The organism is Janthinobacterium sp. GW821-FHT03A03 (assembly GCF_059421435.1).
Map to the genome: position 1 here is coordinate 1 of NZ_JBWKUZ010000019.1, position 57671 is coordinate 57671.

The 57671-nt window shown below is 62.8% G+C and carries 50 protein-coding genes and 1 tRNA gene (1 of these 51 running past the window's edge); 28 read left to right on the forward strand and 23 right to left on the reverse strand.

The window, feature by feature from the left end:
• Positions 1-136: 136 nt before the first annotated feature.
• Positions 137-1804: an energy-dependent translational throttle protein EttA gene (ettA, locus tag AC07VI_RS23940; RefSeq protein ID WP_086144373.1), complete on the reverse strand. Its 1668-nt coding sequence runs from the start codon at positions 1802-1804 to the stop codon at positions 137-139.
• A gap of 97 nt (positions 1805-1901) precedes the next feature.
• Positions 1902-2786 (reverse strand): EamA family transporter RarD, encoded by an 885-nt coding sequence (gene rarD / locus AC07VI_RS23945; RefSeq protein ID WP_086144374.1) that lies wholly within the window; start codon positions 2784-2786, stop codon positions 1902-1904.
• A gap of 238 nt (positions 2787-3024) precedes the next feature.
• Between rarD and AC07VI_RS23950 the strand changes: the two genes are divergently transcribed.
• Positions 3025-4902 carry a potassium transporter Kup gene (locus AC07VI_RS23950; RefSeq protein WP_086144375.1) on the forward strand — a complete coding sequence of 626 codons (1878 nt, stop codon included), beginning with the start codon at positions 3025-3027 and terminating at the stop codon, positions 4900-4902.
• Positions 4903-5069: 167 nt separating this feature from the next.
• Positions 5070-5531 (forward strand): FKBP-type peptidyl-prolyl cis-trans isomerase, encoded by a 462-nt coding sequence (locus AC07VI_RS23955; protein ID WP_086144376.1) that lies wholly within the window; start codon positions 5070-5072, stop codon positions 5529-5531.
• A gap of 73 nt (positions 5532-5604) precedes the next feature.
• Here the strand turns inward: AC07VI_RS23955 and AC07VI_RS23960 are convergent, their stop codons facing one another.
• Both AC07VI_RS23960 and AC07VI_RS23965 read right to left on the reverse strand, forming a co-directional pair.
• A complete protein-coding gene (locus AC07VI_RS23960; protein ID WP_086144377.1) occupies positions 5605-6276 on the reverse strand; it encodes a Dph6-related ATP pyrophosphatase in 672 nt (223 codons plus the stop codon).
• Positions 6273-6740 (reverse strand): GNAT family N-acetyltransferase, encoded by a 468-nt coding sequence (locus AC07VI_RS23965; RefSeq protein WP_086144378.1) that lies wholly within the window; start codon positions 6738-6740, stop codon positions 6273-6275. Before AC07VI_RS23965 ends, AC07VI_RS23960 begins: the two co-directional genes overlap by 4 nt.
• Positions 6741-7051: 311 nt before the next feature.
• On the opposite strand from AC07VI_RS23965, the gene AC07VI_RS23970 reads away from it, so the two are divergent.
• Both AC07VI_RS23970 and AC07VI_RS23975 read left to right on the forward strand, forming a co-directional pair.
• Entirely contained in the window at positions 7052-7642 is a 591-nt protein-coding gene (locus AC07VI_RS23970; RefSeq protein ID WP_492992093.1) for a PEP-CTERM sorting domain-containing protein, read from the forward strand.
• Between the two features lie 392 nt (positions 7643-8034).
• Positions 8035-8622, forward strand: a complete 588-nt coding sequence (locus AC07VI_RS23975; protein ID WP_086144380.1) for a PEP-CTERM sorting domain-containing protein — start codon at positions 8035-8037, stop codon at positions 8620-8622.
• Positions 8623-8814: 192 nt separating this feature from the next.
• On the opposite strand, the gene AC07VI_RS23980 is transcribed toward AC07VI_RS23975, so the two are convergent.
• Positions 8815-9240, reverse strand: a complete 426-nt coding sequence (locus AC07VI_RS23980; protein WP_086144381.1) for an organic hydroperoxide resistance protein — start codon at positions 9238-9240, stop codon at positions 8815-8817.
• Between the two features lie 283 nt (positions 9241-9523).
• Here AC07VI_RS23980 and AC07VI_RS23985 point away from each other — a divergent pair, with 283 nt between their 5' ends.
• The 3 genes from AC07VI_RS23985 to AC07VI_RS23995 all read left to right on the forward strand — a co-directional run bounded on the left by AC07VI_RS23985 (position 9524) and on the right by AC07VI_RS23995 (position 12319).
• Positions 9524-10783: a histidine kinase gene (locus AC07VI_RS23985; RefSeq protein ID WP_086144382.1), complete on the forward strand. Its 1260-nt coding sequence runs from the start codon at positions 9524-9526 to the stop codon at positions 10781-10783.
• A complete protein-coding gene (locus AC07VI_RS23990; RefSeq protein ID WP_086144383.1) occupies positions 10776-11558 on the forward strand; it encodes a LytR/AlgR family response regulator transcription factor in 783 nt (260 codons plus the stop codon). The genes AC07VI_RS23985 and AC07VI_RS23990 overlap by 8 nt, the downstream gene beginning before the upstream one ends.
• A 179-nt stretch (positions 11559-11737) precedes the next feature.
• Positions 11738-12319: a hypothetical protein gene (locus AC07VI_RS23995; protein WP_492992096.1), complete on the forward strand. Its 582-nt coding sequence runs from the start codon at positions 11738-11740 to the stop codon at positions 12317-12319.
• 97 nt (positions 12320-12416) lie between these two features.
• Here AC07VI_RS23995 and AC07VI_RS24000 read toward each other — a convergent pair whose 3' ends face one another.
• The 7 genes from AC07VI_RS24000 to AC07VI_RS24030 all read right to left on the reverse strand — a co-directional run bounded on the left by AC07VI_RS24000 (position 12417) and on the right by AC07VI_RS24030 (position 20018).
• Positions 12417-13460 (reverse strand): histone deacetylase family protein, encoded by a 1044-nt coding sequence (locus AC07VI_RS24000; RefSeq protein ID WP_492992098.1) that lies wholly within the window; start codon positions 13458-13460, stop codon positions 12417-12419.
• Between the two features lie 25 nt (positions 13461-13485).
• Entirely contained in the window at positions 13486-15087 is a 1602-nt protein-coding gene (gene gshA / locus AC07VI_RS24005) for a glutamate--cysteine ligase (RefSeq protein WP_086144386.1), read from the reverse strand.
• Between the two features lie 214 nt (positions 15088-15301).
• Positions 15302-16132, reverse strand: coding sequence for a peptide chain release factor N(5)-glutamine methyltransferase (gene prmC / locus AC07VI_RS24010; protein ID WP_086144387.1), 831 nt, complete (start codon positions 16130-16132; stop codon positions 15302-15304).
• Between the two features lie 8 nt (positions 16133-16140).
• The gene (locus tag AC07VI_RS24015; protein WP_086144440.1) at positions 16141-16611 is read right to left on the reverse strand and encodes a disulfide bond formation protein B; all 471 of its coding nucleotides are present in this window, start codon (positions 16609-16611) and stop codon (positions 16141-16143) included.
• Between the two features lie 185 nt (positions 16612-16796).
• Positions 16797-17873, reverse strand: coding sequence for a peptide chain release factor 1 (gene prfA / locus AC07VI_RS24020; protein WP_086144388.1), 1077 nt, complete (start codon positions 17871-17873; stop codon positions 16797-16799).
• Between the two features lie 88 nt (positions 17874-17961).
• A complete protein-coding gene (gene hemA, locus AC07VI_RS24025; protein WP_086144389.1) occupies positions 17962-19236 on the reverse strand; it encodes a glutamyl-tRNA reductase in 1275 nt (424 codons plus the stop codon).
• Between the two features lie 92 nt (positions 19237-19328).
• A complete protein-coding gene (locus tag AC07VI_RS24030; protein WP_086144390.1) occupies positions 19329-20018 on the reverse strand; it encodes a response regulator transcription factor in 690 nt (229 codons plus the stop codon).
• A gap of 168 nt (positions 20019-20186) precedes the next feature.
• Here AC07VI_RS24030 and AC07VI_RS24035 point away from each other — a divergent pair, with 168 nt between their 5' ends.
• The gene (locus AC07VI_RS24035) at positions 20187-20690 is read left to right on the forward strand and encodes a hypothetical protein (RefSeq protein ID WP_086144391.1); all 504 of its coding nucleotides are present in this window, start codon (positions 20187-20189) and stop codon (positions 20688-20690) included.
• A 3-nt stretch (positions 20691-20693) separates the two neighbouring features.
• On the opposite strand, the gene minE is transcribed toward AC07VI_RS24035, so the two are convergent.
• The 4 genes from minE to metE all read right to left on the reverse strand — a co-directional run bounded on the left by minE (position 20694) and on the right by metE (position 25109).
• Positions 20694-20945: a cell division topological specificity factor MinE gene (gene minE / locus AC07VI_RS24040; RefSeq protein WP_034752886.1), complete on the reverse strand. Its 252-nt coding sequence runs from the start codon at positions 20943-20945 to the stop codon at positions 20694-20696.
• Between the two features lies 1 nt (position 20946).
• Positions 20947-21762 carry a septum site-determining protein MinD gene (minD, locus tag AC07VI_RS24045; RefSeq protein ID WP_034783730.1) on the reverse strand — a complete coding sequence of 272 codons (816 nt, stop codon included), beginning with the start codon at positions 21760-21762 and terminating at the stop codon, positions 20947-20949.
• Positions 21763-21799: 37 nt separating this feature from the next.
• Positions 21800-22549 carry a septum site-determining protein MinC gene (minC, locus tag AC07VI_RS24050; RefSeq protein ID WP_086144441.1) on the reverse strand — a complete coding sequence of 250 codons (750 nt, stop codon included), beginning with the start codon at positions 22547-22549 and terminating at the stop codon, positions 21800-21802.
• 229 nt (positions 22550-22778) lie between these two features.
• On the reverse strand, positions 22779-25109 hold the full coding sequence (gene metE, locus AC07VI_RS24055) for a 5-methyltetrahydropteroyltriglutamate--homocysteine S-methyltransferase (RefSeq protein ID WP_086144392.1): 2331 nt from the start codon (positions 25107-25109) through the stop codon (positions 22779-22781).
• Between the two features lie 118 nt (positions 25110-25227).
• Here metE and AC07VI_RS24060 point away from each other — a divergent pair, with 118 nt between their 5' ends.
• The 5 genes from AC07VI_RS24060 to AC07VI_RS24080 all read left to right on the forward strand — a co-directional run bounded on the left by AC07VI_RS24060 (position 25228) and on the right by AC07VI_RS24080 (position 30570).
• Positions 25228-26136, forward strand: a complete 909-nt coding sequence (locus AC07VI_RS24060; protein ID WP_099374841.1) for a LysR family transcriptional regulator — start codon at positions 25228-25230, stop codon at positions 26134-26136.
• 129 nt (positions 26137-26265) lie between these two features.
• Positions 26266-26751, forward strand: a complete 486-nt coding sequence (locus AC07VI_RS24065) for a phasin family protein (RefSeq protein ID WP_086144394.1) — start codon at positions 26266-26268, stop codon at positions 26749-26751.
• 203 nt (positions 26752-26954) lie between these two features.
• A complete protein-coding gene (locus AC07VI_RS24070) occupies positions 26955-28133 on the forward strand; it encodes an acetyl-CoA C-acetyltransferase (RefSeq protein ID WP_034783723.1) in 1179 nt (392 codons plus the stop codon).
• 141 nt (positions 28134-28274) lie between these two features.
• Positions 28275-29015, forward strand: a complete 741-nt coding sequence (phbB, locus tag AC07VI_RS24075; RefSeq protein ID WP_086144442.1) for an acetoacetyl-CoA reductase — start codon at positions 28275-28277, stop codon at positions 29013-29015.
• A 118-nt stretch (positions 29016-29133) separates the two neighbouring features.
• Positions 29134-30570, forward strand: a complete 1437-nt coding sequence (locus AC07VI_RS24080) for a hypothetical protein (protein WP_492992105.1) — start codon at positions 29134-29136, stop codon at positions 30568-30570.
• Here AC07VI_RS24080 and AC07VI_RS24085 read toward each other — a convergent pair.
• Positions 30507-31127 carry a LysE family translocator gene (locus AC07VI_RS24085; RefSeq protein ID WP_226936140.1) on the reverse strand — a complete coding sequence of 207 codons (621 nt, stop codon included), beginning with the start codon at positions 31125-31127 and terminating at the stop codon, positions 30507-30509. The genes AC07VI_RS24080 and AC07VI_RS24085 overlap by 64 nt on opposite strands.
• A 164-nt stretch (positions 31128-31291) precedes the next feature.
• Here AC07VI_RS24085 and AC07VI_RS24090 point away from each other — a divergent pair, with 164 nt between their 5' ends.
• From AC07VI_RS24090 to AC07VI_RS24105, 4 genes are all read left to right on the forward strand, one after another.
• Entirely contained in the window at positions 31292-31774 is a 483-nt protein-coding gene (locus AC07VI_RS24090; protein ID WP_086144396.1) for an Lrp/AsnC family transcriptional regulator, read from the forward strand.
• Between the two features lie 82 nt (positions 31775-31856).
• Complete coding sequence (gene pip, locus AC07VI_RS24095) at positions 31857-32813, forward strand: prolyl aminopeptidase (protein ID WP_086144397.1); 957 nt, start codon at positions 31857-31859, stop codon at positions 32811-32813.
• Positions 32814-32910: 97 nt separating this feature from the next.
• The gene (locus tag AC07VI_RS24100; RefSeq protein ID WP_086144398.1) at positions 32911-33351 is read left to right on the forward strand and encodes a DUF2721 domain-containing protein; all 441 of its coding nucleotides are present in this window, start codon (positions 32911-32913) and stop codon (positions 33349-33351) included.
• Between the two features lie 44 nt (positions 33352-33395).
• Positions 33396-33851 carry a hypothetical protein gene (locus AC07VI_RS24105; protein ID WP_086144399.1) on the forward strand — a complete coding sequence of 152 codons (456 nt, stop codon included), beginning with the start codon at positions 33396-33398 and terminating at the stop codon, positions 33849-33851.
• 1 nt (position 33852) lies between these two features.
• Here the strand turns inward: AC07VI_RS24105 and AC07VI_RS24110 are convergent, their stop codons facing one another.
• Positions 33853-34434, reverse strand: coding sequence for an SRPBCC family protein (locus tag AC07VI_RS24110; protein ID WP_172404668.1), 582 nt, complete (start codon positions 34432-34434; stop codon positions 33853-33855).
• A 161-nt stretch (positions 34435-34595) separates the two neighbouring features.
• On the opposite strand from AC07VI_RS24110, the gene AC07VI_RS24115 reads away from it, so the two are divergent.
• Complete coding sequence (locus AC07VI_RS24115; protein ID WP_099374844.1) at positions 34596-36641, forward strand: NADPH-dependent 2,4-dienoyl-CoA reductase; 2046 nt, start codon at positions 34596-34598, stop codon at positions 36639-36641.
• Positions 36642-36715: 74 nt separating this feature from the next.
• Here the strand turns inward: AC07VI_RS24115 and AC07VI_RS24120 are convergent, their stop codons facing one another.
• The 3 genes from AC07VI_RS24120 to AC07VI_RS24130 form a co-directional block, all read right to left on the reverse strand.
• Positions 36716-38425, reverse strand: a complete 1710-nt coding sequence (locus AC07VI_RS24120; RefSeq protein ID WP_086144401.1) for a cation:proton antiporter domain-containing protein — start codon at positions 38423-38425, stop codon at positions 36716-36718.
• A gap of 212 nt (positions 38426-38637) precedes the next feature.
• Positions 38638-39759, reverse strand: a complete 1122-nt coding sequence (locus AC07VI_RS24125; RefSeq protein WP_099374845.1) for a beta-ketoacyl-ACP synthase III — start codon at positions 39757-39759, stop codon at positions 38638-38640.
• A gap of 175 nt (positions 39760-39934) precedes the next feature.
• Positions 39935-41374 (reverse strand): S41 family peptidase, encoded by a 1440-nt coding sequence (locus AC07VI_RS24130; protein WP_086144403.1) that lies wholly within the window; start codon positions 41372-41374, stop codon positions 39935-39937.
• Positions 41375-41737: 363 nt separating this feature from the next.
• Between AC07VI_RS24130 and AC07VI_RS24135 the strand changes: the two genes are divergently transcribed.
• The 3 genes from AC07VI_RS24135 to AC07VI_RS24145 all read left to right on the forward strand — a co-directional run bounded on the left by AC07VI_RS24135 (position 41738) and on the right by AC07VI_RS24145 (position 46500).
• Entirely contained in the window at positions 41738-41959 is a 222-nt protein-coding gene (locus AC07VI_RS24135; protein ID WP_086144404.1) for a hypothetical protein, read from the forward strand.
• A 192-nt stretch (positions 41960-42151) separates the two neighbouring features.
• The gene (locus tag AC07VI_RS24140) at positions 42152-44236 is read left to right on the forward strand and encodes a M13 family metallopeptidase (protein WP_492992110.1); all 2085 of its coding nucleotides are present in this window, start codon (positions 42152-42154) and stop codon (positions 44234-44236) included.
• 188 nt (positions 44237-44424) lie between these two features.
• Positions 44425-46500 (forward strand): M13 family metallopeptidase, encoded by a 2076-nt coding sequence (locus AC07VI_RS24145; protein ID WP_086144406.1) that lies wholly within the window; start codon positions 44425-44427, stop codon positions 46498-46500.
• Positions 46501-46667: 167 nt separating this feature from the next.
• On the opposite strand, the gene AC07VI_RS24150 is transcribed toward AC07VI_RS24145, so the two are convergent.
• Positions 46668-47231: a c-type cytochrome gene (locus tag AC07VI_RS24150; RefSeq protein WP_076564922.1), complete on the reverse strand. Its 564-nt coding sequence runs from the start codon at positions 47229-47231 to the stop codon at positions 46668-46670.
• A gap of 199 nt (positions 47232-47430) precedes the next feature.
• Here AC07VI_RS24150 and AC07VI_RS24155 point away from each other — a divergent pair.
• Positions 47431-47506 (forward strand) — tRNA-Arg (locus tag AC07VI_RS24155).
• 107 nt (positions 47507-47613) lie between these two features.
• Here the strand turns inward: AC07VI_RS24155 and AC07VI_RS24160 are convergent.
• Positions 47614-48291 carry a type 1 glutamine amidotransferase domain-containing protein gene (locus AC07VI_RS24160; protein ID WP_492992113.1) on the reverse strand — a complete coding sequence of 226 codons (678 nt, stop codon included), beginning with the start codon at positions 48289-48291 and terminating at the stop codon, positions 47614-47616.
• A gap of 306 nt (positions 48292-48597) precedes the next feature.
• On the opposite strand from AC07VI_RS24160, the gene AC07VI_RS24165 reads away from it, so the two are divergent.
• From AC07VI_RS24165 to araD1, 6 genes are all read left to right on the forward strand, one after another.
• Positions 48598-51273, forward strand: coding sequence for a TonB-dependent receptor (locus tag AC07VI_RS24165; RefSeq protein WP_492992115.1), 2676 nt, complete (start codon positions 48598-48600; stop codon positions 51271-51273).
• A gap of 109 nt (positions 51274-51382) precedes the next feature.
• The gene (locus AC07VI_RS24170; protein WP_492992117.1) at positions 51383-52735 is read left to right on the forward strand and encodes an MFS transporter; all 1353 of its coding nucleotides are present in this window, start codon (positions 51383-51385) and stop codon (positions 52733-52735) included.
• Positions 52736-52759: 24 nt separating this feature from the next.
• Positions 52760-53707 carry a glycoside hydrolase family 43 protein gene (locus AC07VI_RS24175; protein ID WP_086144410.1) on the forward strand — a complete coding sequence of 316 codons (948 nt, stop codon included), beginning with the start codon at positions 52760-52762 and terminating at the stop codon, positions 53705-53707.
• Between the two features lie 17 nt (positions 53708-53724).
• The gene (locus AC07VI_RS24180; protein ID WP_099374848.1) at positions 53725-54807 is read left to right on the forward strand and encodes an aldose epimerase family protein; all 1083 of its coding nucleotides are present in this window, start codon (positions 53725-53727) and stop codon (positions 54805-54807) included.
• A gap of 196 nt (positions 54808-55003) precedes the next feature.
• Complete coding sequence (locus AC07VI_RS24185; RefSeq protein ID WP_086144412.1) at positions 55004-56746, forward strand: IlvD/Edd family dehydratase; 1743 nt, start codon at positions 55004-55006, stop codon at positions 56744-56746.
• Between the two features lie 12 nt (positions 56747-56758).
• Positions 56759-57671: the 5' portion of an AraD1 family protein gene (gene araD1, locus AC07VI_RS24190; RefSeq protein ID WP_086144413.1), read on the forward strand. The gene runs 80 nt beyond the window's last position; 913 of the gene's 993 nt are visible here — the first part of the coding sequence; its start codon is at positions 56759-56761; the stop codon falls past the right edge of the window.

Genomic DNA, 57671 nt, shown 5'->3' on the forward strand with positions numbered 1-57671 from the left:
CTGCGTCGAAACCCTTGTTCCATCGGACACTCCTTCTCTGTAACGAAAAAGTGTCAACTTATTCCAGGACGGGTCAATGCTGAAAAAAAAGGCAGTTACCGCGAGGTAACTGCCTTTTTGTATTGTCGTACGTAAATTACGTCGTCAAAGGCTTGTAGCGGATACGTTTTGGTTTCGCGCCTTCTTCACCCAGGCGTTTCTTCTTGTCGGCTTCGTATTCCTGGTAGTTGCCGTCAAAGAAGGTCACTTGCGAGTTGCCTTCGAAGGCGAGGATGTGCGTGGCGATACGGTCGAGGAACCAGCGGTCATGCGAAATGACCATGACGCTGCCGGCAAATTCCAGCAGGGCGTCTTCCAGCGCGCGCAAGGTTTCCACGTCCAGATCGTTCGACGGTTCATCGAGCAGCAGGACGTTGCCGCCCATCAACAGCGTTTTTGCCAGGTGCAAACGACCGCGTTCACCGCCGGACAGGTTGCCCACCTGCTTCTGCTGGTCCGAACCCTTGAAGTTGAAGCGGCCCAGGTAGGCGCGCGACGGCATTTCGAAACGGCCCACCGTCAGCATGTCGGCGCCGCCGGACACGTCTTCAAAGACGGACTTGTTGTCGGCCAGGGAATCGCGGTTCTGGTCGACGATGGACACGCGCGCCGTCTGGCCGATGGCCACTTCGCCGCTGTCCGGCGTTTCCTTGCCGGTAATCATCTTGAACAGGGTCGATTTACCGGCGCCGTTGGGGCCGATGATGCCGACGATGGCGCCTGGCGGCACCGTAAAGCTCAGGTTGTCGATCAGCAAACGGTCGCCGAAGGCCTTCGACACGTTCTTGAATTCGATGACTTCATTGCCCAGGCGTTCGGCCACGGGGATGAAGATCTCCTGCGTCTCGTTGCGCTTCTGGTATTCGTGCTCGGACAGCTCGTTGAAGCGGGCCAGACGGGCTTTCGACTTGGCCTGGCGCGCTTTCGGGTTCTGGCGCGACCACTCCAGTTCCTTCTGCAGCGCCTTCTGGCGCGCCGATTCCGTCGCTTCTTCCTGCTTCAGGCGCGCTTGCTTCTGGTCCAGCCAGGTCGAGTAATTGCCCTTCCATGGGATGCCGTGGCCGCGGTCCAGCTCCAGGATCCACTCTGCCGCGTTGTCGAGGAAGTAGCGGTCATGGGTGATGGCCACCACGGTGCCGGGGAAGCGCAGCAGGAATTGTTCCAGCCAGTCGACCGATTCCGCATCCAGATGGTTGGTCGGCTCGTCGAGCAGCAGCATGTCCGGTTTCGACAGCAGCAGCTTGCACAGCGCCACGCGGCGCTTTTCACCGCCGGACAGCACGCCGATCTTGGCGTCCCAGGGCGGCAGGCGCAGGGCGTCGGCGGCCATTTCCAGCTGCAAATTCAGATTGCCGCCGTCGGAGGTCGAGATGATCGCTTCCAGGCGCGCCTGTTCCGTGGCCAGGGCGTCGAAATCGGCGTCTTCCTCGGCATACGCGGCGTACACGGCTTCCAGCTTGGCTTGCGCTTCAAACACTTCGCCCAGGCCCGACTCGACTTCCTGGCGCACGGTTTTTTCCGGGTCCAGCTGCGGTTCCTGCGGCAGGTAGCCGATGTTCAGGCCCGGCATCGGCACGGCTTCGCCCTGGATGTCGGTGTCGATGCCGGCCATGATTTTCAGCAGGGTCGATTTGCCGGAGCCGTTCAGGCCCAGCACGCCGATCTTCGCGCCTGGGAAGAAGGACAGGGAAATATCTTTCAGAATCTGGCGCTTGGGCGGGACGATTTTGCCCACGCGATTCATGGTGTAGACGTAATTTGCCATTAGAAATCTCGGGTGATATACAAAGACGGACAGGATACGGTAAACGCCCGCTTCCGGCCAGCGCTGTGCGCTGCGGAAACGGACGCCTGGGGCAGGCTCAGGCGGCGGCGCGCACTTTACGCGCCGTCCACAGGCCTTCGGCCGCATACAGGGCCAGCGCCGTCCAGATGACGAGGAAGCCCAGCATGCGCTCGTGGGTGAACGATTCGTGGAAGACCCACACGCCGATCAGGAGCTGGCCCGTGGGGGCGATATATTGCAGCAAGCCCAGCACGGCCAACGGCAGGCGCCGCGCGCCGGCCGCGAACAGCAGGAGGGGAATCGCCGTGATGGGGCCGGACGCGAGCAGCAGGGCGCGCGTGGCGCCCGACTCCGTGTTGACGAAGCCGCTTTGCCCATGCCAGGCCAGCCACAGCATATAAGCCAGCGCCAGCGGGAACAGGATCAGGGTTTCAAACGACAGGCCTTCCAGCGCGCCCAGCGCGGCCGTCTTGCGCAGCAAGCCGTAACCGCCGAAGGTGGCCGCCAGCAGCAGGGCGATCCACGGCACCTGCCCCGCCTGCCAGGTGAGCCAGGCCACGCCGCAGGCGGCCAGGCCGATGGCCAGCCACTGCAGGCGGCGCAGGCGCTCGTGCAGCAGCAAAAAGCCCAGCATGACGTTGATCAAGGGCGTAATAAAGTAGCCGAGGCTGGCGTCGACCACATGGCCATTGTTGACGGCCCAGATATAGATGAACCAGTTGGCGGACAGCAAAAACGCGCTGGCGATGAAGCTGGCCACCACCTTCGGCTGGCCGCGCAGGGCGCCCAGCCAGCCCCACTGGCGGCGCACGGTCAGCACGATGCCGAGGAACAACAGCGACCAGACCATGCGGTTGGCCAGGATTTCCTGGGGGGCAATATCGTCGATGGCATGGAAATACAGGGGAAACAGGCCCCAGCACAGGAAGGCGAGGGAGGCGTACAACATGCCTGGATTCATGATGGCGTTCGCTTCAGAGTAGACAGTCTGTCATTATCGCTGAAAACGCACGGGGCTGCCCGGCGCCGCTGGCGAGGCGTAGAATGGCAGCAAATCAACATCCGCACGCCCGCGCAAGCCGGCGCGGCGGCATAAAACAATGACCTTGGGGCAGCTGCGGAACCATGCAAAAATACTCTTGCTATTTGCTAATACCTATCATATTGTGCGATGCAACAAAACAGAAACGGGTGCAATCTTGACGTCGGAACACAAAAAAAGCAGCCTGGTCGGCTTGACACTGGCTGCCGTCGGCATCGTCTACGGCGATATCGGCACCAGTCCGCTGTACACGCTGAAAACGGTTTTTGACCCGACCCATGGCCTGGCCGTCACGCATAACAATCTGCTGGGTATCGTTTCGCTGATCTTCTGGGGCCTGACCCTGATCGTCTCGCTCAAGTACGTGACCCTGGTGTTGCGCGCCGACAACCGCGGCGAGGGCGGCATCATGGCCTTGATGGCGCTGGTGCTGTCGTCCGTCAGCAAGTCGTCGCGCTGGCACGTGCCGCTGATGGTGATCGGCGTGTTTGGCGCCACCCTGTTCTATGGCGACAGCGTGATCACCCCGGCCATTTCCGTGCTGTCGGCCATCGAGGGCCTGGAAGTGGCCACGCCCGCCTTCAGTCCCTACGTGGTATGGCTGACGATCGCCGTGCTGGTGGCCCTGTACTCGGTGCAGTCGCACGGCACGGCCGGCATCGGCCGTTTCTTCGCCCCTATCATGCTGATCTGGTTTGTCGCGCTCGCTTGCATGGGCGTGGTCAACATCGTCAAGTCGCCGGCCATCCTGGCCGCCGTCAACCCGCTGCATGCGGTGGCCTTCCTGCTCGACAATGGCCGCATCGCCTTCCTGTCGCTGGGCGCCGTGGTGCTGGCGCTGACCGGCGCCGAGGCGCTGTACGCGGACATGGGTCACTTCGGCAAGAAGCCGATCCGCATGGCCTGGTTCCTGATCGCCTTCCCCGCGCTGGCATTGAATTACCTGGGCCAGGGCGGCCTGCTGCTGGCGCACCCGGAAGCCATTTCGAATCCGTTCTACCAGCAGCTGGGCGCCTGGAGCGTGTACCCGCTGGTGATCCTGTCGACCATGGCCACCGTGATCGCTTCGCAGGCCACCATTTCCGGCACCTTCTCGATGACCAAGCAAGCCATCGCGCTGGGCTTTTTGCCCCGCATGCGCGTGCGCCACACGTCGGAAAGCGAAATCGGCCAGATCTATATCCCCGCCGTCAACTGGCTGCAGCTGGCCGTGGTGCTGCTGGCCGTCGTCGGTTTCGGTTCGTCGGAGAAGCTGGCCGCCGCCTACGGCATCGCCGTCACGGCCACCATGCTGGCCACCACCATCCTGACCTTCTTCGTCATCCGCTACCGCTGGAAGATGAATTTGCTGCTGTGCTGGGCCGCCACCGGTTTCTTCCTGGTCATCGACGTCAGCCTGTTCTCGGCCAGCGCCCTGAAACTGTTCCACGGCGGCTGGTTCCCGCTGCTGCTGGGCGCCATCCTGTTCATCGTCATGCTGACCTGGAAGCGGGGCCGCCAGCTGGTGTTCCAGAACCTGGAAAAGCATGCGATCCCGCTCGACGATTTCCTCTCGTCGCTGTTCATCGCGCCGCCGCTGCGCGTGCCCGGCACGGCCATCTTCCTGCGCGGCGAGACGGATGGCGTGCCGCATGCGCTGCTGCATAACTTGCTGCACAACAAAGTGCTGCACGAGCGCGTGATCTTCCTCACGGTCTTCATGCATGAAGAACCATGGGTGGCGCCGTCCGAGCAGGTGCGCGTGGTGGACCTGGGCCACCAGTGCTTCCAGGTGAACGTGCACTACGGCTTCAAGGATGAACCCGACATTCCGGCTGCGCTGGCGCGCTGCGCCGAGCAGGGACTCGACTTCGAGATGATGGAAACGTCGTTCTTCATCGCCCGCCAGACCATCATTTCGACGCCGGGCGCCGGCATGATGCCGTGGCGCGAACACCTGTTCGTCACCATGTCGCGCAATGCGCGCACGGCGGCCGACTACTACCAGATCCCGAGCAACCGGGTGATCGAACTGGGCACGCAGGTGGAAATCTAGGCGCGACGGCGCGGTGGAATGGTTATTGTGTCAACGTTGTATTGGTGCATAATCTTCCGCCGTGCTTACGTCTGCTTACAAATGCGGCTGGCGACACCTGTTAAACTGCTGCTCGCACCGGTCCGCACCGTACGGGTCGAGCCACACTCAATATTTAAAGGGAAACCATGAAATCGGTATTTCAAATGATCGCCACCATTGCCTGTGCCGTGGTCCTGACCGCCTGCGGCGCCGCCGCCAACACGGAAAAGCCGGTCGTGCTCGACCCGAATACGCAAGTGAAGGAATTCACCTTCCCCGACGTGGTGGTCGGCACCGGCACGGCCGCGGCGGCGGGCGATACCCTGGACGTGGTCTACACGGGCTGGCTGTATGACGCAAGCAAGCCGGAGAACAAGGGCGCAAAATTCGATGCGACCCTGCCAGGCGCAGGTTTCCCATTCGTCCTGGGTATCGGCCAGGTGATCCTGGGCTGGGACCGCGGCCTGGTCGGCATGAAGGTGGGCGGCACGCGCATCCTGTCCATTCCATATGACCTCGGTTATGGCAAGGTGGGCAAGCCGCCGGTGATTCCCGGCTATGCGGGCTTGCTGTTTGAAGTCAAGCTGATCGGCGTGACGAAAAAGTAAGCAGGCGCAAGGCAGCCAATACCAGGGGCGATTCCACGGAATCGCCCTTTTTGCTTTGTGGCGCCCGTTTGCGTCAGGCGGGCGCCAGTTCCTGGAAGTAATATGTGGCGCCGCCCAGATCGGCCGGCGCGTCATATTGCAGCACTTGCGTGCGGCGCAGCGCCACCGGGGCGCTGAAGGCGGGGCCGTCATAGACAAAGGTGTGGAATTCGCCGTTCTCGCCGCAGGCGTCGACGCCGGGCGGCAGGTCGGCCAAAAAGGCGGCGTCGAATTCGCGCCCGCAAAATTCCCGCGGCAGGTGCCGGCCATTGATGCAGACGACGATGGCCTTGAAGCCGGCGGCGAGGAATTCATCGACCAGCGCGCGCCGTTCTTCGCCCCACAGCGGCAGGTGCGCCGTCAGGCCGGCGACCGCGCAGACCTTTTCTTCCCAGTCGCGGTGCGGCTGCAGGTCGATGTCGCCGAAGATGGCGTGGTCTATGCCCTCGTCCTTCGCCGCGCGCAGCATGGCGATGAACCGTTCTTCATAGCTGGCCCAGCTGGCGTGATAGCGCTGCAGGCGCGCGCCCAGGCTGGCCGCTTGCGCCTCGAGCAGCTCGGGCGGCACGCCGTGCGAGCGCGACTTGCGGCCATCTTCATCCATGGCCGTGATCAGCAGCGGCACGGCCAGGCCGGCGTTGCGCGCGCGCCACAGCGCCAGGCAGGAGTCCTTGCCGCCGCTCCAGGAAATCAGCGCCGTCGTCATGCCGGTTTCTCCGCGCGCAGCATGTCGACGTGCTGTATGCCGTCTTCGTCATACGGTGCGCTGACGGTGACAAAGCCGAACGACTGGTAGAAGCGCTCCAGGTAGTGCTGCGCGCCGATGCGGATGGCGTGGCCCGGATGCTGGCGTTCCGCCCGCGCGATGCCCTCAAGCAACAACTGCCTGCCGGCGCCCGTGCTGCGCGCCTCGGGCGCCGTCAGCACGCGGCCCAGCGACATTTCCACATACTTGGCGCCGGGCGCCAGCACGCGCAGGTAGGCGGCCAGGCGGCGCTGGCCGTCGACCGTCTGCCAGCCCAGCAGATGCATGGCCTGCTGGTCATGGCCATCGAGATCCGGATAAATGCACTGCTGTTCGATGACGAACACGCGCTGGCGCAAGGCCAGCACCTGGTACAAATCGTGGGGGCCGAGTTCGTCGAACGTGTTCCATTGCCAGCTGATCATGGGTCATCCTTGATTGAGAGTGGCCGTGATTTTACCGGCTCCAGGGCGCCAGCGTTGAGCAAGGCGCGCAATTGCGCTTCGGCGCCGGCCTTGGCGGACCAGTTGTCGCTGGCGTACAAGAAAAATAGTGGTTTTGCCGCTGCTACCGAATTGCAAGTCTTTCCACACAATCTACAGCACGCCGACACCATGCCATATTTGAATGAAAATTATAATTAGGATAACATTCGCGCGGCGGCTTGCCATCGCTTGTGATTGGTGCATGCACCTGAATGACTTTTATAACGTTCTGCAAAACATACGAGGAAGCCATGAAAAAGAAACTGTTATGTGCCGCTCTATTTATTGCCGGAATCTCTTCTGCCCATGCCGATGAGAGGACCTGGAATTTTGTCTATCAAGGCTTCGTCGACGCCGCTACCGGCGTGTTCGATCCCGAGATGAAGTACTCGGGCAGTTTCACCGGCGAAGACCGTAATCTGGACGGCATTGTTGCACTTGATGAACTCAGCTATTTCGAATCCCAGGGCCATGACTATGTGCCTGGAAAAATCATTTCTGGCGGCGGGGGATGCGGCAGTTCCACTCTGCAATGTACAGTATATAGATTCAGTTATGCACTGACGGGGGCACTGTACTATTCAGTCGCCACTTTCGGCACTGACGAACTTCGCGTCCATTGGTGGAGTAGCAGCGGTGCTACCCGCAGTTCTTTCAGCGGCGAAGGCGGAAATTCGCGCACGGGTGGCGAAGGTTGGTTCTATCGCTATGAATGGTCCGACCGGACGACCTTTACCATCTCTCCGGCGCCAGTCCCGGAGCCAACGGTCGCGTTGATGCTGCCTGCGGGCTTGGCCCTCATGTACTTGACACGGGCACGCCGCCGTAAGATTCCTGCCTGATCCCGCCGTACGGGTCTCACATTGAAGCGCCGGCATTGGCGCGCTCTCCATCTTGCGCGGCAGATGATGCAGGGCACGGCGAGCGCCAATGTCGAACTTCCCCAGACGATCGGTCTGGCCTTGCATGTACCTTGCACCTTGCAGCTCACACGTTTGCTCGACGTGGACGAGCCATGCAGTCGTGGATTGCGCAGCTGCGCAGGAAGCGCTTTTTTATGTACAGCTACCGAATTGCAAGCCTTTTCGCGCACTCTGCAGCAAGCCGAAATCAGGCCGTTTTCGGAAGATCATTGTAATTATGCTAATCTCTTCATGGCGGTTTTGCCGTCACTTGTGATTCGGGCATCCACCTGAATGACCCTTGTAACGTTCTACAAAAATATGAGGAAGCCATGAAAAAGAAACTGTTATGTGCCGCTCTATTTATTGCCGGAATCTCTTCTGCCCATGCCGATGAGAGAACCTGGAATTTTGTCTATCAAGGCTTCGTCGACGACGCTACCGGCGTGTTCGATTCCAAGATGAAGTACTCGGGCAGTTTCACCGGCGAAGACCGTAATCTGGACGGCATTGTTGCACTTGATGAACTCAGCTATTTCGAATCCCAGGGCCATGAGTATTTGCCTGAAAAGATCATTATTGGCAGCGGGGACTGCGGCAGTTCCTATCTTAAATGTACAGTACGTGAATTTAGTTATGCATTGACGGGTAAGCTAAACTTCTCAGTCGGCACTTACGGCGCTGACGAAGTTTATGTCCACTGGTGGAGTAGCTCTGCCGATACTGGCTATAACTTCGGCAGTCTAAGCGGCAATACGCATACGGGAGAAACTTGGTCAGATCAATATAATTGGTCCGACCGGACGACTCTCACCATCTCTCTGCTGCCAGTCCCTGAGCCGGCGGTCGCGCTGATGCTGCCTGCGGGCCTGGCGCTCATGTGCTTGGCACGGGTACGGCGCCGTAAGATCCCTGCTTGATCAGGCCGGTCTGGCCGCGCATGCGCCGTGCGGCGCGCGCCGTTGATCGATGTGGACGGGCCTGGCAGTCATGGATGGCGCACCAGCACCAGTATACATACCTTGCAAGATCCGTCCATTTCCATGGTAGTGCCATGCTCAACCTCCGGCAGCGTTGCGCTGCCGGAGCGGATGAAGGACGTTGCCGCCCGATTACACGATCGTCAGGGTGACGTCGATATTGCCGCGCGTGGCGTTCGAGTACGGGCAGACGATGTGGGCGGCGGCGACCAGCGCTTCGGCGGCGGCGCGCTCCATGCCCGGCAGCGAGATTTTCAATTCCACTTCGATGCCGAAGCCCGTGTCGATGGCGCCGATGCCGACGTTGCCTTCGATCGACAGGTCCGCCGGCACGGCGATCTTGTCGCGGCCGCCGACGAATTTCATGGCGCCGATGAAGCAGGCCGAGTAGCCGGCGGCGAACAGCTGTTCCGGATTGGTGCCCACGGCGCCATTGCCGCCCAGTTCTTTTGGCGTGGTCAGCTTGACGTCGAGTACCTTGTCGGACGACACGGCACGGCCTTCGCGGCCCCCGGTGGCGGTAGCTTGAGCACGGTACAGGACTTGTTTGATCGACATGATGGTTTCCTTTTGGTAGGTAAATAGTTGGCGACTAAATAGTGTACTACTTGTTTCATGGGATAGTGTCCCAGGATGCCCGTCTGAAGAAGCAATTCCGGCGTCCATGCGTGCAATATATATCGTGCGCTATTTAATTGCAAGCGATTTTATTTTCAGGCGATGCGGATTTGTGCTTTATTTTCTTGCCTTTGTCGCCACTATGGGGCTTCCATCGCATAATGGCCACCGCCGCCGGCGCCGATCGCTATGCTTGGCCCACTTCAATACCCAAGGAAAAATCATGACCAGCCTGTTCTTTATCCTGCGCCTCGCCGCGGCCACGATGCTCACCTACATCATCGCCACCGCCCTCCTGGTCGAGAACTTCCTGCGCCATATTTTCGGACACACGGAAGGCTTTTTTGTCATCGTCGGCGCGCTGCTGGCCGGCACCGTCATCACGAATGCGTTTTCGCACGTGCGGCGCGTGCGCCTGATCGCCGGCGCCGTCAATGCCGGCACCCTGTCGAGCCGCCAGCGGCGCCAGATCGAGATTCCGTTCGAGGCCGGCGAAGCGTTCGACATGGTCGACGCGGCCATCCGCGAACTGCCGGGCAGCGAAGTGGTCGAGAGCGCGCGCGACAGCCTGCAGGTGCAGGCGCGCGTGCGCCGCGCGGCGCCGTACACGGACACGGGCTTGCCGCGCATGCGTTTTTTGGGTTTCCTCGAGCCGCGACCGAACCAGATCCTCGCCACCGTCACGCCGAATGGCGAGGCAGGCAGCGTGACCCTGATCTGCGAGCCGTCGCGCAACGCCTGGACCGACTGGTTCCTCGTCGACCATGGCAGCAACCTGGAAAACGCGGAAGCGGTGACGCGGGCGATGACGCGCCGCGTGGCGCAGCGCCGCCGCGGCGAGCAGGCCGAGGCGCGCCAGACGGTGACGGAAAAGGAACTGACGGTGGCCAAACTGAGCCTGCTGCATGCGCAGGTGGAGCCGCACTTCCTGTACAACACGCTGGCTAGCGCCCAGTTGCTCACGCGCAGCGACCCCGTGCGCGCCGATGAAATGCTGGGCAATCTGATTTTATATCTGCGCCACTCGCTGCCGCGCACGGAGCAAGCCATGTCGACCCTGGGCACGGAACTGGAACGGGCGCGCGCCTACCTCGACATCCTGAAAATCCGCATGGGTGAGCGCCTGAACCTGCAGATTGAGGTACCGCAATACCTGCGCCAGGTGGAACTGCCGCCGATGATGCTGCAAACCCTGGTGGAAAACGCCATCAAGCATGGCCTGGAGCCGAAAAGCGGCGGCGGCACCATCTGGATCATGGCGCGCAGCGGCAACGGCACGGTGATCGTCACGGTGGCCGACGACGGCAAGGGGCTCAGCGACGACGGCGCCGGCACGGGCATCGGCCTGCGCAATGTGCGCGAACGCCTGCGCCTGACCTACGGCAATGCCGCCGCGTTTGCCATCGTCGCCAATTTCCCCGATGGCGTGACGGCCACCATCACGGTGCCGGACAGCTCGGCGCAAGGAGTGTCATATGGCTAACCCTGAAATGACGTGCGTCATCGCCGAAGATGAAATCCTGCTGCGCGACGCGCTGGTGGCCCTGCTGGCTGAAGAGTGGCCGGCACTGCGCATCGTTGCCGCCTGCGACGACGGCGGCACGGCGCTTGAGGCCATCGCCACGCGCCAGCCCGACGTCGCCTTCCTCGATATCCGCATGCCGGGCCTGACGGGGCTGGAAGTGGCGGCCGGCGTGCTGGAAGCGAGTCCCGCCACGCAGGTGGTGTTCGTCACGGCCTATGACCAGTACGCGATCGACGCCTTCGACAAGGGCGCCGTCGATTATTTGTTGAAACCGATCGTCCGCGAGCGCCTGCAGGCAACCCTGCAGCGCCTGCAGGCACGGGCCGGCAAGACCCGGGCGGGCGACGGCGCGCTGGCCGGCTTGCTGCAGCAGTTGACGAGCGCCTTGCCGGCGGCCGCCAAGTCGCCGCCGCTGGTGTGGCTGACGGCCAGCAGCGGCAAGGATACGCGGCTGATCATGGTGGAAGACATCGCCTATTTCCAGTCCGACACCAAATACACGGCCGTCATGACGGCGGACGGCGAGGCGCTGCTGCGCAAGCCGATCCGCGAACTGCTCGACGTGCTCGATCCGGCCATCTTCAAACAGGTCCACCGCTCCACCATCGTCAACATGAAGATGGTGGCGTCGGTGACGCGCGACGAGGTGGGACGGGGTGCCCTGCGCCTCAAATCGCGGCCGGAAACCCTGGCCGTGAGCCAGCCTTTCATGGCCTTGTTCCGCACTATGTAGCCATGATTGCGCGCCATTTCAACAATCTCGCGCCTGCTTTTTCATCTCCTCCCTGACCATTGATAATTATCATATTTATATTTAATTATGATAATATTAACATGGCGGCATGCCGTCAGATGTGATGGGTACGTCTTCCTGAAGCGCTTTTTAACGCTCTGCAAACATATGAGGAAACCATGAAAAAGAACCTGTTGTGCGCCGCATTGCTTGTCGCCGGAATATCCGCTGCCCATGCGCAGCCGACGACGTGGAATTTTACTTATCAAGGCTTTGTCGATGCGGCTACCGGCGTATTCGATTCCGGCACGAAGTTCGGGGGCAGTTTTGTCGGGGAGGACAGCAATCTGGACGGCGTGATTGCGTTGGATGAGCTGAGCTATTTCATTACCAATGGCTATCTGTTTTTTCCAGTCTGGCCAGGCCAATATGGGTGCAATACTTCTTCTTACCTCCGGTGCGACGTCAAGAATTTCAGTTATACACTGACGGGTAAACTTCACTACGAAGCCAGCACCAGCGGCAATGACGAAGGTTCCATGTCCTGGTATAGCGATGCCGTTATCGGCAGTCACTTCCTCAGCGGTGGAGGAGATTTTATGAAGGGCACAAGTTGGGAACGGCGTTATAACTGGACCGACCAGACGACCTTCACGATTTCTCCGGCGCCCGTTCCTGAGCCAACGGTCGCGTTGATGCTGCCTGCGGGCCTGGCGCTCATGTACCTTGCGCGGGGACGCCGCCGTAACACTTCAGCATAAGCCCGCCTTGTCCGCTGCGCCGGAAAACGCATCCGGCAGCCTGGGCCGTGAGCCAGCCGCACACGGCCTTGTTGCACAAACTCATGCCGTCAGACGCTTAGTCTGCCGTCTCGAAGCCTTCCAGTACGTTCACCACATTGATGCCGATTTCCTTCACCGCATAGCCGCCTTCGAGGATGAAGGCGGTGGGCAGGTTCAGATGCGCCAGGCGCTCGCCCACGCGCAGGTAGTCGCCGCTTTGCAGGGCGAACTGCGACAGCGGGTCGCCGGCGAACGTATCGACGCCGAGCGAGACCACCAGCGCGTCGGGCGCATACATATTGATGCGCAGGCAGGCCGTTTCCAGCGCGGCGAACCAGCTGGCCGTGGAACTGCCGGCCGGCAGCGGTAAATTGACGTTGTAGCCGAGCCCCGCGCCGCTGCCCGTTTCATCCGCATGGCCCAGGTAAAACGGATATTCGCTGCGCGGGTCGGCGTGGATGGAAGCGAACAGCACGTCGTCGCGTCCGTAAAAGATGCTTTGCGTGCCGTTGCCGTGGTGGTAATCGATATCGAGGATGGCGACCTTGCGGGCGCCGTCGTCGAGCAGGTGCTGCGCGGCCAGGGCCGCGTTGTTCAGAAAACAGTAGCCGCCAAAGAAATCGCTGCCCGCGTGGTGGCCGGGCGGGCGCGTCAGGGCGAAGGTGGCCCGCTCGCCCAGGCGCAGCGCGTGGGCTGCGTTGACGGCGCAGTCGGCGCCCGTCTTGGCCGCCGTCCAGGTGCCGGCCGTCAGCGGCGTGCCGTTGTCCATTGAGTACAGCCCCAGCCTGGCCGCGAAGTTCTCCGGCTCGATATCGCTGCGCAGGGTGCGCACGGGCCACACGGATGGCAAGGCGTCCTTGCCCGCATTGTCCGGGTCGAGCGCCAGCCAGTCGTGCCAGGCGTGGCGCAGGAAATGCAGGTAGCGGGGCGTGTGGATGCGTTCGAGCGAGGTCAGCGGCACGCCGTGCGGCGTGACGATGCGGCCCAGGTTGCGCCGCCCCAGCTCGGCCACCACCATGTCGGCCCGTTCCGGCGTCTCGAAGCAGGGCACCATGGCGCCGCGAAACCATTCGAAGCGGCCCCGGTGCTGGCCGTGCAATTCATTATAGAAGGTCAGCATGGGGGCGCTTTGCGCAAGGTCAGGCTCAGGTGTGCGAACACAGGGTGCTGGCGCGGTAGGCGGCGACGAAGTCGTCGAAGCTGCCGGCGGGCGCCGCTTCCATGGCGCGCTGCTCGGCCAGCGAGCTTTCCGCCAGCTGGTCGAAATACGCGCTTTGTTCCTTTGTTGCCGGATGCGCGCGGAAAAACGCCGCATGGCGTTCGCTTTGCTGCAGGCCGAAGGCGGCAAACGAGCCGCCGTTGGCGCGCAGCTCGGCCAAGACCTTTGCCGATGGCGTCGCGTCCGCGTCGGCCAGTTTACGGGCCTGCGCCGCCAGGCTGTCCGCATGCTGCGTGCCGCCCTGGCGCGCGTCGAGCAAGGCCGCCACGGGCGCGATGCGCGCCAGCAGTTCCTCGCCCCACGCCTGCAGGGTGATTTCCTGACCGTCGCGGCGCAGGCTCAAGCCCGGCTTGCGGCCTTCCTTGACGGTGCGGGCGAAATTGTTCGTGTAGCAGGCGCTTTGCTCGGCAGAAATCGGCGCGCTGTCGTCGAGCGCGCAGAACAGCAGGAAGGCGTCGAGGAAGCGGCCCGTTTCCAGGCTGATGCCCACCGGTTCGAACGGGTCCACATCCATGCAGCGCACTTCGATGTACTGCACGCCGCGCAGGCACAGGGCCTGGATGGGGCGCTCGCCCGTGCGGATCACGCGTTTCGGGCGGATGGTCGAATAGTATTCATTTTCGATCTGCAGCACGTTGGTGGACAACTGTATCCACTCGCCATCCTTTTTCGTGCCCAGCGCCGCGTACGGCGGATACGGGTCGTTGACGGCGTGCGTGAGGGCGTTGACGTAGTCATCGAGGCTGTTTTCGTGCGGGCGCAGGCCGGACTGGGCGTCGTTCTGGTAGCCGAGGTCGCTCATGCGCAGGCTGGTGGCATAGGGCAGGAACAGGGTGTCGTCGGACAAGGTGTCGAGCTTGTGCGCGCGGCCGCGCAGGAAACCGCTGGAAAGTGCCGGCGAGGCGCCGAACAGATACATCAGCAGCCAGCTGTAGCGGCGGAAATTGCGGATCGTCGCCAGATAGCTTTCCGACTGCACGTCTTTCGGCGTGGCGGCCGCCTGCGCCGGGCTGGCGCTGGTGTCCGGATGGCTGGCCAGTACTTGCCACAGCTGCTCGTCGAGCGAATAGTTGTAGTGGATGCCGGCGATGCACTGCATGGCTTTGCCGTAGCGCAAGGCCAGGCCGCGCCGGTAGACGTGCTTGAGCATGCCCATGTTCGAGCTGCCGTAGTTGGCGATCTCGATGTCCGCTTCGGGCGGCAGCTGGCAGGGCATCGACTGGCTCCACAGCAACTCGTCGCCGAGGCGGCTGTAGGCGTGGCGGTGCACGGTATCGAGCTTGTCGAGCGTGACGGCGATATCGGCTTCGGCCGGGGTGATGAATTCGAGCAGCGCTTCGGCGTAGTCGGTGGTGATTTCAGGGTGCGTCAGCGCCGAGCCCAGGGCGGCGGGGTGGGGCGTGGAAGCCAGATGGCCGGCGTGGTCGACGCGCAGGGTTTCACGCTCGATGCCGCGCAAGCCGCCCAGCAGCGCGCGGTTGGCATCTTCAGTCAGCAATGCCAGGCGGCGAGTCAACAGGTTGGGCAATTTGAGCTTCCTTTCTTGTGCAGCAGATAAATAATTTGTGCTGAGATTAACCGAATTTTGGCAAATGCGTCGGCGCCGGCCCAAAAAACGCCGCGTCGCCAGCGTCCGTCCCGGGCAGAGGGGACGGCGCTTCGGTCAGGAATTCGCTTGATAGTTTAACAAACTGCGGGGGATCTGGCGCGCGGCCGGGTCAAGCTTTGCGCAGGCGGCAACGTCAGCCCAGGCGGGCGCCGCTGACACGCTCGATGCCGGCCAGGTCGCGCCAGCTTTGCACTTTGCTGTAGCCGGCGTCGGCCAGCAAGCCGCGCACGGACGGCGCCTGGTCATAGCCGTGCTCCATCAGCAGCCAGGCGCCGGCCGCCAGGTGGCGCGCGGCGCCGGCAACGATGGTGCGCAGGGCCGACAGGCCGTCCGCATGGTCGGTCAGGGCGCCGGCCGGCTCGAAGCGCAGGTCGCCTTCGGCCAGGTGGCGGTCGCCGCTGGCGATGTAGGGGGGATTGGAGACGATCAGGTCGAATTTTTCCGTGCCCAGCGCTTCGAACCAGTCGCTGGCCATGAAGGTGATGTTGACGCCGTTGGCGCTGGCGTTGCGGCGCGCCACGGCCAGCGCCGCGCTGCTGACATCGAGGGCCGTGACGACGGCGTCGGGCCGCGTGTACGCCAGCGCGACGGCGATGGCGCCGCTGCCCGTGCCCATGTCGAGCACCCGTCCGCCGGGCGGCAGGCGCTCGAGCGCCAGCTCCACCAGCACTTCCGTGTCGGGACGGGGAATCAGCACGGCCTCGTTCACTTCGAACGGCAGGCCGAAGAATTCGCGCCGGCCGACGATGTAGGCGATCGGCTCGCCCTGCAGGCGGCGCGCCAGCAGGCCTGACAGGCGTTCGGTCTCTTCTGAAGTGAGTACTCGCTGCGATTGCGTGATCAGCGAGACGCGCGACAGGCCCAGCGCGTGGCCCAGCAGGATGCGGTTGTCGAGCGGATCGAGCAGCGGACGGATTTGCAGGGCGCCGACAGTGCTGCCGGCGGGGATCAGTGTTTCTGGCATAGGTAAGTTTATTGTTTGCGGCGCAGCAAGGTCCACAGCAGGCCGATGGCGAAGATGGCAAACCAGATGAACGCCCATTGCGGGATCGACAGGCCGAAAAACGGCTCGCCGGCGTTTTCGCAGGCGCCATACGATTCAAACATGAACGGCATGAGCTCGGCCGTGAAAATCTTGTTCAGCGCCGTTTCCACCGGGTCGATGCCGCACGAGAAGCCGGGATGGGCCAGCACGTACAGATGCTTGGCGCCCACGCCCAGGCCGCCCAGGGCCGCCAGCAAGCCGATGCCGGCGCCGATTTTCGGGCGGTTGGCGGCGGCGCCGGCCAGGCAGGCGATGCCGATGGCGAGGAACAGGTAGCGCTGGATCACGCACAGCGGGCAGGGCGCCATGTTCATGGCGTGCTGCAAATACATGGCCACGCCCAGCATCAGGAAACACAGGGCGGCGATCAACAGGAGGACGGTGCGTGAATTTTTCATGGGCGACACGGTGAGGTGGATGGAATCGGGCTGGTCATTTTCGCACAAGGGCCGATTTTTGTTGCTTAGCCGCTACTTAAGCCCTTGATCTGGCCGGGCGCTTTAAAAAGGGTTCAGGGCAAGGCGCAGCGCCGCAGGCAGTACGCATGGTCGGCCAGGCGATGCAACGCCGCCATGGACGCTTTTTAATCGCCCAGCGCAGCCAGCAGCTCCGCTTGATGCTCTGCCGCCAGCGCATTCGTCAGCTCCGTCAAATCGCCATCCATGATGAAGTCCAGCTTGTACAAGGTCAGGTTGATGCGGTGGTCCGTCAGGCGGCCCTGCGGGAAGTTATAGGTGCGGATGCGCTCGCTGCGGTCGCCGGAGCCGATCAGGCTCTTGCGGGTGGCCGCTTCCTTCGACTGCTGTTCGCGCAGCTGCACGTCCTTGATGCGCGCGGCCAGCACTTTCATCGCCTGCGCCTTGTTCTTGTGCTGGCTGCGGTCATCCTGGCATTCGACGACGATGCCGGTGGGCAAGTGGGTGATACGCACGGCCGAATCCGTCTTGTTGATGTGCTGTCCGCCGGCGCCCGAGGCGCGGTAGGTGTCGATGCGCAGGTCGGCCGGGTTGATGTTGACGTCTTCGACTTCATCGGCTTCCGGCATCACGGCCACCGTGCAGGCGGACGTGTGGATGCGGCCCTGCGTTTCCGTGGCCGGCACGCGCTGCACGCGGTGGCCGCCCGACTCGAACTTCAGCTTGGAATACGCGCCATTGCCGACCACGCGCACGATCACTTCGCGGTAGCCGCCCAGGTCGGAGTCCGATGACGACACCAGCTCCACCTGCCAGCGGTTGCGCTCGGCAAAGCGCGTGTACATGCGCAACAGGTCGCCGGCGAACAGGGCGGACTCGTCGCCGCCCGTGCCGGCGCGAATTTCCAGGAAGATATTGCGCTCGTCATTGACGTCCTTCGGCAGCAGCATGGTCTGCAGCTCGCGCTCGAGCTGCGCCATGGTGGCTTTCGCCGCCTCGATCTCTTCCTGGGCGAATTCCTTCATGTCCGGATCGGCCAGCATCTCTTGCGCTGTCGCAATATCGTTGCCCGCTTCCTGGTAGGAGCGGTACAGGGCCACCAGCGGGCCCAGTTCGGCGTGTTCGCGCGTCATCTTGCGGTAGCTGTCCATGTTCGACGTGGCGTCGGGATGCATCAGCAGTTCGTCGAGTTCGACCAGGCGGTTCGCCAGTTGATCGAGTTTGGCCAGCATGGATGGTTTCATAGCGGTTCGCGGTAAAAGAGGAGATAAAGGGGCGGCGCGCCCGGCGGGCGGGCAGGGGGCGGCCGCGCGGGCGGCCAGCGGGGCTGCGCTAACGGCGCGGGCGGAACAGTTTCGGCAGCAGGGTGGCCAGCTGCTTGCGCTCGTCGCCTTGCGCATGGTGCAGCGCCTGTTGCGGGCCGTGCAGGAACTTCGCCGTCAAGCCTTTCGACAGCGCTTCGAGCACGGCGTCGATGTCGGCGCCCTTGGCCAGCATCTTGCGCGCCCGTTCCACTTCCAGCAGGCGCAGCGCTTCGCTGTTTTCATGCAAATGCTGGATGACGGGCACCATGGCGCGGTCGTCGACCCAGCTCATGAACGATTGCACGCGCGTCTCGATGATGGCTTCGGCTTGCGCCACGGCCGCCTGCCGGCTTTCCAGGCCCGTCTGCACGACCTTGCCCAGGTCGTCGACCGTGTACAGGAAGACGTCGTTCAAACGGCCCACTTCGGCCTCGATATCGCGCGGCACGGCCAGGTCGACCATGAACATGGGCTTGTGGCGGCGCGCCTTGATGGCGCGCTCGACCAGGCCCAGGCCCAGCAGCGGCAGGGACGACGCCGTGCACGAGATGACGATGTCGAACTGGTGCAGCTTTTCCGGCAGGTCCGCCAGGCGGATGGCCGTGCCGCTGTAGCGGTGCGCCAGCTCTTCGCCGCGTTCCATGGTGCGGTTGGCTATCGTGATGCTTTTCGGATTTTGTGCGGCAAAGTGCGTGGCGCACAATTCGATCATTTCGCCGGCGCCGATGAACAGCACATTCTGTTCGGCGATCTTGTCGAAAATGCGCTGCGACAGTCGCACGGCGGCGGCCGCCATGGAAACGCTGTGGGCGCCGATTTCCGTGCTGCTGCGCACTTCCTTGGCGACGGAAAAGCTGCGCTGGAACAACTGGTGCAGATAGGTGCCCAGGCCGCCCGCCTCGTCGGCCGTGCGGATGGCGTCCTTGATCTGCCCCAGGATCTGCGTTTCGCCCAGCACCATCGAATCGAGCCCGGAAGCGACGCGGAAAGTGTGGCGCACGGCATCGTGCTGCGGCAGCATGTACAAGTGGGGGCGCAGCTCGCTGTAGTTGAGCTGGTGGTAGTCGGCCAGGAAATGCGCGCCCGCGTCGAGCGGGTTCGGCACATGGCTGGCCGCATACAATTCCGTGCGGTTGCAGGTCGAGAGGATGGCCGCTTCGTCGTTGTCGCGCAAGTCGATGCGCTGGAACCAGGTGCGCGCCGCCATCACCGCCTGGCCCAGATGCTCAGGCGCAAACGCCAGCTGTTCGCGGAGCGACACTGGGGCGGTGGTGTGGTTGAGGCCGACGGCAAGCAGTTGCATTTCAGGACTATTGGGAATTCTTATGCCGACATTATAGCGCCTTGTGCCCTCTCTTTGAGCAGTTCGCCTGTTTTCGCCCTGGCGCCCTGGCGTCACCCCCCCAGTTTTTCCAGGCGATAACCATAACTGTAGACGGGCACCAGGCGGTAGCCGTGTTCCGGTTTCAGCTGCAGCTTGTTGCGCACGCGCGAAACATGGGTATCCATGGTGCGCGAAGGCAGGGCCGTATCGCGCTGCCATACGGCTTCGTGGATATAGGCGCGCGACAGGGGGCGGCCCAGGTTGCGGAAAAACAGCAGGGCCAGGGCGAATTCCTTGTGCGTCACGTCGAGCGCCTCGCCATCCTTGAGCAGGCGGCCGGGACGCATTTCAAACGTGTATGGTCCGAATTGCAATTGCTCGGCGCCATTCTGGCTCGGATAGGCCACGCGCAGCAGCGCCTGGGTGCGCAAGGTCAGTTCGCTGCGCCGCAAGGGCTTGATCATGTAGTCGTCGGCGCCGGCCGTCATGCCCGCCACCACGTCGTCTTCGCCGGAGCTGTTGGTCATAAACAACACAGGCGCCTTGGGCGCCAGTTTTTCCCGCGCGCGGCGCAGCACTTCGGCGCCGTCCAGGTCGCTGACATGCCAGTCGAGGATGAGCATGTCGCAACTGTCCTTGCGCAACTGGCCCAGCATTTCCTTGCCACTCTGAAACTCGTGGCAAGCGTGGCCGGCAGCGGTGAGCACCTGGCAGATCAGTTCTGCCTGACTGTGATCGCTATCGAGTACGGCAATTCGCATAATTGGCTGGAGTGTGTAGCAACAAACAGACGGTCCGCTCTGCTTATCGTAATGTTAAGGAATGCTCAAGTGAAATATAACAGAGATTGCAACTGTGTCCAGTGAAATCGGCGGCCGCATTCTTTACGTTACACTTGTTCATCTACCCCCACCAGCGGAGAAACGGGCATGGCAGACCAGAGCACCACGGATTGGACCCTGATACCGGCCAGTAGTGCGGAAATCGAGCAGGTGCGCGAGCGTTGCCGGCGCCTGGTGCAGCGGCGCGCCGTGATGTCGGCCGGCGCCTCGGCCATCCCCATTCCCGGCATCGACCTGATGTCGGACGTGGGCCTGTTTTCCATGCTGATCAATGATATCAACCACGAATTCGGCCTCACGCCCGAGCAGATCGAGCGCCTCAACCCGCAGTTCAAGCTGATGGCCTACCGCGCGGCGGTGGGCATGGGGGGCATGCTGGTAGGGAAGCTGGTGTCGCGCGAACTGATACTCCAGCTGCTCAAGCGCAGTGGCGTCAAGATTGCCACCAAGCAGGTGGCACGCTTCGTGCCGTTCGCCGGCCAGGCGGTGGCGGCGGCCATCGGCTACGCCGTGTTCCGCCAGATCGGCAACCAGCACGTGAATGCCTGCGCCGCGGTGGCGCAGGAATTGCTCACGGTCAGGCCGGAGTAGGTCTTACGCGTCCGGCAGCACCACGTTGACGTCGAGCACCTCCAGGTTGCCCTGGCGGTCCAGCGAAATCTTGATGTCGTCGGCATTGACCTTGGTGTACTTGGAAATGACGGCGATCAATTCCTTGTGCAGGGCGGGCAGGAAGTCCGGACCATCGCGTCCGCTGCGTTCGCGGGCGATGATGATCTGCAGGCGTTCCTTGGCCGCGGTGGCCGTCTTCGGCTTGGGGGGGAACAGGAAAGAAAGCAAGGCCATATCACTTCGCCCCAAAAATGCGCTGGAGTAATCCAGGCTTTTCATAGTTGGTAAAGCGCAACTCGACATCTTCGCCGAGGAAACGCGAGACCACGTCTTCATAGGCTTGCGCCACGTCCGTGCCCGTGAAATGGATGGCCGGATTGCCCTGGTTCGAGGCCGCCAGCACCTGTTCCGATTCGGGGATGATGCCCACCAGCGGGATGCGCAGGATTTCCTGCACGTCCTGGTAGGACAGCATTTCATCCGATTCCACGCGCTTCGGCGAGTAGCGGGTAATCAGCAAATGCTCCTTGACCGGCTCGCCGCCCGTCTGCGCGCGGCGCGACTTGGCTTGCAGGATGCCCAGGATGCGGTCCGAATCGCGCACCGACGACACTTCCGGGTTGGTGACGATGATGGCTTCGTCGGCAAACGTCAGCGCCATCAGCGCGCCATGCTCGATGCCGGCCGGCGAATCGCAGATGATGAATTCGAAACCCATGTTGATCAGGTCGTTCAACACGCGTTCCACGCCTTCTTCCGACAGCGCATCCTTGTCGCGCGTCTGCGACGCGGGCAGGATGAACAGGTTGTCGCAGTGCTTGTCCTTGATCAAGGCCTGGTTCAGGGTGGCCTCTTTATTGATCACATTGATCAGGTCATAGACGACGCGGCGCTCGCAACCCATGATCAGGTCGAGGTTGCGCAGGCCCACGTCGAAGTCGAGCACGGCTGTCTTGTGGCCGCGCATGGCCAGGCCAGTGGAAAAACTGGCGCTAGAGGTCGTCTTGCCGACACCGCCCTTGCCGGACGTCACAACAATAATTCTTGCCACAAATAATCCTTTTCAGATATCTCTTGAATTGTGCAGCTTAAGAGCGGTTCACGGGAGTGACCGGATTGACAGAGTGTATATCGATTCTGTCGCCGGCCAAACGAATTTGCGCGGGGCCGCGCGCCATTTCTGCAGGGAAACCATCTTCAAACGTGCGGTACACGCCGGCGATCGACACCAGTTCCGGTTCCATGGACAGCGCGAAGATGCGCGCCTGGGGATTGCCCGAGGCGCCGGCCAGCGCGCGGCCATACAGCGAGGAGTACACGTGGATGCTGCCGTCGGCGATGATTTCGGCGCCATTGTTGACGACGGCCGTGATGATCAGGTCGCAGCCGCGCGCATAAATGCGCTGGCCGGCCCGCACGGGCGTGTCGACCACCATTACTTGCGCTTCGGCGCCCGACTGGGCGGCCGCCGTCGCGGCATCCCTGGGGCCATCCTTGGGCGGCGCATCATCGCGCGTCTTGCCGCTGTCGAGGCTCAGGCCCTGCGCCAGGATGGCGTCATGCATCTCGGCCGGCGCATTGCGCACGGCCACGGCATTCAAACGGTATTTTTTCAGCAGCGCCACCAGGCCGGCCCAGTCGACTGGCGTGCTGCCGGGCGGCAAGTCAGCCACGTCCAGCACGGCCAGGTCGTCCTCGAAAAAGTCCGCCACGCCTCCCGTCATGTCGCGCAAGGCGGCATCGAGTGCCTGCGTATCGGCGCTGTGGACAATGGCGGAGACGGCGACGACGGTGGAAATCTTGATTTCGATAGGCTTCTGCGACGGGCTTTTGGACATAAACATTTATCAAAGTGAAACTGCGGCAGGCCAGCTGTTCCGTACGGCAACATTGGGGAGCAGTAAATTTCTTGCATTCTACTGCAAAAAAATCAGCGTCAGGGGCCTGAAGTGTGCTATTCCGCAGGGCAACAACGACTTCTTGTCAAAAAACAAGGGCGGCGCCCCGGAAAACCGCTGCGCCGCCCCGAACGCAGCCGCCCATGCGCCCTGACGGCGTTGTCCTGGATCAAGCCGCGCGCATCTGGCGCGCCGCCTCCACCATATTGCGCAAGGCAGCCTCCGTTTCCGCCCAGCCCCGCGTCTTCAAGCCGCAGTCCGGATTCACCCATAAATTGGCCGGGGGAATCACCGTACTGGCCTTTTGCAGCAATTTCACCATGTCGGCGGTCGCGGGGATGCGCGGCGAGTGGATGTCGTACACGCCGGGGCCGATCTCGTTCGGGTACTGGAAGGCGCCAAAGCCGGCCAGCAGCTGCATGTCCGAGCGGCTCGTCTCCAACGTGATGACGTCGGCATCCATGGCGGCGATCTGCGGCAGGATGTCGTTGAACTCGGCGTAGCACATGTGCGTGTGGATCTGCGTCGCGTCCTGCGCCACGCTGGCGGCGATGCGGAAGGCGCGCGTGGCCCAGGCCAGGTAGGCATCCCACTGGCCGCGGCGCAGCGGCAAGCCTTCGCGGATGGCCGGCTCGTCGATCTGGATGATGCCGATGCCGGCCGTTTCCAGGTCTTGCACTTCGTCGCGGATGGCCAGGGCGATCTGCAGCGCCGTCGTGGCGCGCGGCTGGTCGTCGCGCACGAACGACCATTGCAGGATGGTGACGGGGCCCGTCAGCATGCCCTTCATGGGTTTGTGCGTCAGGCTTTGCGCATGCACGGTCCATGCGACGGTCATGGCGGCCGGGCGCTGCACGTCGCCGTAGATGACGGGCGGCTTGACGCAGCGCGAGCCGTACGATTGCACCCAGCCGTGGCGGGTCGACACGCAGCCGTCGAGCTGTTCGCCGAAGTATTCGACCATGTCGTTGCGCTCCGCTTCGCCATGCACGAGCACGTCCAGGCCCAGCGCTTCCTGGCGCTCCACGGCATGGGCGATTTCCGCGCGCATCTGCCGTTGGTACTCGGCCGCCGGCAAGTCGCCCCGGTGATGGCTGGCGCGGGCGGCGCGGATGGCCGGCGTTTGCGGGAAGGAGCCGATGGTCGTCGTGGGGAAGTGGGGCAGCTGCAAACGCGCGTGCTGCACGGCCTGGCGCAGCGGGAAGCCGGAATCGCGGCGGTCGGCCGTGGGCGACAGCGCCTGCAGGCGCTGCGCGACCGGCGCCCGGTGGACGCGGGGACTGGCGCGGCGCCCGGCGATGGCCCGGCGGGAAACGGCCAATGCGGCCAGCGCGGCGTCGTCGGGATGGCCGGCCAGCACATCCTTCAGCAGCGCAAGTTCCGCGAGTTTTTCCGTGGCGAACGCCAGCCAGCTCTTGATGTCGCCATCGAGGTCCGTTTCCGCCTCCAGGCTGAACGGCACATGCAGCAGCGAGCACGACGGCGCCAGCCACAGCTGGCCATTGCGCCTGGCCGCCAGCGGCCGCAGCACGGCCAGGGCCGCGTCGAGGTCGGTGCGCCAGATATTGCGGCCATCGACGATGCCGATCGACAAGACTTTATGCGCGGGCAGCCAGTCCGTGACGCTGATCAGTTCATGCGGCGCGCGGATGCCGTCCACGTGCAGGCCGGCCACGGGCAGGCGGCAGGTCAGGCTGAGGTTTTCTTCCAGCGGTGAAAAATACGTGGCCAGCAGGATATTGATACCCACCTGGTTCAGCTGCCAGTACGTGCTTTCAAAGGCGCTGCGCCACGCGTTGGGCAAGTCCAGGCCGAGGATGGGTTCGTCGAGCTGGACCCAGGCCACGCCCTGCCGCTTGAGGCGGTCGAGCAGGGCGCCGTAGACGGGCAGCAACTGTTCCAGCAGGGCCAGGCGGTGGAATTCCGACCCGCCTGCGGTCTTTTCCTTGCCCAGCCACAGGAAGGTGAGGGGGCCGATCAGGGCCGCCTTGACCTCGTGGCCCAGTGCCTGCGCCTCGGCCACTTCGTCGAACAGGCGTTCGCAGGCCAGCGAAAACCGCGTCAGCGGTGAAAATTCCGGCACCAGGTAATGGTAATTCGTGTCAAACCACTTGCTCATTTCCAGCGCGTGGCCGCTGGCGTCGTGTGCATGGCGGCCGTGGCAGCAGCCGGCGTGGTCCGCGTCGCTGCCGGCTCCGCGCGCCATCGTGAAATAGCGCGACAGCGGCGATTGCGCCGCGTCGAAGCCGAAACGGGCCGGTTCGCAGCCGAGCAGCTGGATATGGCTGGCCACCTGGTCGTAGAAGGCGAAGTCGCCCACGGTGACGCAGGCCAGGCCGGCGTCCCTTTGCTGCGCCCAGTGGCGCGCGCGCAATTGCTGGCCGACCGCTTCCAGGGCTGCCTCGGAGACGTCCCCGCGCCAGTGGCTTTCCAGTGCCGATTTCAGTTCACGCGCGGCGCCGATACGGGGAAAGCCAAGGATGTGGGTGCGAATGGTCATGATGTCATCGAGATTTAATGTGAATGCGCTAGAGTGTGCGGCAACTTGGTCTATAATCAAAACGAAACATTTTGCCGAATAACATGAAAATAATTCACGCACAGAGCCTGTTTCCCCGATGCTAGAAATCCGCCACCTGCGCACCCTGAGTGCCCTGCGTTCGTCCGGCAGCCTGGTGCGCGCCGCGCAACTGCTCAATCTGACCCAGTCGGCGCTGTCGCACCAGATCCGTTTGCTCGAAGAGCGCTATAACGCGCCCCTGTTCGAGCGCAAGTCGATGCCGATCGCGTTTACGGCCACCGGCAGCCGCCTGCTGGAGCTGGCCGACAAGCTGCTGCCCGAGATCGAGCTGGCCGAGCGCGACGTGGCGCGTTTGTCGCAGGGCGACAAGGGGCAGCTGCGCGTGGCGCTTGAATGCCATACGTGTTTCGACTGGCTCATGCCCGTGATGGATGCGTTCCGCCAGCGCTGGCCGGAAGTGGAAATCGACCTGGTGTCGGGCTTTCACAGCGAACCGGCGGACTTGCTGCGTTCGGGCGAGGCCGATCTCGTCATCGGCTCGCCGTACGGTCCCGATTTCACCGTGTTTCCCCTGTTCCGCTTTGAAATGCTGGTGGTGATGGCGCAAAAACACCGGCTGCAGGCGCAGCGCCGGCTTGTGGCGGCCGACTTTACGGGCGAGACTTTGATTACCTATCCGGTGCCGGAAGAGCGCATCGATTTGATCCGCGAAGTGCTGAAGCCGGCCGGCATCGCCTTTGAACGGCGCACGGCCGAACTGACGGTGGCCGTGCTGCAGCTGGTGGCGAGCCGGCGCGGCATCGCCGCCTTGCCGAACTGGGCCATCAAGAATTACGTCGACTACGATTATGTGGTGGCGCGCCCCGTCGGCGAGCACGGCCTGTGGAGCGACCTGTACGTGTCCGTGCCCGAGCCGTTGCAGGACAAGGCTTATGTGCGCGACTTCGTCAGCGTGATACGGGAACAGTGCGCTGCTACGCTGGACGGTATCAAGTTGTTGTCCTGATCAACGTTGAGTTGGAAACAAACCAACAGCAAAGCTTGATAAATATCAAGGTTCAGCAATGAACCACCGCTTACAGTTGAGCACTGTGCGGCGCAACATGGCGCCGCCTACTCTTTGGGGAGGGACGACATGTTTTCATTTTCCGAGCAATGGGCACTGGCCGGCAAGGCCGTGGCGGAAGCACAATTGATCGCGGCGCAAGCGTATGCCCGGGCCGCCGTCGACAGCGGTGCCAGCGTACTGGACTTGCAGATCGATGCGGCGCGCACGGCGCTGGCTGCCGCTACGGTAGCGGGCAATCAGCTGTTGTCCGTGAAGGACCCGCAAGCGCTGCTGCAACTGTCGCGCGCGCAGTCGCAGCTGGCCATCGAACGCATCGGTGCATATGGCCGCCAGGCAAAGGATGTTGCTCAGGAAACCCAGGAGAAATTCGATACGGTGACAAAGGGTGAGTTTGCTGCATCGCGTCAAAAATTTGGCGAGCTGTTGCAGGTGGTAAAGCAAACACCCGTACCCCTGATTATTCCCTTCAATAATTTTCTAAAAACCACTTTCGGCGGCGCCGATGAAGGGTATGATAAAAATAAAAACACGCGCCCTGCACGCCGGGCGTAAGCGTATTGCAGCCCGGCAGCGGCTATCCGCCGCGCCAGGCCGCCCGCCGCCACCGCAAGCAGGCTGACGCCGCCGCCTGCGGTGTGGCGCTGGAACTGCGGCGCATGCCGCGCTAGAATGAAACACAGCCCGTCTTCCCGGATTCACTGGATTCTATTCGTACCTTGACCTTGGCCCTCGTGGCCTGCATATCGGAGAAATAAATGGATGATGTCGTAATCGTGGCCGCCGGCCGTACCGCAGTCGGCAAATTCGGTGGCAGTCTGGCCAAGATTCCTGCGTCCGAACTGGGCGCGCACGTAATCAAGGGCTTGCTGGCACAAACCGGCATCGACCCCAACCTGATCGGCGAAGCCATCCTGGGCCAGGTGCTGACGGCCGCCGTCGGCCAGAACGCCGCGCGCCAGGCCGTCATCAAGGCCGGCTTGCCGAGCAGCATACCCGCCTTCACCATCAACAAGGTGTGCGGCAGCGGCCTGAAGGCCACGCACCTGGCGGCGCAGGCGATCAAGTGCGGCGACGCCAACATCATCATCGCCGGCGGCCAGGAAAACATGAGCGCTTCGCCGCACGCGATGAACGGTTCGCGCGACGGCTTCCGCATGGGCGACTTCAAGATGATCGACACCATGATCGTCGACGGCCTGTGGGACGTGTACAACCAGTACCACATGGGCATCACGGCGGAAAACGTCGCCAAGAAATACGAAGTGACGCGCGCCGAGCAGGATGAATTCGCGCTGCAGTCGCAGCTGAAGGCGGAAGCGGCGCAAAAAGCGGGCAAGTTCAAGGATGAAATCCTGCCGCTGGAAATCGCCAACAAAAAAGGCACGGTCGTCTTCGACAGCGACGAATATATCAAGCCCGGTTCGACCCTGGAATCGCTGGCCGGCCTGCGTCCCGCGTTCGCCAAGGACGGCACCGTCACGGCCGGCAATGCCTCGGGCCTGAACGACGGCGCCGCCGCCGTCATCATGATGTCCGCCTCGCAAGCGAAGGAACTGGGCTTGAAGCCGCTGGCGCGCATCAAGGCCTACGCCTCGTCGGGCCTGGACCCTGCCGTCATGGGCATGGGCCCCGTTTCGGCCTCGCGTCTGTGCCTGAAGAAGGCCGGCTGGACGCATGAAGAACTGGACTTGATGGAGATCAATGAAGCGTTTGCGGCGCAGGCGATCGCCGTCAACAAGGAAATGGGCTGGGATACCAGCAAGATCAACGTGAACGGCGGCGCGATTGCCATCGGCCACCCGATCGGCGCCTCGGGCGCGCGCATCCTGGTCACCCTGATCCACGAAATGATACGCCGCGACGCCAAGAAAGGCCTGGCCGCATTGTGCATCGGCGGCGGCATGGGCGTCGCTTTAGCGATCGAGCGGGATTAAGCGCTAGCACGAACCCAGGCTGTTGCGCGTACCGCGCGGCGGCCTGGTTCGATGCGGTACGCCGCCGTCATGCGGCGTTTTTGGATTGTTTTATCTAAATAATTAACTTTTTAGCAATAATACGACACTGAGGGGATGAAAATGGCAAGAGTTGCATTGGTAACTGGTGGCATGGGCGGTCTGGGCGAAGCGGTGTGTTTCAAGCTGGCGGCGCTTGGCTATCGCGTGGTGACGACCTATTCCCCGGGCAATCCGAAGGTCGCTGACTGGCTGGCGACGACCAAGGACATGGGCTATGACTTCAAGGCCTATCCTTGCGACGTGGCCGACTACGATTCGGCCGCCGCCTGCGTGGCGGCCGTGGAAAAGGATATCGGTCCCGTCGACGTGCTGGTGAATAACGCCGGCATCACGCGCGACATGACGTTCAAGAAGATGGACAAGACCAACTGGGACGCCGTGATGAGCACCAACCTCGATTCCGTCTTCAACATGACCAAGCCCGTCTGCGACGGCATGGTGGAGCGCGGCTGGGGCCGCATCATCAATATCTCGTCCGTGAACGGCCAGAAGGGCGCGTTCGGCCAGACCAACTATTCGGCCGCGAAAGCGGGCATGCACGGCTTCACCAAGTCGCTGGCGCTGGAAGTGGCGCGCAAGAACGTCACCGTCAACACCATCTCGCCCGGCTACATCGGCACCAAGATGGTCATGGCGATTCCGCAGGAAGTGCTCGACAGCAAAATCATCCCGCAAATTCCGATGGCGCGCCTGGGCAAGCCGGAAGAAGTGGCCGGCCTGGTGGCCTACCTGGCTTCCGACGAGGCAGCGTTCGTCACGGGCGCCAACATCTCGATCAACGGCGGCCAGCACATGTCGTAAGCGGTATTGCGGTAAAGCAAAAAGACAGCTGCGGCTGTCTTTTTTTATGCTTGCCAGCAAAACAAGGAGATCGCCGGATTTGCCTTAGAATCATTATTTCTTTACTGAATCATCCGCCATGACCCTTGTTCCCGCCTTGCGCCGCGCCAGCGTGCTTGCCTTCCTTTTCCTGGGCGCCAGCGCGGCCCAGGCCAGCGTCGCGTTCCACGTCACGGTGACTACCGAGCGCGTCAACAAGCCCGGCGTGAAAACCAGCCTGCCCGCGCGCGAAACGCAGGACAGCGATGTGGTGCTGGGCGAACATTTCATTAGCGTCCGCGACGGCCACACCTTGTCCGTGCTCGATTTTGCCACGCGCCGCCGCTACATGATCGATACGGCGGCGTCCACCTACGACACGTATTCGCTGTTCGACGTGGCGGGTTCGCGCGCCGCTGAGCTGGGCCACCGGCAAGGGATCGCCGGCATGTTGAAGGTGAGCGGCCTTGAGCAGCACGCAACGCCGCCCGTGTATGAGGAGCAAGCTTTGTCGGTGCTGGACAACAAGCGGCGTGGACCCTTGCTGCCACAAGTGCTCGACGGCGCCGTACTGTGGTCGCTCGACGGGCAGCCCCTGCTGCGCCTGGAGATTGCTGGAAGCCCCGTCAGCGGCGACGAGGCAGACGCGTTTGCCCAGTGGTTGCGCTACACCTGGGGCGGCCACCCGGCAGTGCTGAAGATGCTGGCCGACGGCAAGCGCATACCCGCCGCATTCACCTTGCATCATCAGCAGATTGCCGGCAAAGTCGCGCGCCATTTCCGCATCAGCGCCATGACGGCGGGCGCACCGGCCACCTATGCCTTGTCCGCGTACCGGCCCCGCCCGCTGGCGGCCGATGCGCCCGTACTCGAACGCGTACTGGCGCAGGCGGCGCTGCTGCCGCCGCTGGAACCCGGGGCGCATCCGGCGCTGCGGGCCGAAGCGGAAAAGCTGTTTGCCGCAGACCAGCCCTTCAAGGCTTTCTTGACCATGCTGGAAGACCATTTTTCCACGGGGGCGCTGGTGGAAAAGCTCACGCCGCAGCAGCAGCTGGCCATGCAGGCGTGCCAGCCCATCCATGACTTGACGCGGGCACTGCTGGCCAAGGACAAGGAAGGCATGCAGGCCGCGCTGGCCACCGTGCAGGGTTTGCGCCAGCAATATGGACTGGCCCAGCCCGTGCTGGCCTTGTTCGAGGGAACTCTGCGCGCCAGGCTGGGGCAACGGCAGGCAGCGATGGCCTTGTATCTGCAAGTACTGCAGGCCAGGCCGCAGATGGCAGCCGCGTACCAGGACCTGGGCGACGCGCTTTACGCGCAATTCGATGCGCCGAACGCCTGGCGCAGCTGGGATGCGGGCCGGGCGCTGGCGCCCGGCTTGCGGCAATTTCGCAAGGTTAACGACCTGGAGCGGGACTTGCTGCGGGATTACCCCGCTTTTTTTGACGGCGGGGCGCCGCTGCCGCTGAAGGATCAGCCCAGCACCAGCCGTCCCGCCAGCAGCACGAAGACGGTCGGCAGCACGAACTTGCCGTAAGGCGAGGGCTTGCCGCGCAGGCGGCGCGCCAGGCGCGCGGCCAGCACGGCGTACAGGGCGTCGAACAGCAGGCCCACCAGCACCAGGATGGCGCCCAGGCGCAGGTATTGCAGGCCGACGCCGTCGCTGCCGGCGACGAATTGCGGCAGGAACATGCTGCAAAACAGCAAGGCTTTCGGATTGAGCAGATTCGTCAGGAAACCGCGCACGAGGCTGGCGCCGGCGCCGTGCGCCGTGGCGGGCGCGGCATCTTCCCGCGCCGTGCTGTTCGACAGGGCCGACTGCAGCAGGCGCAGCGCCAGGTACAGCAGGTAGGCGGCGCCCGCCCATTTCACCCATTGCAGGGCTTGCGGATGCGTCACCATCAGCGCCGCCAGGCCCGCGCCCGACAGTGCCACATGCACGGCGCGCGCGCCGGCGATGCCCAGCGCCGTCACCAGCGCCGTGGCCACGCCGCGCGCGGCGCCCGTCGCCAGCACCAGCGCCATGTCGGGGCCCGGCAATAAAAAGGCGCCGGCCAGTGCCAGCAGGTACATCAGGAAGGTAGAATCGGACATGGCGCAGCTTGGTCACAGGCAAAAGTAAGGGCGGGAGCAACGGCAGCTTGCCGCCTGCTCGCCGGACTCCATTATCTTCTTGCTGTGATGAAATGTGCTTGCTTTTCCTGCCCGCCATGCCCTAGTATTCGGGTAGATTCCACTCCCGCAGCGATAATAATTAGATGAAAATTTCAGAAGTTAGCCTCGACGCCACCGATTTGCAGATTCTGCGCCTGTTGCAGGATGAAGGACGGCTGTCCAACGCGCGCCTGGCCGAGCGCTTGAAACTGAGCGAAACGCCCGTCTGGCGCCGCCTGCGCCGCCTGGAAGACGAGGGTTTTATTACCGGCTACCAGGCTTTGCTCAACCGCAAGAAGCTGGGCATCGGCCTGGTGGCGTTCGTGCGCGTGGTGTTTGCCAACCATGGCGGCGAGCAGCCGTCGCAGTTCGAGCAAGCCATCGCGACAATACCCGAGATCTTGTCCTGCCACAATGTGGCGGGCGAAGCCGATTATTTCCTGCAAGTGGTGGCGCGCGACCTGGAAGCGTACGGCGAATTCGTCTCGACCGTGCTGCGCCGCCTGCCGGGCGTGGCGGAAATCCAGTCCAGCCTGTCCATGCGCGAAATCAAGTCGTCGAACCGCCTGCCCTTGCCGCTGGCCTGAGCCACCGGGGCCGCACTATAATTGGACCGGTTGCCAGCAATTGTGCCTGGCAGCCTGACCGCCATTCCAAGGACCGCTCGCCATGCCCGATTCCCTCACTCCCCTGTTCCCCGTCCTGTCGCCGAACCGGCACGGCATGCTGGCCGTCGATGACGTGCACACCATTTACTGGGAAGAGTGCGGCAACCCCGACGGCATCCCCGTGCTGTTCCTGCATGGCGGCCCCGGTGCGGGCCTGTCGCCGCAGCACCGCCGCTTTTTCGACCCGCAGCGCTACCGCGTGATCCTGTTCGACCAGCGCGGCGCCGGCAAGTCCACGCCGCTGGGCGAGTGGCGCAACAATACGACGCAGCTGCTGATCGACGACATCGAAACGCTGCGCGCCCGGTTCGGCATCGCGCAATGGCTGGTGTTTGGCGGTTCCTGGGGCTCGACCCTGGCGCTGGCCTACGGCCAGGCGCATCCGGAGGCTTGCCTCGGTTTCGTGCTGCGCGGCATTTTCCTGTGCACGCAGGCGGAAATCGACTGGTTCATCGACGGCGTGCGCTGGTTTTATCCGGACCTGTATGAGGAATTCGCCGCGCCCATACCGCTCGAGGAACGGGGCGACCTGCTGGCGGCCTACGTGAAACGCATCCTCAGCAGCGATCCGGACGTGTACTGGCCGGCCGCGCGGGCCTGGAGCCGCTTCGAAGGGCGGCGCGTGTATCTGCTGCCGCAAGCGGAAGATGCGCCGAACGACGCGCTGGACCTGGGCGTGGGCCGGCTCGAATCGCATTACATGGCCAACCTGGGTTTCATGGAAGAAGACCAGCTGATCCGCGACATGGGCCGCATCGCGCATTTACCGGCCGTCATCGTGCAGGGCCGCTACGACGCCATCTGCCCGCCGCTGTCGGCCTACCGCCTGCACCAGGCCTGGCCCGGTTCCCAGCTGGAAATGATTCCGGATGCCGGCCATGGCGCCCTGGAGCATGGCATCGCCTCGGCGCTGGTGCGCGCCACCGGGCGTTTCGCGCCGGGGCGCGGCTTCGCATGAGGCCGCAAAGCGCCCGGCCGGCGCGCGCCACCTGCTACACTATGGCCTGTACAGGCGCCACGGTCGGGCGCCGGTGTGAACCCACGACTTTTTATCCATGAACATACAGATCGGCGACATCGGCCATATCATCCAGCTGGCCATCGCGCCGGTTTTTCTGTTGACCGGCATCGGCACCATGCTGGTGGTGCTGACCAACCGCCTGGGCCGCATCATCGACCGCACGCGCGTGCTGGAAGACCGGCTCGACATCGGCTACAACGATTTTTATATGGATGAGCTGGATACGCTCTATAAGCGTACCCATCTGATCAATTATTCGATTTCCCTCAGCACGGCGTGCGGTTTCTTCGTCTGCGTCATCATCGCCATGCTGTTTTTGGGCGATATTCTGAACCTGACCCTGGACAAATACATCGCCGCCTTCTTCGTGCTGGCCGTGGTTTGCCTGATCGGCTGTTTTATTTATTTACTGCGCGAAATTTACCTGGCCGCCAGGGCCCAGCGCATCCGGCGCCATATCCGTCCGCCCCGTTAAGCGGCCGCGCCGGTTTTACCCTACTATTGAAGAACGAGTCCCGTATGCACGATTACAAACGCCCCCCCACCCTGCACCGCTACGGCCAGCGCAGCGAACTCGAACTGGCGCTGAGCCAGGGCCAGTTCCGCCTGACGCCGGCGGGCAATTGTTTGACCCTCAGCTTTTCGCAGGTATGGGACAAGAAACTGTTCGATTTGTTCGCCCCGGCCGACGCTTGTTTGATCATCCACAATACGGAAGAATTCGGCGAACGCCTGCACCGCGCCGTGCAGCGCACCTTGCCCAGCTGGGCCGGCATTGACGGCATCGTCGAATACGGCCAGCGCGCCGCCCTGGGCGCCGCCTTCACCAAGACGCGCGCCGAAGCCCTGGAACAGGAATGGCTGTTCGCCTGGCGCTCGATGCAGCCGCAGGCCAGCCTCAACCCTGTCACCGTGAAGCTGGGCAGCCTGGAAAACTTCGCGGAAATCCGCGACCGCGACACCTATCTGGCTTGATTTATCCGGATTTATCGGCGTGCTGGCTGTCGATGCGGGTGAGCACGGCCGCCATCATGCGCTCGATATCGCCGCGTATCATGGTCGTGCCCAGCATGCCGGGCACATAGAAGCCCGGCATCAGCCGACTGGAAAAGACGATGCGCGTGCCGCCCGTCTCGGGCACCGGATACAGATTCCAGCGCGATTCGTAGTGCCGCATGTCGCCCGAAATGAGGGCGATGTCGATGGCCGTGAACGGCGTTTCCGTGGCCCGCACCACCAGGTGGATGCCGTGGTTCATGAACAGGAAGCGGGCCACGCCCTGCTGCTCGATGATCACTTCATTGCCGTTGCGCGACAGCACGCGGCAGGAACTGAGGTCGGGCACGAATTCGCTCATGCGCTCGTAGGTGGTCAGGGTCTTCCACACGGAAGCCGGCGGCGCCAGCACGCTGCCGCTGGCATCGACTTCATACATGCGCTGCCCGTCGACCTCGATGCGCTTGACGTCGACCTTCAGCCGCTCCAGGCGTGGCGCCTGCGCCAGCGCGCTAGCGGGGACGGCGCACAGCAGCAGCAGGCAGAGGAAGAGTCGCTTCATGCTACCTAGCCTACGGGAAAGTACCGCCCGGCACAAGCTGCGTGTGCCGCCCGCGGCGGCGCCGGCGTGGTTTTAGAACTCCCGGTCTAGAGAAAGTCGCTGCGGTGATCGTCAATGCTTGTTACCGTACGGCCTGCTGACCTATCTCTATCGGACCGACCATGACTGCCTATCCCCATCTGCTGGCCCCGCTCGACCTGGGCTTCACCACCTTGCGCAACCGCGTCATCATGGGTTCCATGCACACGGGCCTGGAAGACCGTTTTTATCATTATGGCAAGCTCGCCGCGTTTTACCGCGAACGGGCGCGCGGCGGCGTGGGGCTGATCGTCACGGGCGGCATCTCGCCGAACCGGCAAGGCTGGCTGCTGCCGTTCGGCGGCACCTTGAATTTCCTCGGCGACGTGCCGAACCACCGCAAGGTGACGCGCGCCGTGCACGAGGAGGGCGGCAAGATCGTCATGCAGATCCTGCATGCGGGCCGCTATGGCTACCAGCCCTTCGTCGTCTCGGCATCGGCAAAAAAGTCGCCGATTTCGCCGTTCCGCCCCCGTCCCCTGACGGAACGGGGCATCGAGCGCACCATCTGCGACTACGTGCGCTGCGCGCGCCTGGCGCAAAAGGCCGGCTACGACGGCATCGAAGTGATGGGCAGCGAGGGCTATCTGCTAAACCAGTTCCTGTGCGCGCGCACGAATCTGCGCCAGGACCGCTGGGGCGGCACGATCGGGAACCGCATGCGCCTGCCCGTGGAGATCGTGCGCCGCATCCGCGCCGCCGTCGGCCCCAATTTCATCATCATGTACCGCCATTCGCTGCTCGACCTGGTCGAGGGCGGCAATAGCTGGGACGACGTGGTGACGGTGGCCAAGGCGCTGGAGCAGGCCGGCGTAAGCATTCTCAATACGGGCTTCGGCTGGCATGAGGCAAGAGTCCCCACCATCGTCACCTCGGTGCCGCGCGCCGCGTTTGCCTCCGTGGCGGGCCGGCTGCGCCGCGAAGTGACCATTCCCGTGGTGGCGTCGAACCGCATCAACATGCCGCACGAGGCCAACGCCCTCCTGGAACGGGGCGACTGCGACCTGGTGTCGATGGCGCGCCCCTTCCTGGCCGACCCTGACTTTGTCGCCAAGGCCGCTTCGGGCCGCGCCGACGAGATCAACACCTGCATCGGCTGCAACCAGGCCTGCCTCGACCACACCTTTGCCAACAAGCGCGCCAGCTGCCTCGTCAACCCGCGCGCCTGCCATGAAACGGAACTCGTCTACGCGAAAAAGGCCGTGCCGCGCCGGGTGGCCGTCGTCGGCGCCGGCCCCGCCGGCCTGTCGGCCGCCACCGTGGCCGATGAATGCGGGCACGAGGTAACCCTGTTCGACAGCAGCGACAGCGTGGGCGGCCAGTTCAAGGTGGCCATGCAGATACCGGGCAAGGAAGAATTCACGGAAACCATCCGCTATTTTGCGCGCCGCATCGCCTTGTCGAAGATCAAGCTGCGCCTGGGCCAGCGCGTCACGCGCGAGCAGTTGCTGGCCGGCGGCTATGACGACGTCATCATCGCCACCGGCATCAAGGTGCGCCTGCCCGCCATTCCCGGCATCGACCACCCGAAAGTGCTGTCCTACCTGGACGTGCTGCAAAGCAAGAAGCCTGTCGGGGCGCGCGTGGCCATCATCGGCGCGGGGGGCATCGGCTTCGATGTGGGCGAGTATCTGCTGCACGACCCGGCGCACCCGCTGCCCCAGCCAGTCGCCACGTGGGCCGGCGAGTGGGGCGTGGACCTGGATGCGGCCAGCGGCGGCGGACTGGTGCCGCCCGTCGCGTCCACCCCCGTGCGGCAAATCTTCCTGTTGCAGCGCAAGACGTCGAAAGTGGGCGCGGGCCTGGGCAAGACCTCGGGCTGGGTGCACCGCGCGGCGCTGGCCCGCAACGGCGTGGCCATGCTGGCCGGCGTCACCTACGACAAGATCGACGGGCAGGGCTTGCACATCACCGTGGGCGGCGAGCAGCGCCTGCTGGCGGTCGATAACGTGGTCATCTGCGCCGGCCAGGACAGCCTGACGGAACTCATGCCGCCAGTCGGCAAGGACGGCAAGCCGCTTGCGTCGGGCGGCCCCCGCTTCCATAAAATCGGCGGCGCCGCGCTGGCGGCGGAGCTCGACGCCAAGCGGGCGATACGCGAAGGGGCGGAGCTGGCCGCGAGTTTATAAATCGAAGGCCGGGGTCAGACGGGGACGCCGAGTCCCGCCGGGTCTGACCCCAAATAGCGCTGCACGTGCCGTTATTAATGGCCATGCCCCTTCTTCGCCGCATCAAAACTCTGCAGCACGTGCTCGGCCATGCCATTGGCCAGTTCGTGTTCGCCGATGAACACCTTGCCCGCGTTTTCCGCGCGCAGCAATTCCGCCTCTTCCTCGCTGTGCGTGCGCACCACCGTCATGATGGACGGGTTCAGCGCACGCGCCGTCTCGATCATGGCGCGCACGTGGAAGGTGTCGGGCGTGGCGATGACGAGCATGGTGGCGTGCGTGATGTGCGCCTGGATCAGCACGGCCGGTTCGCCTGCATTGCCGGCCACGGCCGGAATGCCCTGCTTGCGCAACTGGTCGACGATGTCGCGGTTTTCCTCGGCCACGACAAAATGGATGCCCCGCTCCATCAGGGCGGCGGCGATGCGCCGGCCCACGCGGCCGTAACCGACGAGGACGATCTGGCCCGAGAGCTTTTCCTGCGGCACCGTCATCGGCAGCTCGGCCAGCGGGTCCGTCGTGCGTTCGAACTTGCGGGCGAAATCGCTGTTGCCGATCACGCGCAGCAGCGGCTTGGCCATGCTGAACACGAGCGGGTTAAGGGCGATCGACAGGATGGCGCCGGCCAGGATCAGGCTTTGCCCTTCCTGCGGCATCAGGCCCAGGGACAGGCCCAGGGCGGCCAGGATGAACGAGAATTCGCCGATCTGCGCCAGGCTGGCCGAGACGATGATGGCCGTTTTCGGCGGATAGCGCAGGGCCATCACGAGCAGGAAGGCGGCGATCGACTTGCCGAAGATGATGATGGCGCACACGGCCAGCACCTGCAGCGGCTTGTCGATGAGGATGGTCGGCTCGAACAGCATGCCGACGGAGACGAAGAACAGCACGGCGAACGCGTCGCGCAGGGGCAGGGATTCTTCCGCGGCGCGGTGGCTCAGTTCAGACTCGCGCAGCACCATGCCGGCGAAGAAGGCGCCCAGCGCGAACGACACGCCGAACAGCTTGGTCGAAGCGTAGGCGATGCCGACGGCGGCGGCAATCACGCACAGGGTGAACAGCTCGCGCGAGCCGGTGCGCGCCACTTGCCACAAGATCCACGGGAACAGCTTGCGGCCGACGACCAGCATGAAGATGATGAAACCGGCCACCTGCCCCAAGGTAACTGCCAGGGTTTGCCACAGGCTGGCCGCCTCGGCGCCCGGCGCGACCTTGCCGCCCAGCGCGCCGGCGAAGGCCGGCAGCAGCACGAGGACCAGGACGGTGACGAGGTCTTCCACCACCAGCCAGCCGACGGCGATGCGCCCATTGAGCGAATCGAGGATGCCCCGTTCTTCCAGCGCGCGCAGCAGCACCACGGTACTGGCCACGGACAGGGCCAGGCCGAAGATCAGCCCGCCGCCGAGGCTCCAGCCCCACCAGTGGGCCAGGCCCATGCCCATCGCCGTGGCGACGCCGATCTGCAGGATGGCGCCAGGCAGCGCGATCTTGCGTACATCCCATAAATCTTCGACGGAAAAATGCAAGCCGACACCGAACATCATCAGCATCACCCCGATTTCCGCCAATTGTCCCGCTATTTCCGCATCCGCCACAAAACCGGGCGTGGCCGGTCCGATGATGATGCCGGCGGCCAGATAGCCGACCAGGGCCGGCAGTTTCAGGCGCGCGGCGATGAAGCCGAAGATGAGGCCGAACCCGAGGGCGGCGGCGATGGTGGTGATCAGGCTGATGTCATGGGGCATGCGTGTGGGGTTCCTTCATGGAGAGGTGCGGATGGAAAAAGATGTTGCTCAGCGGCCAAGTATAAACGCATCAAAGGCCGTGCCGGAAAATTTCCTGCGGCTTTATTGCAAAAAACCCGTGCTATATCTTCGTCCAGCTGGCCGCGAACGCCCGCCTATCCACCGCGAACAGCGCCCAATTCAAGCAATCAGGCGCTTCGCCCCCCAGGCGCCTACACCTTGCGCACGACCACGCAGCCGATGGAATAGCCGGCGCCGAACGAGCAGATGACGCCGGTGCTGCCCGCCGCCATATCATCTTGATATTTATGGAAGGCAATGATCGAACCAGCCGACGAGGTGTTGGCATAGGTGTCGAGGATGACGGGCGCCTCGTTCTCCTGCGCGTCGCGGCCCAGGATCAGGCGCGCGATCAGCAAGTTCATGTTCAGGTTGGCCTGGTGCAGCCAGTAGCGGGAGACTTGCGCCACTTCCACGCCGGCCTTGGCCAGCGTCGCCTTGATCATCTCGGCCGCCATCGGGCACACTTCCTTGAAGACCTTGCGCCCTTGCTGGCGGAACAATTTGTCGGCCTTGCCCACGCCGGACTCGTCAAAACGGTTGAGGAAGCCGAAATTGTTGCGGATGGCGTTAGAAAAGCGCGTTTTGAGTTCCGTGCCGATGATTTCGAACTGGTGCGTAGAGACGGCCGTGTCTTTCGCTTCGACGATGATGGCCGTGCAGGCGTCGCCGAAAATGAAATGGCTGTCGCGGTCGCGCCAGTTCAGGTGGCCGCTGGTGATTTCGGGATTGAGGACCAGCACGGCGCGCGCCTGGCCGCTTTGCACGGCGGCCACGGCTTGCTGGATGCCGAAGGTGGCCGACGAACATGCCACGTTCATATCAAAACCATAACCATCGATGCCGAGCGCATCCTGCACTTCCACGGCCATGGCCGGGTAGGCGCGCTGCATATTGCTGCACGCCACCAGCACCATGTCGATGTCGGCCGGCGCGCGGCCGGCGCGCGCCAGGGCGTCTTTGGCGGCGGCGACCGCCATTTCCGCCTGTAAGGACAATTCGTCGTCGCCCCGTTCCGCAATGCGCGAGACCATGCGCGCCGGGTCGAGGATGCCTTCCTTTTCCATCACGAAGCGCGACTTGATGCCGGACGCCTTTTCGATGAAGGCCACGCTCGACAGGTCCAGCGCCGTCACCGTGCCCGCGGCGATCGCGTCGGCGTGATCGGCATTGAACTTTTCTGCGTAGGCATTGAAGCAGGTGACCAGCTCTTCGTTGGAGATCGAAAATGGCGGCGTGTACAGTCCGGTCCCGCTGATGACGACTTGTTTCATGGTTAAACTTTCAAATTTGGCAATCGGCGCGGCGCCGATAAGTGAAGCAAATTTTACACAAACGGGCTCGACTGTAGAGAGTTTCGTGTTGCGGGGCAGGGGGAAGTGTGGCGGAAGATTGATTTTTGTCGCGTGGACGGCTGATCGGGGGGCATGGCGCCCCCCGTGGGACGGCTTACTTCTGCTGTTCTTTCTTGACGTCGGCCTGCACCACCACCGGTTCCGCCTTGGCCAGCTGCACCGGTAAACCTTTCAGGTGGTTCAGCGCCTGGTGCAATTGAAAATCGTCCTTGCTGCCGAATTCCAGCGGCTTGCGGGTCTTTTCCAGGGCGATGATGCGCAATTGCTCTTCCATTTCGTCGTTGACGGGGGCGGCCTTGGCGCTTTCCTTGTCGCGGTCGTTGCTCAGGTGCTTGGTCAGGTCCGCTTCGCGGATGCGCAAGCCATTCAAGCCGTCGCCGTCCGCATTTTCATCGACGAGCAGGTCGGGCACGATGCCCTTGGCCTGGATCGAGCGGCCGTTCGGCGTGTAGTAGCGGGCCGTCGTCAGCTTGACGGCCGTGTCGGCCGTCAGCTGGCGGATGGTTTGCACGGAACCCTTGCCGAAGGTTTGCGTGCCGATGATGGTGGCCCGTTTGTAGTCCTGCAGGGCGCCGGCGACGATCTCCGAGGCCGAGGCCGACCCCGTGTTGACGAGCACCACCAGCGGCACTTTCTTGATGGCGGCCGGCAATTTTGCCAGCGCGTCGCCTTCCGAGCGGAAGGTATAGTATTCGGCGCGGCCGTAGAACACCTGTTTCGAGTCCGGCAACTGGCCGTTGGTCGAGACGATGGCCGCGTCCTTCGGCAGGAAGGCGGCCGAGACGCCGATGGCGCCCTGCAGCACGCCGCCCGGGTCGTTGCGCAGGTCCAGCACCATGCCCTTGAGGTTCGGGTCTTGCTGGTACAGGGCCGTGATCTGCGCGGCCATGTCGTCGACGGTCGGTTCCTGGAACTGCGATACGCGCAGCCAGGCGTAGCCCGGCTCGACCATCTTCGCCTTCACGCTCTTTTGATGGATTTCCTCGCGCGTGATGGTGAAGGCCAGCGGCTGCGGTTCATCCTTGCGGGCAATGGTCAGCGACACCTTGGTGCCCGGCTCGCCGCGCATGCGCTTGACATTGTCGTCCAGGCTGATGCCCTTGACGGGCTGGCCATCGAGGCGCGTGATCAAATCGCCGGCCTTGATGCCGGCGCGGTAGGCGGGCGAATCCTCGATGGGCGAGACGATCCGGATGTAGCCGTCTTCGCTCAGGCCGATTTCGATGCCCAGGCCGACGAACTTGCCTTCGGAGCCTTCGCGCAGCTCGGCGTAGGCTTTCTTGTCCAGGTAGGCGGAATGGGGGTCGAGCGAGGCGACCATGCCGGCAATGGCGTCTTCCAGCAGCTTCTTGTCTTCGACGGGCTCGACGTAATCGGACTTGATCAGGCCAAACACGTCGGCCAGCTGGCGCAACTCTTCCAGGGGCAGGGGCGGTTCGACGGTTTTTTGCGCCATCGCCGAAAATTGCAGCGAGACGGCGACGCCGGCCACCACGCCCAGGCCGATCAAGCCGGTATTTTTGAGTTTGCCCATATTTCCACCTGTGAATGTCGTGCACAAGCGCCAGTCCCCGTGGAGCGGCGCTTTCCTGAAAGTATAGACCTGAATCTCTGCCCATGTGGGCCGGCCGTGGAAAATCCGTGCCTGGAGCCAGTCTACGCGTGAAAACGGGGCTGCCGGCTTGCCATATGTTGCGGTTTTGTATGCGATGTATAGTTACTCTTGAGGGGAGTAAGCATTTGTAAGAGTCGAAAAAAAGCATGTGCGGCGGGCCTATAGTGAATTCGCATTCTCGACCCGAAGTGGTTTTGCCTGCGTCCGCGGACGCAGGCTTTTTTTTATCGGCGGGCGCAGTCTCATTTAGACTGGCGCTTCCTCCTTGGCAGCAGATAAAAAATGTTAACTGATTTGCAGGCACGTGCCGCGCTCACAGCGCTGATTGAAAAGTATCTGCAGGGGCGGTATCCCGATGCCGGCCTGCTGATCGACATCGTTCAGGATCCGTCACGGCAAGTGCCGATTCGGGGTGTGCTCGAAGATATCGGACAGGTCAGCGACACGCAGTTCACGCAACAGGAGCGGGCGCTGATCGACGACCTGCTGTATCTGTATGGATAAGCTCCAGCCCGCCCCATGCTCGCCGGCCTGGACAATGAAAGTCCCTTGAGTCTGGCCGAACTGAGCGGCGATTCCCGGGTAGTTCCCGGGGCAAGGATGGTCAAATGGCATGGCCGCGTGCTACATTCCCGTAGCGCCTGGCGCGGCGGGCTATCCGCCCGATCTCTTTGACATGCCCCATAAGGACAATCCGTGAACCGATATCTCTTAAGCAGCCTGACCCTGACCCTGTTGGCTGCGTTTGCCCATGCCGCTGAACCCGTCTCCGCCGCATCCGCCGTTGCCGCGCCAACCGTGGCGCCCGGCGCCGCGCCTGCCGCCGCCGGCGTCGTTTCCGGCATCGATGTGCAGTACATCGACCCCGCTGTACGCGTGCAAGACGATTTCTTTACCCATTTGAACGGCAAGTGGCTGGCCACGGCCGAGATTCCTGCGGATAAGTCGAGCTGGGGCTCGTTTGCCAAGCTGCGCGACGACACGACGCCGCAATTGCGCGGCATCATCGAAGCCACGCAAAAGGACAAGAACAAGAAGGCCGGTTCCGAAGCGCAGAAAATCGGCGACCTGTACGCCAGCTACATGGATGAAGCCAGGCTGGAGTCGCTGGGCACGAAGCCGCTGGCAGGCGAACTGAACCGTATCCGCTCGCTGCGCGACAAGAAGGGCGTGCCGGCCCTGATCGCCCACCTGAGCCAGACGGGCGTGTCGACGCCATACGCCGTCTACGTGGGCCAGGATGCGCGCGCCTCGACGAAGTATGCGGCGTATGTGAGCCAGAGCGGCCTGGGCATGCCTGACCGCGACTACTACCTGGAAGCCAAGCAGGCGGGCGTGAAGGAAAAATACCAGGCGCACGTGGAAAAGATGCTGGCCATGGCCGGCGACAAGAACGCCGCCGCCCGCGCCAAGGCAGTTGTCGCACTGGAAACATCGCTGGCCGAAGCGCAATGGACCAAGGTCGAGAACCGCGACCCCGTCAAGCGCTACAACAAGACCGACATCAACAAGCTGAACGACCTGACCCCCGGCTACGACCTGAAATCCGGCCTGGCCGCCCTGGGCATCGCCAACAAGGTCGATTACGTCATCGTCAACCAGCCGAGCTACCTGGCCGGCTACAACAAGGTGCTGGCGTCCGCCGACCTGGACACCCTGAAAGCGTATTTTGAATGGCAGTTGCTGCGCAGCTACGCCAGCTACCTGTCGAAAAACTTCGTCGACGAGAGCTTTGCCTTCTACGGCACGGTGCTGAGCGGCGTGACGGAAAACCAGCCGCGCTGGAAGCGTGGCGTGGGCGCCGTCGAAGGCGTGCTGGGCGAAGCCGTCGGTAAACTGTATGTGGCGCAATATTTCCCGGCTGAACGCAAGGCGCACATGCAGGAACTGGTGAAAAACGTGCTGGCCGCCTACAAGGACAGCATCGACACGCTGGATTGGATGAGTCCGGAAACCAAGAAGGAAGCGCAAGCCAAGCTGGCCAAGTTCACGCCGAAGATCGCGTATCCGAACAAATGGCGCGATTATTCGAAGCTGCAGATCGTGCAGGGCGACCTGGTGGGCAACATGATGCGCGCCGCCAACTTCGGTTCCGCGCGCCAGGTGGCCAAGCTGGGCAAACCGATCGACCGCGAAGAGTGGGGCATGACGCCGCAGACGGTGAATGCCTATTACAGCTCGACGATGAATGAAATCGTCTTCCCCGCCTCCATCCTGCAGCCGCCGTTTTTTGACGCCAACGCGGACGACGCCGTCAACTATGGCGCCATCGGCGCCGTCATCGGCCATGAAATCAGCCACGGCTTTGACGACAAGGGCAGCCAGTCCGATGGCGACGGCAACCTGCGCGACTGGTGGACCCCGGCCGACCGCAAGAACTTCGCGGCCAAGGCCGACGCGCTGACCAGGCAGTACGACGGCTACAGCCCATTGCCGGGCTACCACGTCAACGGCGCGCTGACCCTGGGCGAGAACATCGCCGACAACTCGGGCGTGGCGATCGCGTATAAAGCGTACAAGATCTCGCTGGGCGGCAAGCCGGCGCCCGTGCTGGACGGCCTGACGGGCGACCAGCGCTTCTACATGGGCTTTGGCCAGGTGTGGCGCAGCAAAATGCGCGAAGCGCAGCAGATCGTGCAGATCAAGACCGACCCGCATTCGCCGGGCCAGTACCGCGCCAATGGCACCATGGTCAACCAGCCTGGCTTCTATGAAGCGTTTGACGTGAAACCGGGCGACAAGATGTATGTTGCCCCGGAAAACCGCGTCATCATCTGGTAAGCGGCTGCGCTTCATCGCGGAAAACGTATTACTGTAGCAACAAGAAAGACCACCTCGCGTGGTCTTTTTTGCATTCCTGCCAAAGTTTTTTCTGTCGTTTCGGCCGGTATGCTACAGTCAAAAACCGGGCCAGAAGCCCTGGGCCTTCTGACCCTTATATTTCACACAATACAATATAGAGGACAACCGTGAATCGTTATTTGTTAAGTGCATTGACCCTGAGTTTGCTGGCCGGCGTGTCCGGCATGGCTGGCGCCGCTGATTCTGCCAAGAAAGCCGCTGCCGCTCCCGCCACGGCCGTCGCTGCCGCCGCGCTGACGTCCGGCATCGCCGTCGAATACGTGGATCCTGCCGTGCGCGCGCAGGACGACCTGTTCCAGCACCTGAACGGCAAATGGCTGGCGGAAACCGTGATTCCTGCCGACAAGTCGAGCTGGGGCAGCTTTGCCAAGCTGGCCGACGATACGCAAACGCAGCTGCGCGGCATCGTCGAAGGCGCGGCCGCCGACAAGGCCCGCGCGGCCGGCTCGAACGCCCAGAAAATCGGTGATTTTTATAACAGCTTCATGGATGAAGCCAAGCTGGAAAGCCTGGGCCTGACGCCCTTGAACGCGGAGCTGGCGAAGATCGCCGCGCTGCAGGACAAGGCGGAGTTGCCGGCCGTTATCGCCCACTTCAGCAAGCTGGGCGTGACCTCGCCCTACGACTTCGGCATCCACCAGGACGCCAAGGATTCCACCAAATACGTGGCCGACATCGTGCAAAGCGGCCTGGGCCTGCCTGACCGCGACTACTACCTGGAAGAGGGCAAGGCCGATACGCGCGCCAAATACCTGGTCCACGTGGAAAAAATGCTGAGCCTGGCCGGCGACGCGAATGCTGCCGCGAATGCGAAAGCCATCCTCGCGCTGGAAACGGAGCTGGCCAAGGCGCAATGGAGCAATGTGCAGAACCGCGATCCGGTTAAAACCTACAACAAGGTGGAACTGGCGAAACTGGCCGCCGTGGCGCCAGGCTACGACTGGGCCCGCTACCTGAAGGACACGGGCATCGCCGGCAAGGTCGATTATGTGATCGTCAGCCAGCCCAGCTACCTGAAAGGTTTTGCCGAGATCGCCAACAAGACGCCGCTGGAAACGTGGAAAGCATACTTCCAGTGGCACTTGCTGCACGCCAACGCCGGCTACCTGCCGAAAGCCTATGTCGATGAAAACTTCGCGTTTTATGGCACCACCCTGACGGGCGTGACGGAAATGCGTCCGCGCTGGAAACGCGGCGTGGGCGCCGTCGAAGGCGCGCTGGGCGAAGCCGTCGGTCAATTGTACGTCGAGCAATACTTCCCGGCCGAGCGCAAGGTGCGCATGGAAGCGCTGGTGAAAAACCTGATGACGGCCTACAAGCAAAGCATCGACAAGCTCGACTGGATGAGTCCCGTTACCAAGAAACAGGCGCAAATCAAGCTGGCCAAGTTCACCACCAAGATCGGCTATCCGAACAAATGGCGCGATTACTCGGGCCTGACGGTGGCGCCCGATGATTTGATCGGCAACATCCAGCGTTCGCACTTGCTCAACTACAACCGCGAATTGAACAAGCTGGGCCAGCCTATCGACCGCGACGAGTGGGGCATGACGCCGCAGACCGTGAACGCCTATTACAACCCGGAACTGAACGAAATCGTCTTCCCGGCCGCCATTTTGCAGGCGCCGTTCTTCGACGCCAAGGCGGACGACGCCGTCAACTATGGCGCCATCGGCGGCGTCATCGGCCATGAAATCAGCCACGGCTTCGACGACCAGGGCGCCCAGTACGACGGCGACGGCAACCTGCGCGACTGGTGGACCAAGGCCGATCATAAAAACTTCGCCAGGAAAACCAAGCAGCTGGTGGCGCAGTACAACGGCTTCAGCCCAGTCAAGGGCCACTTCGTCAACGGCGAGCTGACCCTGGGCGAGAACATCGCCGACAACTCGGGCGTGGCGATCGCCTACAAAGCGTACAAATTGTCGCTGAACGGCAAGAAAGCGCCGATCATCGACGGTTTCACGGGCGAGCAGCGCTTCTACGCGGGCTTTGCCCAGGTCTGGCGCATGAAAATGCGCGAAGCCCAGCAACTGGTCTTGCTGAAAACGGACCCGCACTCGCCAGGCCAGTTCCGCGCCAACGGCACCATGCGCAACCAGCCAGGCTTCTACCAGGCCTTTGACGTGAAGCCGGGCGACAAGATGTATCTGCCACCGAAAGACCGCGTCATCATGTGGTAAGAGCAGCTCTGACGCGCTAGTACCGAGCCGCCCCGCGCAAGCCGGGCGGCTTTTTCATGCCCGCCGCCCGTCGCTCCCATCGCGTAGTCCGACCAGCCTTTGCCGGCATCCTCTGCGGGCGAAAAAAAACCGCCCCAACGGGCGGTTTCTTGATGCAGCGCAAGTGCTTATTTGGCAGGCTCGGCGGCTGGTGCGGCGGCGCCGTCAGCGGCAGCGGCCGGTGCAGGCACTTCCGGTTCCTTGAACTTGCCGCCCGACGCATTGGCCATGTAGACGACGGCGCGCGCCACTTCCACATCGTCGAGGTCGGGATTGCCGCCCTTGGCCGGCATCGCGCGCAAGCCTTCGATCGCGTGTTTCAGGACCGTATCGTAACCCTGGGCCAGGCGGGCCGACCAGCTGCCCGCGTCGCCAAACTTCGGTGCACCGGCCACGCCGGCGCCGTGGCACGCCACGCAGGTGGCCGTGTACACGGCCTCGCCGCCTTGCAGCACTTTCGGACCGCTGGCGTCCTTGAAGGTAAAGCCTTCATTGGCCACCGGGCTCAGACGTGCATCGATGGCTTCCGGCGACTGGCTGTCCGTGCCGGCGCTCTCGTGTTTTTGCGTCGTGACGAATTGCACCAGCAAGATAATGCCGATGACGGTCACCAAAAAGAAGCCGGCTACGGCTGCAAGCAATTGTTTAGGCGTTTTGATCGCTGATTGTTGTTCGTTATGTGCGTCGCTCATGATGTCCTTAGTCCAGATTTGAAACTGATGGCCGTGTAAGGTAGCATTTTTACATGCCTGGATGCAAACCTTTATGAAACCCACAATTATAGGCACAAAAATTGAGCAATGACATGCAATTGCCGACGATACGACAGTTTCCGTAGACGTAGGTAAAGAAAAACGGTATCCTTCGCATCACTTCAGAAATTCCCCCTACGCGGCTGTAGCTCAGTGGATAGAGTATTGGCCTCCGAAGCCAAGGGTCGTGGGTTCGATCCCCGCCAGCCGCACCAGACAAATCAAGACATTACGTTTTTGTGCCTCCAGCCTCAGCATGGCTGGGACGAGCGATTTATGGCCGTGCTTTTTGCTGCACGGCCACCGTTTCCCTCGTTGCCCCCTATTTCAGCAACCTCAACAGCGCCTGCGCCGCCGCCTCCGACGAGGCCGGATTCTGGCCGGTGATCAAGATGCCATCCGTGAGCACATACGAGGCCCAGTCGGCGCCCTTGGAATAGATGCCACCGTTTTCCTTGAGCATGTCTTCCACGAGGAACGGTACGACCTTGGTCAGGCCCACGGCTTCCTCTTCCGTATTCGTGAATCCCGTCACTTTCTTGTCTTTTACCAGCGGCTGGCCGTCGCTGCGTTTAACGTGGCGCAACACGCCAGGGGCGTGGCAGACGGCGGCCACGGGCTTGCCGGCCGCGTGCAGGGCTGCGATGAGGGCGATCGAATCCCGGTCTTCGGCCAGGTCCCACAGAGGGCCGTGGCCGCCCGGATAGAACACGGCGTCATGGTCGGCCGCTTTTACGCTGGACAGCAGGACCGTGGAAGCGAGCGCGGCCTGGGCCGCCGGGTCGGCCTTGAAGCGGGCCGTGGCCGCCGTCTGCGAGTCGGGCGCGTCGCTCTTCGGGTCCAGCGGCGGCTGGCCGCCTTTCGGCGAGGCCAGGGTCAGGCGCGCGCCAGCATCCTTCAGCACATAATACGGCGCGGCGAATTCTTCCAGCCAGAAGCCGGTCTTGTGGCCCGTGTCGCCCAGCTGGTCGTGCGAGGTCAATACTATTAAAACGTTCATGCGGACTCCTGTGCAAGCGGTGGGTGGAATGACTTTATGACATCCCCCAGCTTAGTCCTGTTCGCGTTTGCATGCTGCACGCCAGTGCTGCCGTTTTTTTGTGCAGACCCATCCGGGAAATCTCCCTGACGCCCCTGCCCTCGTCGTGTTGCAACCTCCAAATTTTCCGACCGCCGATATCGAAATTGATATCGAAACTGCGGAAAATTTGATTGGAGAGATTATCGCCCAGCCCCTAAGATAAACGCCGAGCATGCGAACGACATGCAAGCAGCATAACAATATCAATACAATATCTGGAGATGCATGATGTCTAGCGCCACCGGCCCGCTCGCGGCCATTTTCCCTCGTCCGTTCACCTTGAAGGCCGCTGTTGCGGCACTGGCCGGTTTTGGCTTGCTGAGCTCTGCCTCGGTCTGGGCGCAGGCGGATGCGCAAGCCGCGCCGACCGCCGTGCAGCCCGCCGTGGCCGCGCCGGAAGGCGACGTGGCCGTGGTCACCGTCAGCGACGTGCGCCGCTCGGCACAGAATTCGCAGCAGATCAAGATGCGCTCGGACCAGGTCATCGATTCCATCGTCGCCGACGACATCGGCAAATTCCCTGATAACAACGTGGCCGAAACCCTGGCGCGCATATCCGGCATCCAGATCCGCCGCGACTCGGGCGAGGCGAGCGCCGTCATGATACGCGGCTTGCGCGATGTCACGACCCTGCTCAACGGCCGCGAACTGTTCACCACCACGGGCCGCTACGTCAACCTGGCCGACATTCCCGCCACCATGCTGCAGCGCGTCGACGTCTATAAATCGCAGGGCGCCGACCAGGTCGAGGGCGGCGTGGCCGGCATCATCGACGTGCGCACCAACCGCCCCTTCGATTTCAAGGAGTTTACCGCCAGCGTGAACGCGCGCGCTGTCTACAGCGACAAATCGAAAGCCACGGACCCGAACATCAGTGCCATGGCGGCGAACCGCTGGAAGACGGGCATCGGCGAAGTGGGGGCGCTGCTGGGCTTGTCGCAGCAGCAACACCGCTACCACGAGGAGCGCGCCTTCAGTACCGCGCCCGTGGACAAGCTTTACTTTTCGCCGGGCCTGACGGCGCCGGACCAGGTGGGCTTGTTGCCGATCAAGGGCGACCGCCGCCGCACGACCGCCAATGCCGTGCTGCAATGGCGCCCGAACGCCGACGTGGAACTGTACGCCGAAGGCATGGCCACGCGCTTCCTGCTCGACGCCGAGTCCGATTACTTTGTCGGCCTGCCGTGGTGGGGCACGCCCGTGTCCGCCACCAGGATTCCCGGCAGCAACCAGCTGCAGACGCTGACGTCCACCAACGTCAACACCATCATGTCGACGCAGGCAAACAAGAACCAGACGAAGACGCAGCAGTTTGCCGTGGGCGGCTTGTGGGATATCAATCCGGAATGGCGTTTCACGTCGGAACTGGCCAGCACAAGGAGCACGTACAACTGGCGCAATCCGATTCTCGATGCCATCACCGTCGTGCCGAACGCCACCATCAATACCAACCAGAACGGCACCCTGCATGTCGATTACACGGGCAGCGATTTGAACGACCCGGCAAATTACTATCTGAAGGGCTTTTTCGACCGCTACGGCCGCGATGAGGGCAGCGCGAACGACCTGCGCGCCGACCTCGCGTACACGCCCAGTGCCGGCGGCATCTTCAAGGAAATCAGCGTCGGCTTGCGCGGCGTCAAACGCGAAGCGCAATCGATCAAGAGTTTCGAAGGCAATGCGGAAGCACCGGACGTGTCCGGCGCCGCGTTTCCGTTCAGCCGCCAGGGCGTGACGTCGATTCCCGGCCTCAATTGCCTGTCGGAGCCGATGTCCGGCGGCGGTCCCGACTATGGTTTGAAGCAGTGGTACACGCCGTGCGCCAGCTTCCTGCTCAATAACACGGCCACGATCCGCGAAGCCATTACGGGCAGCAGCGCGGTGCGCGCCATGGACCCGGGATCGTTCTTCAAGGACACGGAAAAGACATATTCCCTCTACGGCAAGGCGAAAATCGCCTTCAAGCTCGGTGCCTACCCCGTCGACGGCACCGTCGGCGTGCGCGTGGTGCGCACCGAGCAAAGGCTGCAGGGCAACAGTTCACAGGATGGCGTGTACACGCCCGTCGTCAGCGACACGGCCAGCACCGACGTGCTGCCCAGCGTGGCCCTGAAGATCAAGCTGCGTTCCGACCTGATCGGCCGTTTCGCGGCGGGCCGCACCATCAGCCGCCCCGGCTTTTCCCAGCTGAACCCGGGCGTGGCCCTGGTCAACTCGACGGAAACGGTCAAAGCCACGGGCGCGGGCGGCAATCCGGAGCTGAAACCGGTGACGGGCGACAACGTCGATGCAGCGCTGGAATGGTATTTCGCGCCGGCCGGTTCCGTCACGGCCACCGTGTTCCACCACAAGTTCGACGGCTATATCCAGCAGCGCATTGCCAGCGAAACCATCGCCGGCAAGGTCTACGACGTGGACCGCCCCTACAACACGGCCGACGGCAAGCTGCAGGGCCTGGAAATCGGCTACCAGCAGTTCTATGACGGCTTGCCCGGCATCTTGAACGGCCTGGGCTTGCAGGCGAACGGCACCTATATGAGCGGCACCACCGACGACGAGACGGGCAGCCATGCCATCACGGGCGTGTCGCGCTATGCCTACAACCTGGTGCTGCTGTACGAGAAAGACGCGTGGTCGGGCCGCCTGGCCTACAACTGGCGCTCGAAATTCATCGACAGCTACAACCAGGGCGGCCCCGGCCTGGATTTGAAGGTGGCGGCCACGGCCCAGCTCGACGGTTCGCTGTCGTACAAGCTCAACGACCAGTTCACCGTGACCCTGGACGGAAATAACTTGCTCGACACCAAGTTCAAGGATTACTGGAACGCGCCGGGCGTGTATGCGCGCGATACGCGCCGTTATGACCGCACGGTAGGGTTATCGCTGCGCTGGAAGATGTAAGTTGATCGCACAGTAAAAAATCAAGGGCGTTGCCATGGTTTCGGCCGGCAACGCCCCTGTCAGTTGGGCAGTCAGGCACGATTCATCATCAAAAGAATGGACGGAAAGCATGGAGACGCAAAAATTATCCACCGTTGAAAAGGTCGGCTTCGGCGCCGGCGACATGGCGCTCAATGTCGTCATCTCGTCGATGATGCTGATCATTACCTTTTACTATACCGATATCTATGGCTTGAAAACCACGGACCTGGCCCTGCTGTTCGTGGCCGTGAAAGTGGTGGGCGCCATCGCCGACCTGCTCATGGGCCAGATCACCGACCGCTACAGCTTTGCCTCGCGCCGCTACCGCCCGTATCTGCTGTGGCTGGCCGTGCCGTTCGGCGTCAGCGTCTTTTTCGTGTTTACCACGCCGGCATGGGGCTATGACGCCAAGCTCATCTGGGCGTATTCGACGTACATCTTGATGACCATCATGACGGCCGGCGTGGGCATCCCGTATATTTCCCTGATCAGCGGCCTGACCAGCGACCCGCACGAGCGCCTGTCGGCCAACGGCTACCGTTTGTTCTTCGCCAAGATCGGCGCCTTCATGGTGACCATCGTCGTGCCGGTGCTGTCGCAGCGCTGGGGCGGCGGCAACCCGGCCGTCGGCTACCAGGCGGCCATGGCCGTGATGGCCGTCATGGGCGTGGCCCTGTTCCTGTTCTGCTATTTTTCCACCACGGAGCGCGTCGTGCATGTGGTGGAAAAGCAATCGCTGCTGGCGCAGTTGAAAGTGCTGCTGCAGAACGACCAGTGGCTGGTGCTGTGCGGCGTGTGCGTCACGGGCACCATCGGCTACGTGGTGCGCGGCTCCGTCGCCATTTATTATGCGAAATACTATCTGGGCGGCAGCACGGAAACCGTGGCCGCCTTTTTGACCACGGGCGTGGTGGCCGCCATCCTGGCCATGGTCGCCTCGACGTGGATCACCAAGTTCTATTGCAAGGTAAAACTGTTCCGCTACACGCAGATCGGCGTCGCGCTGATCAGCCTGGCCATCTATTTCTTTGTGACGCCGAGCGACACCGTGCTGGCCTTCGCCCTGTATTTCCTGCTCTCCTTTGTGGTGGACTTGCATGCGCCCGTGTTCTGGTCGGCCATCGCGGAGACCATTGATTACGGTCAAGTCAAGACGGGCAAGCGCGTCTCCGGCTTCGCCTTCGGCGGCATTTCCGTCTGCCAGAAGGCCGGCATGGCCGTGGCCGGCTTTTTGGTGGGCATGCTGCTGTCGTATTTCGACTACCAGCCCAACCATGAGCAGACGCAATTCGCCCTGAACGGCATCGCCCTGATGCTGTCGGTCATCCCCGGCTTCTTCCACTTGCTGATGGGCTTGCTGATGTTCAAGTACCGCATCAGCGATGACTATTACCGAGGCGTAAAAGTGGAAATGCACAAGCGCGGTTTTGTCGCTGCGTAAGAATCATTGAATGGAGTAAGCAACATGGCAGACGTCTTGAAACCGCTGATCGAACAGCGCGCCGACCCGCATATCACCCGCCACAGCGACGGCTATTATTACTTTACGGCTTCCGTGCCCCAGTACGACCGCATCGAACTGCGCCGCGCCGGCAGCATCGCCGGCCTGGCCGACGCGCCTACCGTCGACGTGTGGCACAAGCCGGACACGGGCCCGTACAGCGAACTGGTGTGGGCGCCCGAATTGCACTTCAACGACGGCGCCTGGTATGTGTATTTCGCCGCCGCGCCGAGCCGCGAGATCAAGCATCAACTGTTCCAGCACCGCATGTATGCGATCCGCAACACGAACGCCAACCCCTTGGAAGGCGAGTGGGAATTCATGGGATCGATCGACACGGGCATCGACACCTTCTGCCTCGACGCCACCACCTTTAGCCACGACGGCCAGCTGTACTACCTGTGGGCGCAGAAAGATATCGCCATCGCGGGCAATTCCAACCTCTATATCGCGCCCATGGCCACGCCGTGGCAGCTGGCCGGCCCGCCCGTGATGCTGAGCAAGCCCGAGTTCGACTGGGAAATCCGCGGCTTCCGGGTCAACGAGGGACCATCCGTGCTGAAGCGCCATGGCAAGATCTTCATCAGCTATTCGGCCAGCGCCACCGATGAAAACTACGCGATGGGCCTGCTGTGGGCCGACGACACGGCCGACCTGCTCGACCCGTTCTCGTGGAGCAAGTCGCCGGAACCCGTGTTTGCCAGCTGCTATGAGCACGGCATCTACGGCCCCGGCCACAACAGCTTTACGACGGCCGAAGATGGCGACAATGTGTTGCTGGTGTACCATGCCCGCACCTACACGGAAATCGTTGGCGACCCGCTGTGGAACCCGGACCGCCATACCTTTGTGAAGCCGCTGCGCTGGAATGCGCAGGGCATGCCCGTGTTTGGCCGTTCATCGACCCTGTAAAACCTGGAAGAGCGCCCATGACTACTGTTGCAGCCGCATCCACCGCCGCCACCGTCACCGGGGCGCCGTTCGGCGTCCTGCCCGACGGCGACCACGTCACCGTGTTTACCCTGACGAATCGCCAGGGCATGCAAGTCAAGGTGCTCGATTTCGGCGCCATCATCAGCGAAATCCATGTGCCGGACCGCGATGGCCGCTTTGCCGACGTGGTGCTCGGTTTCGAGCGCATCGAGCCGTATCTGCACAACAGCGCTTTCCTGGGCGCCGTCATCGGGCGCTACGGCAACCGCATCGCGCAAGGACGTTTCAGCCTCGACGGCAAGGACTACCAGCTGGCCGTGAATAACCGGCCCAATCACTTGCATGGCGGAAACCAAGGCTACCACCAGGTGATGTGGCAGGCCGAACCGTTCACGAAGGAAGATGCCGTGGGCGTCACGTTCACGCGCAGCAGCCCGGACGGCGAAGACGGCTACCCGGGCAAGCTCGACGTGACCGTCGTGTATGAACTGGACAACGACAACGCGTTGAGCCTGCGCTACCACGCCGTGACGGACCAGGCCACGCCCGTCAACTTGACCAACCACAGCTATTTCAACCTGGCGGGGCAGGGCCATATCCTCGGCCACGAGCTGTCCATCCATGCGGACCGCTACCTGCCCGTCGATGCGGGCGCCATCCCCACGGGCGAACTGGCGGACGTGGCCGGCACGCCGTTCGACTTGCGCCAGCCCACCGTCATCGGCGACAGCATCGACCTGCCGCATGAACAGATCCGCATCGGCCGCGGCTACGACCATAACTTTGTGCTCAATCAAAAGGCGGATCAACTGCTGAACCTGGCCGCCACCGTGCGCGACCCTGCCTCGGGCCGGCTGATGCAGGTATACACGCAGGAACCGGGCATGCAGTTTTATTCCGGTAACTTCCTCGACAGCAGCCAGTACGGCAAGCTGCGCGCCATCAGCTACCGCAGCGCACTGTGCCTGGAAACCCAGCATTTCCCGGACTCGCCGAACCAGGCGCATTTCCCGAACACCATCCTGCGCCCGGGCGAGGAATACCGGACGGAAACCGTGTACCGCTTTTCCGCCGAGTAAGCGCCCCAGCCAAAACCGCCTACGCCCTGCCGCCATGCGCCCGCAGGGCGTTTTCATTGGTGCATGCCGATATCGTTTTCGATATCGGAACGCATTAAAAATTGATTGGAAAGGCATGGCAGGATTCTTTAGTATTCCAACATCGCTGCCCGGGCCGACGACCTTAGATCCGGCATGGCACAACCTGGAGAATGGCATGTCTGAGACAAAAAAGAAGGTGGCCCTGCGCTCGGCCGAGTGGTTCGGCTCGCAGGACAAGAACGGCTTCATGTACCGCAGCTGGATGAAAAACCAGGGCATACCTGACCACGAATTTCACGGCAAACCCATCATCGGCATCTGCAATACCTGGTCCGAACTGACGCCCTGCAACGCGCATTTCCGCCAGCTGGCCGAACACGTCAAGCGCGGCATCCTGGAAGCGGGCGGTTTCCCCGTGGAATTTCCTGTCTTCTCGAACGGCGAATCGAATCTGCGCCCGACGGCCATGCTGACGCGCAACCTGGCCTCGATGGACGTGGAAGAATCGATCCGCGGCAACCCGATGGACGCCGTCGTGCTGCTGGTCGGCTGCGACAAGACGACGCCGGCGCTGCTGATGGGCGCGGCCAGCGTCGACATCCCCACCATCGTCGTCAGCGGCGGCCCCATGCTGAACGGCAAATTGAATGGCAAGGACATCGGTTCCGGCACGGCCGTATGGCAGCTGCACGAGCAGATGAAGGCGGGATCGATCACCCTGCATCAGTTCATGTCGGCCGAATCGGGCATGTCGCGCTCGGCCGGCACCTGCAACACCATGGGCACGGCCTCGACCATGGCCAGCATGGCCGAAGCGCTGGGCACGTCCCTGCCGCACAACGCGGCCATCCCCGCCGTCGACTCGCGCCGCTACGTGCTGGCGCACATGTCGGGCATCCGCATCGTTGAAATGGTGCACGAAGACCTGCGCCTGTCGAAAGTGCTGACGCGCGAAGCGTTCCAGAATGCCATCAAGGTCAATGCCGCCATCGGCGGCTCGACCAATGCCGTGATCCATTTGAAAGCCATTGCCGGGCGCATCGGCGTGCCTTTGGAACTGGAAGACTGGACGAAAACGGGCCGCGGCACGCCGACCATCGTCGACCTGCTGCCGTCGGGCCGTTTCCTGATGGAAGAGTTTTACTATGCGGGCGGCTTGCCGGCCGTGATACGCCGCCTGGGCGAGGGCGATTTGCTGCCGCATAAGCATGCGCTGACCGTCAACGGCAAGTCGCTCTGGGACAACTGCGTCGACGCGCCGATCTACAACGATGAAGTGGTGCGCACCCTGGACAACCCGCTGCTGGCCGATGGCGGCATTTGCGTGCTGCGCGGCAACCTGGCGCCGCGCGGCGCCGTGCTCAAACCGTCGGCCGCCTCGCCGCACCTGATGCAGCACCGGGGCAAGGCCGTCGTGTTCGAGGATTTCGAACATTACAAGGCGCGCATCGTTGATCCGGATCTCGATGTCGATGCCGATTCCGTGCTGGTGATGAAAAATTGCGGCCCGAAAGGTTATCCGGGCATGGCCGAAGTGGGCAACATGGGCTTGCCGCCCAAGCTGCTGGCGCAAGGCATCACCGACATGGTGCGCATCTCGGATGCGCGCATGAGCGGCACAGCCTATGGCACCGTCGTGCTGCACGTGGCGCCGGAAGCCATGGCGGGCGGCCCGCTGGGCATTGTGCGCGACGGCGACACGATCGCCCTCGATTGCCACGCCGGCAGCCTGAACATCGACATCAGCGACGCGGAAATCGCCGAGCGCCTGGCGAAGCGCGAACTGGGCAGCGCGCCCGGACCGAAGAGCGGCTACCAGCAGCTGTACATCGAACACGTGCTGCAGGCCGACGAAGGCTGCGATTTCGACTTCCTGGTCGGCAATCGCGGGTCCGCCGTGCCGCGCCACTCACATTAAGCGGAGACAATTATGCTGTTGCTGCAATTTACGAATGAAAACGGCGGCCGCCTCGTCGGCCTGCTGCAAGACGACGTCATCCGCGTCATCGAAGGCTACAACACCAGCTATGCGCTGGCGCAAGACGCCATCCGCAAGCGTGTCAACCTGGCGGAACTGGTCAACGCCAGCGTCGGCAGTATCACGCACCTGTATGCGGACGTGGCCGCCAGCGGCCGTTTGCTGGCGCCGCTCGACCATGCGGACGACGCGCACTGCTACGTGACGGGCACGGGCCTGACCCACCTGGGCAGCGCCGGCGCGCGCGACGCCATGCACAAAAAGATCGGCGGCGATGCTGATTCCTTGAGCGACTCCATGAAAATGTTCCGCCTGGGCGTGGAAGGCGGCAAGCCCGCCGACGGCACGGCCGGCGCCCAGCCCGAATGGTTCTACAAGGGCGACGGCTCCATCGTGCGCGCCGGCGGCCAGCCGCTGCGCATGCCGGACTTTGCCCTGGACGGCGGCGAAGAGCCGGAAATCGCCGGCCTGTACGTGATCGGCGACGACGGCCAGCCCTACCGGGTCGGCTACGCCATCGGCAATGAATTCTCGGACCACGTGACGGAACGCCAGAATTATCTGTACCTGGCCCATTCAAAGCTGCGCGCCTGCAGCGTGGGCCCGGCCCTGCTGGTGGGTGAATTGCCCGCGCACATAGACGGCAGCTCGCGCGTGCTCGACGCGGCCGGCAATGTGCGCTGGGAAAAGGCGTTCGTCAGCGGCGAAGACAATATGTCGCACACAATTGCCAACCTGGAACACCATCACTTCAAGTATCCGCTGTTCAAGCGCCCCGGCGACGTGCACGTGCATTTCTTCGGCACGGCCACCCTGAGCTTTGCCGATGGCGTGAGCGTGGCGCCGGGCGACACCTTTGAAATCG

Coding starts and splice junctions, on each gene's coding strand:
- ettA (WP_086144373.1), bottom strand. CDS start 1,804: ATGGCAAATTACGTCTACACCATGAATCGCGTGGGCAAAATCGTCCCG.
- rarD (WP_086144374.1), bottom strand. CDS start 2,786: ATGAATCCAGGCATGTTGTACGCCTCCCTCGCCTTCCTGTGCTGGGGC.
- AC07VI_RS23955 (WP_086144376.1), top strand. CDS start 5,070: ATGAAATCGGTATTTCAAATGATCGCCACCATTGCCTGTGCCGTGGTC.
- AC07VI_RS23960 (WP_086144377.1), bottom strand. CDS start 6,276: ATGACGACGGCGCTGATTTCCTGGAGCGGCGGCAAGGACTCCTGCCTG.
- AC07VI_RS23965 (WP_086144378.1), bottom strand. CDS start 6,740: ATGATCAGCTGGCAATGGAACACGTTCGACGAACTCGGCCCCCACGAT.
- AC07VI_RS23970 (WP_492992093.1), top strand. CDS start 7,052: ATGAAAAAGAAACTGTTATGTGCCGCTCTATTTATTGCCGGAATCTCT.
- AC07VI_RS23975 (WP_086144380.1), top strand. CDS start 8,035: ATGAAAAAGAAACTGTTATGTGCCGCTCTATTTATTGCCGGAATCTCT.
- AC07VI_RS23980 (WP_086144381.1), bottom strand. CDS start 9,240: ATGTCGATCAAACAAGTCCTGTACCGTGCTCAAGCTACCGCCACCGGG.
- AC07VI_RS23985 (WP_086144382.1), top strand. CDS start 9,524: ATGACCAGCCTGTTCTTTATCCTGCGCCTCGCCGCGGCCACGATGCTC.
- AC07VI_RS23990 (WP_086144383.1), top strand. CDS start 10,776: ATGGCTAACCCTGAAATGACGTGCGTCATCGCCGAAGATGAAATCCTG.
- AC07VI_RS23995 (WP_492992096.1), top strand. CDS start 11,738: ATGAAAAAGAACCTGTTGTGCGCCGCATTGCTTGTCGCCGGAATATCC.
- AC07VI_RS24000 (WP_492992098.1), bottom strand. CDS start 13,460: ATGCTGACCTTCTATAATGAATTGCACGGCCAGCACCGGGGCCGCTTC.
- prmC (WP_086144387.1), bottom strand. CDS start 16,132: ATGCCAGAAACACTGATCCCCGCCGGCAGCACTGTCGGCGCCCTGCAA.
- AC07VI_RS24015 (WP_086144440.1), bottom strand. CDS start 16,611: ATGAAAAATTCACGCACCGTCCTCCTGTTGATCGCCGCCCTGTGTTTC.
- prfA (WP_086144388.1), bottom strand. CDS start 17,873: ATGAAACCATCCATGCTGGCCAAACTCGATCAACTGGCGAACCGCCTG.
- hemA (WP_086144389.1), bottom strand. CDS start 19,236: ATGCAACTGCTTGCCGTCGGCCTCAACCACACCACCGCCCCAGTGTCG.
- AC07VI_RS24030 (WP_086144390.1), bottom strand. CDS start 20,018: ATGCGAATTGCCGTACTCGATAGCGATCACAGTCAGGCAGAACTGATC.
- AC07VI_RS24035 (WP_086144391.1), top strand. CDS start 20,187: ATGGCAGACCAGAGCACCACGGATTGGACCCTGATACCGGCCAGTAGT.
- minE (WP_034752886.1), bottom strand. CDS start 20,945: ATGGCCTTGCTTTCTTTCCTGTTCCCCCCCAAGCCGAAGACGGCCACC.
- minC (WP_086144441.1), bottom strand. CDS start 22,549: ATGTCCAAAAGCCCGTCGCAGAAGCCTATCGAAATCAAGATTTCCACC.
- metE (WP_086144392.1), bottom strand. CDS start 25,109: ATGACCATTCGCACCCACATCCTTGGCTTTCCCCGTATCGGCGCCGCG.
- AC07VI_RS24060 (WP_099374841.1), top strand. CDS start 25,228: ATGCTAGAAATCCGCCACCTGCGCACCCTGAGTGCCCTGCGTTCGTCC.
- AC07VI_RS24065 (WP_086144394.1), top strand. CDS start 26,266: ATGTTTTCATTTTCCGAGCAATGGGCACTGGCCGGCAAGGCCGTGGCG.
- AC07VI_RS24070 (WP_034783723.1), top strand. CDS start 26,955: ATGGATGATGTCGTAATCGTGGCCGCCGGCCGTACCGCAGTCGGCAAA.
- phbB (WP_086144442.1), top strand. CDS start 28,275: ATGGCAAGAGTTGCATTGGTAACTGGTGGCATGGGCGGTCTGGGCGAA.
- AC07VI_RS24080 (WP_492992105.1), top strand. CDS start 29,134: ATGACCCTTGTTCCCGCCTTGCGCCGCGCCAGCGTGCTTGCCTTCCTT.
- AC07VI_RS24085 (WP_226936140.1), bottom strand. CDS start 31,127: ATGTCCGATTCTACCTTCCTGATGTACCTGCTGGCACTGGCCGGCGCC.
- AC07VI_RS24090 (WP_086144396.1), top strand. CDS start 31,292: ATGAAAATTTCAGAAGTTAGCCTCGACGCCACCGATTTGCAGATTCTG.
- pip (WP_086144397.1), top strand. CDS start 31,857: ATGCCCGATTCCCTCACTCCCCTGTTCCCCGTCCTGTCGCCGAACCGG.
- AC07VI_RS24100 (WP_086144398.1), top strand. CDS start 32,911: ATGAACATACAGATCGGCGACATCGGCCATATCATCCAGCTGGCCATC.
- AC07VI_RS24105 (WP_086144399.1), top strand. CDS start 33,396: ATGCACGATTACAAACGCCCCCCCACCCTGCACCGCTACGGCCAGCGC.
- AC07VI_RS24110 (WP_172404668.1), bottom strand. CDS start 34,434: ATGAAGCGACTCTTCCTCTGCCTGCTGCTGCTGTGCGCCGTCCCCGCT.
- AC07VI_RS24115 (WP_099374844.1), top strand. CDS start 34,596: ATGACTGCCTATCCCCATCTGCTGGCCCCGCTCGACCTGGGCTTCACC.
- AC07VI_RS24120 (WP_086144401.1), bottom strand. CDS start 38,425: ATGCCCCATGACATCAGCCTGATCACCACCATCGCCGCCGCCCTCGGG.
- AC07VI_RS24125 (WP_099374845.1), bottom strand. CDS start 39,759: ATGAAACAAGTCGTCATCAGCGGGACCGGACTGTACACGCCGCCATTT.
- AC07VI_RS24130 (WP_086144403.1), bottom strand. CDS start 41,374: ATGGGCAAACTCAAAAATACCGGCTTGATCGGCCTGGGCGTGGTGGCC.
- AC07VI_RS24135 (WP_086144404.1), top strand. CDS start 41,738: ATGTTAACTGATTTGCAGGCACGTGCCGCGCTCACAGCGCTGATTGAA.
- AC07VI_RS24150 (WP_076564922.1), bottom strand. CDS start 47,231: ATGAGCGACGCACATAACGAACAACAATCAGCGATCAAAACGCCTAAA.
- AC07VI_RS24160 (WP_492992113.1), bottom strand. CDS start 48,291: ATGAACGTTTTAATAGTATTGACCTCGCACGACCAGCTGGGCGACACG.
- AC07VI_RS24165 (WP_492992115.1), top strand. CDS start 48,598: ATGATGTCTAGCGCCACCGGCCCGCTCGCGGCCATTTTCCCTCGTCCG.
- AC07VI_RS24170 (WP_492992117.1), top strand. CDS start 51,383: ATGGAGACGCAAAAATTATCCACCGTTGAAAAGGTCGGCTTCGGCGCC.
- AC07VI_RS24175 (WP_086144410.1), top strand. CDS start 52,760: ATGGCAGACGTCTTGAAACCGCTGATCGAACAGCGCGCCGACCCGCAT.
- AC07VI_RS24180 (WP_099374848.1), top strand. CDS start 53,725: ATGACTACTGTTGCAGCCGCATCCACCGCCGCCACCGTCACCGGGGCG.
- AC07VI_RS24185 (WP_086144412.1), top strand. CDS start 55,004: ATGTCTGAGACAAAAAAGAAGGTGGCCCTGCGCTCGGCCGAGTGGTTC.